The following is a 54385-nucleotide window of genomic DNA, read 5'->3' on the forward strand; positions in this document are numbered from 1 at the left end:
GACGGATGTTACGGGATGTTCACTTGATCAGCTTCCCACAAACCAAGCCAGCTCTTCCCTTTTTCAATCCAGACAAATGAAACCTTCTCGCATTCATGGGCGACTTCCAACCCGAGCTTTTGATAAAAATGGAGAGTATTCTGCATGTTCCTTACGGGTAAATGGGCTTCATATAGTCCTTTGATCATGTCATCGACCTCCTTGGATCTATCGTACATTGATCACTTGGGAGATGCCTCAGAGATTGGGTTGAAGTTTTCTAAGACTTTTGATGGAAGGAGAAGAGAGGTTTCCGCTCTTCCCTTTCACAGTAAAAAAAACCAAATCCTATTGGTTGTGGGCTCTCATATATACTCGATTACGCCATTTAGAAATTAAATAAGTGATCAAAAACAAAAATAATCCAACCTTATTAAACAGGACATAAACGCTTATCACTTCTTCAAAGGAATCAATGGAATACATCCCGCTCAAAAGCAGCGTAGGGAAAACCGTCACCAGCATGACCAGATAATGAACGATGATCTGTTTCAGGAATCGCCACTGTTGAATCTCATAGATGACACTTGTGAATCCCAGGAAAAAAGCGATAACACCTAAGCTAAAGTAATCGTTCGAGGGAGCAGTTGACTCTTGAAAGGTAAGCAAGATCGAAATGATGGTCAGGATCATAAATGGGATACTTCCTCTGATGAGCCCTTTTTTTAATAGATTCATTGTACCGTCCTTTCTTTTCCTCTTCTATTTTTTCAATGTTGCCGCCCAGAATAAATGATAAATAGGTGTCACAAAACAGATCCCCAATAATACGATGGCGATGGAAAATGGCCAACTTGATTCCATTCCAACTGCCTCATGTAATAATGCTTCATTAGAGAAAACAAAGGTAAGAGAACCAAGGTATTGAATAAGTACCAATACTCTCTCAGCTTGTTCATATTGGATATTTTCGTTTTCCTCTGTTAAATGAATGTAGTTCAACTTCTCCGGGTTTCTGACTAAAAACCCAATAAGGAACCAGATTAAGAGGCTCACAATCGGCATCAGGAACAGAATGTATTTTGAGCCCCAGTAATCGGGTTCTCCATGACTAAAATGGATTGCGATGGTAGCTGGAATCTCGGGCCAAAGAGAAAATAAATGAAAAGCATGATAGATGAGAATGGTCGTTGAGATAATGGGAAGTGTCCACTGAAGAGTCTCTTTTTTCGTTTGTACCGCCCCCTCTGGACTTTATTTCATTAAAAGGATAAAAATTGAAATATTTGTCTATATCCATATACTATTCACTCGGTATTTCGTTTCATTATTTTTAAAACTTGCTCTCATAACACCTTTCAATCCACCACTCCTGTCTCGAACTAGGAATATAGCCAGGGATGCATGCCGAAATAGAACATAATCATGTAGATTTCGGAAAAATCATGCCACTCTCAGAATAATCGTGCGAGATCCAGAGGAATCATGCGAGTATCCCCATAATCATGCCGCCGTGTCGAATTCTCTTTAGTTCCAAGAACAAAAAAAGGTGCCTGATCCTCGATATCGCTACCGAAAGCCAGGCACCAAACTATTCAATTCATTCTTTGCTTCTTGGAAGCAGGAGAACCGTCCCCGTGCTTCCTTATCCAGCCACTTCACCAAACTGACTATTATACAGATCCGCATAAAAACCGTTCTCCCGAAGAAGTTCTGCATGCGTACCCTGTTCAATGACAGATCCTTGATCCATGACGAGGATCAGGTCGGCATCCTTAATAGTTGAAAGCCTGTGCGCGATGACGAAACTTGTTCTGCCTTCCATCAACCGGTTCATGGCTTGCTGGATTAGTAGCTCGGTACGGGTATCGACGCTTGACGTAGCCTCATCCAGAATCATGATTGGCGGATCAGCCAGTATCGCCCGTGCGATGGTGATCAGCTGCTTCTGCCCTTGTGAGATATTCGATGCTTCCTCATTCAGGACCGTATCATAGCCTTCCGGAAGCGTACGGATGAAGTGATCGGCATGAGCCATCTCGGACGCCCGCATAATCTCCTCTTCCGTTGCCCCCGTCTTACCATAAGCAATATTCTCCTTGATCGTCCCCTTAAAGAGCCACGTATCCTGCAGCACCATCCCGAAGCTTTTTCTCAGTTCACTTCGAGGGACGGACCTCGTATCAATGCCATCGATCTTGATTTTTCCATCATTCAGTTCGTAGAATCGCATCAATAGATTAATGAGAGTCGTTTTACCCGCTCCGGTCGGTCCGACGATGGCAACCGTCTGGCCAGGCTTCACATGGATATTCATATCGTTGATCAACAGATTTTCGCCATACCCGAAGTCGACCTGTTCAAACACAACCTCGCCTTTCGGACGGGAAAGGTGTGCGACGGTTTCTTCTTTCACTTCTTCTTCCTCATCGAGCAGTTCAAATACCCGTTCAGCCGCTGCCACCGTTGATTGGATGATGTTCGCGATGTTCGCCGTCTGGGTGATCGGCTGGGTGAACTGGCGCGTGTACGTGATGAACGCCTGGATATCCCCGATGGAAATCGCCCGATTCGTGACGAGGATCCCCCCGACGACACTGATGAGCACATAGCTGATGTTTCCGATGAACATCATGATTGGCATGATGATACCGGAAATGAACTGTGCTTTGCTTCCTGCTTCATATAATTCATCGTTCACCGAATCGAACTCGGCACCGGCTTTCTTTTCATGTCCGAACGCTTTCACAACTTGATGACCTGTGAACATTTCTTCAATATGCCCATTCAGTTGACCAAGCGTTCGCTGTTGATCGGCAAAGTGTTTTTGTGACCGTTTCAAAATCGGACGAATCGCGAACACGGAAACCGGTAAGCTTACCACAGAAATGAGCGTCAACAAAGGACTGATGGAGAGCATCATGATAATGATCCCGACAATCGTCACGATCGACGTGATGAACTGGGTCAGACTTTGCTGAAGCGTACTTGAGATCGTATCGATGTCATTCGTCATCCGGCTCAAGGTCTCTCCGTTCGGACGGCCGTCATAATACTTCAGGGGTAGCTTTTCAATCTTCTGATTCACATCTTCCCTTAAGTCATACGCCGTAAGCTGGGCAACGCTTGACATGATATATTGTTGGATAAAATTGAAGATGCTGCTGAACACATAAAGTCCTGCAAGCAGCAGCAGGATTTCACCGATTCTGCCAAAGTCGATCCCGGCACCGGGCACTCCTTTGAATTTTGCATAAGCCCCTTCGAATAACTCCGTGATGGCGTTACCCATGATCTTCGGACCGATGATAGCAAAGACGGTACTTAAGATGGCGGCAAAAAGAACAGCGATCAGCTGCCCGCGGCGAGGCTTTAAGTAACCGATGAGACGCCTGAGCGTGGCCTTGAAATTCTTGGGCTTCTGTCCCATCATCATCATGTTGCCACCGCCCGGACCGAATCCGCCGTGACCTCCGCCTCTTTGAGGTTTTCGTTCCTTACTCATGCAGATTCCTCCTCTGAAAGCTGTGATGAGACGATTTCCTGATACACTTCATTGGTGGCAAGGAGCTCCTGGTGGGTACCGATCCCCGCTACTCTTCCTTTTTCCAGAACAATGATCCGATCGGCATCAACCACCGTGCTGACCCGTTGGGCGACGATGAGCACCGTTGCGTCCCCGGTTTCTTTTTTCAAGGTGGCACGGAGCCTGGCATCGGTTTTGTAATCCAGGGCCGAGAAGCTGTCGTCAAAGAGATAGATATCCGGCTTCCGGACCAGTGCCCGTGCAATCGAAAGCCGTTGTTTCTGACCTCCGGAGAGATTGGATCCGCCCTGCTCGATTTCGGCACCGTAGCCTCCATCCATTCGGCTGACGAATTCTTCCGCCTGGGCGATCCGAACAGCTTCTTCTATCTCTTCATCACTCGCATCTTCTTTTCCAAAACGGATGTTTTCCGCAATCGTCCCGGTGAAGAGTGTCGCTTTCTGTGGGACGAGCCCGAGCTTCGATCTAACCTCCTCCTGGGAAGCATCTCTGATATCCACGCCGTTCACCCGGATGGTTCCACTCGCCACTTCATAAAAGCGCGGAATCAGGTTGATGAGCGTCGTTTTCCCAGAACCGGTACCGCCTATGATGGCTGTCGTTTCACCCGGATTCGCAGTAAAGCTGATATCAGAGAGAGCTGGCTCTTCGGCACCAGGATAATGGAACGTCACCGAATCAAATTCCAACGTTCCCTGTTTCACATTTGCTTGTTTTGTTCCTTTATCTTCAAAAGAAGGCTTCATTTCAAGTACTTTATTGATCCGTTTCGCCGATACATCGGCACGTGGCACCATGACGAACATCATCGACGCCATCACCAGGGCAAACATGATTTGCATGACGTATTGAATAAAGGCCATCAAATCCCCGATCTGCATCCCGCCGTTATCGATGCGGATCCCCCCGAACCAGATGACGGCGACGACGGTCATGTTCATGACAAGCATCATGACCGGCATCATGAAGGCCATGATTTTGTTCACCTTGATTGACACATCGGTCAGTTCCTTGTTCGTGTGCTTCAGGCGCTCCTTTTCTTCCGGCTCACGGTTGAAGGCGCGGATGACGCGAATACCCGTCAAGTTTTCACGAAGCACGAGGTTCAATTGATCGAGCTTTTTCTGGACGGTCTGGAACAAAGGAATCCCTTTATACAAAATCAGCAGGATCGATCCGACCAACACCGGCATCGTCAGGATAATGACCAGTGATAGCTTCGCATCCATCAACACCGCCATGATGATCCCGCCGACGAGCATGATTGGCGCACTGATGATCATCCTGAGCATCATGATCACAACCTGCTGCACCTGTGTGATATCGTTCGTCGTTCTCGTAATCAGGGAAGCCGTCCCGACTTCATCAAATTCCTGCAGGGAAAATTTTTCAATATGATAAAAGAGCTTTCGACGGACGTCACGTCCCAACCCGATGGCCGCTTTAGACGAGTAGTAACTCGCCACAACGGAAGCCACTGCACCGAGAGCGGACACGACGAGCATGAATCCGCCAATCTTCCATATATAAGGGATGTCCCCGACAACGACACCCTTGTCGATGATGTCAGACATAAGCGTCGGTAAATAAAGGGTCGACATGGATTGAATGAAGATCAGCGCGAAAATCCCCGCAACCATCCATTTATACGCCGATAAGTGTTTCAAGAGCTTGATCATGTGGCATCCTCCTCTTTCGCTTTCTCATCAAAGAAGTCGGCAATCTGCTCATGTGCACGCAACAAACCGGTAAACTCTTCTTCCGAAAGCGTTCCGACAGCCCCTGCCGTCAGCTGATGGATGCTTCCTTCCTGTTTGTGAATGCCTTTTAACATCGTCTCCCCTTGCTGGCTCAGGGAAAGAAGCATTTCCCGGCGATTATCCTCCACCGGCTGCCGCTCCAGATACCCTGCCTGAACGAGGCCTTCGACGGCTTGACTCAAGGTACTTTTCGGGAGGAACGTCTTCTCTCCCACTTCCTTTTGAGTCATCTCTTTCACCGGGGCAATCGTCACTAAAATCGTATATTGTGGAACGGATAAATCATTGTCTGCTGCCGTTTTCTGGACGAACCGCATCATGGTCTTATTCACCCTTGAAAAGGAACGCAATAATTGCAGCGCTGGAGTGATCCTTTCATTTTCCATCTATATGCCCTCACTTCTAATTGTTAATATAGTTAATTGTTCACAATGGAACTATCTTAGTTTATTCCTTTCTGATGAGTTAGTCAAAGGAATGATTTCGACATAAAAAAAAGGTGAAGGTCCGTCCCTCATGTTTCAATAGGGTGGAGTCATATACTTTTCTTTAGAGGGGGGAGAAACGAATGAATGCTGGGAACGAGCTTGAAAGGAAGGGCTTGAATGGAAAAGCGGTGGCGTCATTCATATTGGGTATCGTATCCATTGTGATCGTGATCATTCCTTTGATAGGTGCGGTTCTGGGGTTGGTAGGTGTCATATTGGGGTTGATTGCCCGACATGAAGTGAAGGGGACAAACCAGGAGGGAAGGAATATCGCCATTGCAGGAGTTGTATTCAGTTTCATCGGCATCCTATTTTCCATCTGTTGGGTGATGATGGCGTATATGACGTTTTCTTGACGGGATTCAGAGGGAAGGTTCTCTTACATCCCAGGACGTCCATATAAAAGAGCCTGTCCTTCCTTTGATAACACACAAAGAGGGACAGGATCCGCTTTCTTATTGAGCTTAAAACGAATTCACCCCTGCCCCGCGGAAGCCGAACCGTCGACTTGCTTCACTTTCGCCACGCCCATGGCAAAGTGGCGGAACAGGATGTTTTCAACTAACTCGCCTTCATCCTCTTTGCATTCGACAATCATGATCAGTTCGGAGTGAAAGCCTTTGAGTACCCTTCTTCTCTTTTTCAACACCAATTCTGTAAAGAGGCGGATGGCGAACCCTACAAGAAATCCGACTGCTGCCCCGATCAGCCCCCAGTAAATGGGACCCCATGTCAGCTCAAATCCGATGCTGGCTCCGATGACAGCAAAGGCCGTCGACAATGCGGCTCCAATGTCAATTAATGACGTTCCATCTGATCGCTGCACCGTGTCGAATACTTTCCGTTCTTCCATCATGTTATCAAGGGGCACAACAAAGATGTTTTCCTGCGGGATGCCTTTTTTCTCCAGCGTGGCAACCACCAACTCGATATGTATCGTGTGCTCGAATGTTGAGAAGAGCTGCATCGTTCACTTCACCTTCTGTCCTTTTAATACGTTAAACGATGGGGATTGGTAATTCTCCAAAAAATACTTACGCTGATCTTTTTCATACAATTTATTGTTTTCAACCGTGTTAACGTATGAATCATAAATGGAAAAACCGTACAACGATGGGAAAAACAACAGCCATTCAGGGTGGATCACTGCTGTAGCTCCACTGATATCCCCCAAGAACAATAAGGATATCGCCTCCAGGCCGTGAGAATAGTAAAAAAACACAACCGCCCACACAATGACAAAGAAAGCCGTCACAATCCTATGAATATACAGCTGTCCCAAACCCGGAATAAACAGTGACCAAATCACTGCCATCACCGGATTCCGTTTATCCAGATAATTAATCTCTAAAGCCCCGATACTAAAGGTGTTAAACCGATGTTCTTCACGATCGGCAAGGATAAACACATTATTCAGATCAACAGTCGTCCGGTAGCTATCCCAGATGCCAAAAATATACACCGGGATATAAATCAATAGCCATTGCGTATCCAGTATATCCTTTGCCTTATCGATTTCTCCTTGGAATGAATAGATCATGGCCAGATTCACATTTGATTGGATGTTGACGATAACCTCCCACACGACCAAAACAAATCCCCTGAGATATTTTGATAGCAGAAGATGACCGAAACCTGGAAAAGCCGCACTCCACCAGGCAACGATATAAGGACTTCTGAGATGAATCTGAGTGGTACCCAGAAGACTTACATGGGCCCGGTACCATCGGGCAGTATTATCGTTCGAGTAATTTTGCATAGATCACCTGCAGAATAAGACGTCCCTAACCTTTATTACCATAGGGAGCTTCTTTTATACGGAAGCATGGGGGAAGCATGGGGACGGTTCTGTTGCTTCTGCTCTAAAAAAGGACCCTCTTTACATAAGAGGGTCCTTCCGATTCTCAACTCAATTTCACTGGAGAATGTAACTTTCCGGCATCCCGGTAGGACCGATACGAAACAAATCGCTTCCCATCTTTCGATCCATCCAGATGGAGTATACGACCGGCCCTCGTTTCCAGGTAGAAATCATACTGGTTAAGGTTCAGTCTGAAAAAGGAAAACGGGTTTCCCAGGAGATCCTTTTTCGTTGCTTGGGACTCCGGGTGCAGTTGAATAAAAAACGCCAACTCCTGTACAGATGATGAGGGGATATCTGCCATCGAATAGTACGTCCCTTTCACATTATCCTTCAACTTACTCATAGCGGCCCTGGCTTTGTCTTTTAACTTACTTCCGTCTAATTCCATACGTCCACTCCTATTTGAATTCCTATTAAGAAGAATTCCCCATCTATCTGAGAATCATCCATTAAGCAAAATCACTTCATAAGAACCTTGAATGAATAAAATAAGATCTCCGAATGAACCGATACAAAAGAAGACGAAATAATAGCTCGCATTCGTGATGTCCAGTTTAAAGAGTTCTTTGAAGGCTTGGATGAATAAATGCTGGAACTTAAACCAAGTGAGGATCCATGCGATGAGTAGAAAGGTGATGATGGCCATTTTGCATTCGCTCCTTTAGATGCAGTTTTTCCAACTGAACCTTTCATTCTATCATACCAATGGATCAGCCGTTGAACCACATGAAGAATACACCGAATAAGCACAGTGGCGCTTCACTTTATTAGGAAAAGGATGTAACACCCTTCCAAAGCAAAATTCCAAATCCAGCGACGACAAAGATGATATTCCCAACCATCGACTTCGTATTCCCATCTCGTTTATCCTCAAACAGATCGAACAAACCCTTATACATCCAAAACAGGATCATCATAAACCAGCCAACATTGTCATTGAAAGGATCTTCATCAAATAAATACCTCAAAGAAATAAGGAGAATGATCACAAGAGGGACGATCCGCAAGAGATTCCTTTTCGTTTCTTTCGTTTCACTCTTCATACGATCCTCCTATCCGGAACCATGGGGACAGGTCCCTCGGCTCTATTACTGAAATGGGGCCAGGGGACCTGTCCCCGCGGCTTCATTTTCATCAATTAAATCTGATTCCTACCTCCGATTCTCATAATCAGAACGTACACCATGTACCCCAAAATGCTACCCAACACATTAAAAATGACATCATCAATGTCTGTGACCCGTCCCCATCCACCACTGAAGGATTCGAGTAGCTGTAAGCATTCAATCGTGACCGACACAACAAGCCCAATCTTGATAACAACCTTTAGGGATTTTGCTTTTTCCCATAATAAAGGAACCAAAAACCCTAACGGCATAAACATTAAAATATTCCCTCCCACGTTTCGAACAATGAGGGTAATCATGAAGTATACGTCTCCACTATAAGCGGTTCCAATTTGACTAATATCATGGATGACTGATAGCAGGGGAACTACATTAATCGAAAATAATAGGTGATGGGATTGTGTTGGAAATCCGATTGGGAAAGGAAATAACGTCACCGATACGACAAATCCGATATATACAATAAATAGCAAGTGGATCATTTCCTTTAGCCATTGGATTGGAACATGGTTCTTATATTTCCTCCCAACTACAATGCCCCGTATCGTCATATACAGGATAACCGCCGGGATTATGACGACATTTCCATTCACTAGAATCATTCTTTTGACCTCGTTATATATATATTCTTTTGTATGTTAGGAACCGTCCCTATCGCCTTCTTGTAGAAAATAACCAAAACAAATCATGACTACTCCCACAAAACTCATGACTAATTCAACCGGGTAAACGTCACCATCACGGAGAAAACGAATGAGAAAGCTTGTCCCAAACCCGGTAAGTATCAACAAACCTAAAAAAATGAATCCCTTCTTCAAGTTCATTCTCACCTCTACCCACTAATCTTCCCAATCAACTCCACAACCTCTTCATCTTCCCCAGCATCCACCGAAACATTCTCCGTCCCATCCACAATCTTCTTCGTATACTCCTCCATCGACTCCTCGATCTGCTCACTACTCGGCCAGTGCGACGGAACATCGTACACATTGATCGTTCCGTCCCCATTGCCGCTGTAGGTGACGGTGCCATCAGCCATGGCTTTGCCGCTTAGCACGATGACGTCTTCCGGATACGCGACGCTTTCCTCATCATAAGGATTCATCTTCTCCCCGGCTGAAATATGCTCCACGTTCAGCTCTCCTACGTCCTGATTCCCGGTCACCTGCAGCCAGACGCGTGCATATTCAATTTTATCTGAAGGATAGGAAGAAAGAGGGTCTTCCTCTGTGTCCGATTGTTCTTCGGAGGTTGCTTCTTGTAAATCTACTGAATCCACTTCTTCATCCGTTCCTCCTGATGGTTCTTCCCCATTACCATTACTTTCACTTACCTCTTCGGGCTGGGCCTGTTCCACCACTTCCTGTTTTCCACCGCTGCACGCCAAGAGCAGCAAACCGATGGTGAGTATCATCATATATAACAATCGTTTATTCATTTCCCATCCCCCAATACTCTCCTAATAAATGATTCCTTCCCTTTCGAATACGCTTCCCGATCGTCAGAGAACTGGTCCGCCAGACGCATCTTCAGCTCGGCATATTCTTCTTTTAAAGAAGGGCTTCCGTTCAACCGGTCCCTGAATAATCGCTGCTCGTCCCAACGGGTTTCCCCTTCCAGCATAAGGTGCAGATGGGCGACACGCCTATCATCCTCAACCTTGATGAAGAACCTCCGCCACGACCGGTCATCCAGCTCAACCGGTACAAAATGCCATCCATCCTCTTCAAGTTTCAGGGCTATTTCGTCCACGGCATCAAAGGATGGAATTTTCGCCATGACGTCAATGATCGGTTTTGCAGGAAGGTCGTGGATTGCCGTACTTCCCACATGCTCCACTTCAAGCACGCCAAAGGGGCGTAAAGAGTCTAAGAGTCTCGTTACTTCCACACTCCCCGCTTCATGCCATCCCGGATTTGGAGCATCAATCTCAATGGATTCCACTGCCCACTTCGGCCAATCTCTACTTTCCATCACTTGTCACCACCTTCTCCAGTTCGATCTCGTCCCTGATTGGAATCCCATCATTTCCGATCAACGGGATCTCCGGCTTGATCTGCCTCGCTTTCTCCACGGCATTCCGGTGAATCGCCGTCATCACGAAGCCCCTCTTTTGATAAAATTTCAGAGCCGCCAGATTGTCATTGGTCGTGATCAGCGTAATTCGCCTGCAATCCGACCTAGCAGCCATTTTCTCTACTTCTTTGATGAGGGCCGTGCCAATTCCCTTTTTTTCTTCTAAACTATCAAGAGAAATGATCTCGCATTCTCGGTCTTTACGTACATATGTAATCAAACCTGTGATCACGGTATTCTCATTCAAAACGGCAAAGCCGTCTAGAGTTGCACAGTCATAGATTCCGCTTGAAATGACCATCTCAGGACTTCCCCAATGCTCATGGAAAAATGCAATCAAATTCTCTTTCCGTATTTCTTTCAGTGACACGACGTTCATCCGTGTTCTCCCCTTTTTCTGGTACTCTACTGGAAGATACCACAGATCAAATTGTAAAAAAAGGAAAAATAAAGAAATTCATATGATAAACTAGAAAAAAGTCTATAACACCTATAAAAGGAGAAGCTAGCATGCAACTGACCATTAGAAGAAGAACCGAAGAGGATATCAATGAATTTCTTACCTGGACGTATGACGGAATCTATTCGTTTTACGATAATAATAGTCAAATAGAAAAGATCGAAGGACTAAAACAGAGCGTTCATCTGGAAAGAGCCTTTTCCGTCGTGGACGAAAACGGGAGTCTGATCGGAAACTGTGAGTTTTATGATGTGGAAGAAGACGGGAAAGATATCCTGGTTCTCGGAGTTCAAATGAAGCCTTCCCTGACAGGCAAAGGACAAGGATCGGCCTTTGTGAAAGCCATCATCGATCAAGGTCGGGAACGGCTGAAGTTCAGTCATTTGGAGCTCGCCGTCGCGGATTTCAATGAGCGGGCAATCCGGACGTATGAGAAAGAGGGATTCCTGGTGAGGGACGAATTTATGAATGAGATCAGGGGGCAGGAGTATCGTTTTGTGATTATGGCGAAGGATTGGGAATAGTTCATGTCTGAAAATAGTAGAAAATGAAAGGAGGTCCCTACGAATGAAAAACGTACAATTTATTTTATCCATCCTTTTGTGTCTCTTGGTTGGCTGCTCCAATAGCGAACAAACGCTGAAAATCGAACCAAAAGAAAAAGCCGGTACATTATTTATTCAAAAAGTAGAAAACCATACAAGTTCTGAAGAGTTGACCAAGGAGATCCACGATCAAGAACAAATCGAGGAAGTATTGACCAAAATAGAGGGGCTTAAAGTCAAAAGCATCAGTTCGGACGAGATGATGGATAAGATGAAGTCAACAGACACGTATATGTTCGTCTTTTCTGAAGGTAAAGAAATGAAACTGGGTAAAGCAGCACCATTCGCTTTTAACGTTTTGGAAAATGGGACCTTTCTTTTTTCTTATAGTGGATTTGATTCACCGCGAGAACCTCTAATAACCGTTGACGTGCATGAGGAATTATTAGAAGAATTGAAGGATTTAGTCGGGATTGAATTCTAAATTACAAGCTGGAGGGACGGACCTCAAAATTCATTATTCTGGTTTAATGAATTCGGAATTTGAAGGTCCGTCCCTCTCACTAATCATTCACACTCTCCACTCTCGTGACATAAGTTGATGATGAGTGTTCACGTTTTTGGTGCATTTACCTAGTTTTGTATTGCTTTTGTGTTGAGAGCCATTGGGTATTTTGCGTGGGAGGTAATGGAGAGAATGAATAATTTTCATAATGAACTTCAGAATCTGAATATAGGTGATTTCCAGGCGACGCAGCCGGTTTCCTGGGATCAGAATATGTATGACCCGAATGATGAGCGGCTATTCCTTGGATTTGGGGGCTGTTTCGGATTTGGGTTTGCTTGCTTCTTCAGCTGCTTCGGATGCGGCGGCTGTGGTGGATGCTTCCGTTGCGGAGGGTGCGGCAGATGCGGTGGCTGTGGCCGATGTGGCGGATGCGGCAGATGTGGACGCTGCGGTCGTTAGTCAGCGGTTAATACTTCAAAGAGATCCCTGCATGAGTCCATGCAGGGGTCTTTCTTTATACATAAGGGACAAATTGGCTGTCATACGATGATAATGATAGTCACATTTGTGGAGGTAAGGAGGAGCACTATGACGAAATTGGACCCTTCTATGATGTTAAAAGTGAAAAGGGATACGTTTTACCTCCCTGAACCAAACAGCGGTGTTTACTTCAGGAATAACCAATGCTCTTTCCGAATGCAGGGAAGCGGGATTGATCAGTGGGTGGAGAAGCTGCTGCCGATGTTCAACGGGGAATATTCTCTTGAGTATTTAACCAACGGACTGCCCGAGCCTTATCAAAATAGAGTCATGGAAATCGCGGAGGTGCTGCTTGAGAACGGATTTGTCCGGGACGTAAGCCGGGATCAGCCTCATGAGCTGCATCCCCATATTGTGCAGAAGTTTGCTTCACAAATCGAGTTTGTCGACAGTCTGGCGGGCTCGGGTGCTTCACGATTTGAAACGTTCCGCGGGGCCAATGTCCTGGCGGTCGGATCCGGCCCATTCCTGACTTCTCTCGTTTCCTCCCTGTTGGAATCGGGGATCCCGAAGGTGCAGGTGCTGATAACCGATGAATGTCCGACGAATAGACGCCGGCTGACGGAGCTTGTGAAACATGCCCGTAAATCGGATCCAGACATCGACCTTCTCGAAGTCCCCTTCAGCCACGGTGGATGGCGGGAGACTTTAAGACCATTCGATTCGATTTTATATATCAGTCAAAAGGAAGACCAGGAGGAACTCGACCTCATCCATGCCCTGTGCAGAACCGATAAGAAGCTGCTTATTCCGGCGCTTTGCCATCGGGAGAAAGGCATTGCAGGACCCATCATCCATGCTGACTCTGAGGCCGGATGGGAATCCGCATGGAGACGGCTCCATTCCTCTGCGTTGCGGAACGAGCACCATACGCATGTTGAATCGGCGGTTCCAGGAGCGATGCTTGCGAACATGATTGTCTTTGAGTTGTTCAAGGAGCTAACAGGCGTTTCAACATCCACACAGAGAAATCGAATCTATCTGCTAAATACCGAAACCCTTGAAGGCAGCTGGCATTCCTTCCTCCCCCATCCCCTTGAAACGGGATTGATGGAAGCGGAAACGATTTACAGTCCGGAAGCGCGTCTGGAACAGAACTCTGAAAAAACCGATCCAGAAAAAGTGCTGTATCTCTTTACACGCCTCTCATCAAAAGAAACGGGGATTCTTCATGTTTGGGAAGAAGGGGACACGAAGCAGCTTCCTCTCGCTCAATGCCGTGTCCAGCCGGTGGACGTCATGTCCCCTGGACCAGCAAAGCTGCTGGAGGAAGTGATTTGTAGCGGCTTAACCCATGAAGAGGCACGGCGGGAAGCAGGATTATGTGGAATTGAAATGTATGCATCAGGACTCGGCCGATTGCTCGTCCCCCATGAGGAAGGGGAATTTATAGCCATCGCAGCAGGAGCGACGTTTTCAGAATGTGTCGGACGCGGTGTTCAGACGTGCCTGACGGATCGATTGAGAAAGAGAGAATCTGCTCGGAGCAGTAGGGTGTGCCGTCTTGAGCTTGATCATGTCGAGGATGAGAAATGCCAATTTTATCTGAAGGCCTTGACCACACTTGGTGGAAAGCCCCCGGAAATCGGATTGGGGGAAGAGGTTTCTGGTTTCCCTGTCCTTTATGTTCGTGGAAAAAATGGCTGGTATGGCCATACGGGGTTAAACGTCACCCTCGCTCTGAGGAACGCTCTTCAACATGCACTCTTTCAACTTCAAAATGATACCCGTGCCACACAGCCTGTTGCCGTTACACTGGCAGAAGGGAAAGCGGAGAAAATCAGCATACCGCCGAGCAACGAGTTTGCGAGCGAAGCACTCCAAACCTTGAAACGGAATGACTTAAAACTCGTCATGTATGAACTGAATATCGAACCCATTTTAAAACAGGAGCTTACAGGGGTGTTCGGTGTACTGCTGCGAGAGGAGGGAACGACATGAGCTCTTTCGTCGTAATCGTCGGGGACGGGATGCTGGCGGACTCGGTATGCTCCGAATTATCAGTCCGCTACCCCGTTTTCCGGCAAAAAAGTGTGGAGGCGACATTCCCGGCCAATACGGAGTTGGCCCTCGTCCTGGATGACGCGTGGAATCCGGCTGTTCACCAACGGACCGAAGAAGTGATGAGGCAGCTTTCAATCCCATGGCTGAGAGGCTTCGTGGCGTTTGGAGAAGGAATCATCGGACCACTGGTTCTGCCGGACAAACCAGGCTGCTCCCAATGTGCCGATCTCAGGCGTCTCCTTGGCGGCAAGGAACGGCATGAGATGCGGCAGGTTCAGGAAAAGCTCGCGGAAGAAGGCGGTATGACGAGAGATCCATGGGCATCCGGGATCGGTTTCCTTCACTTGACTCATATCGTGTCAGCAGAAGCCTCCCGGATCCTCCAAGGGAAAAAGGCATCCGCCGAGGGACGGGTATGCTTCACCGATTTAAAAACATTGAACACCTCGTGGCACTCATTCGTTCCCGATTCCCTCTGTCCGGTGTGCAGTGGGATCCCGGACGATGCACCGGAACGTGCACGAATCACCCTTCAGCCCAGTCGGAAGATCCGGTCAGACAGTTTCCGGTGCACTCCCCTCGATGAGTTGAAGCAGGTCCTTGTCAGCGACTACCTGGATAACCGGACCGGCCTTTTTAACAGCAAAATGTATGACCTTGTCACCCCCTTTGCCGATGCGAGCGTGAACATGCCGATGCTCTCCGGCGATGAAGGGACGGCTGGCCGGACACAGGTATACTCGGATAGTGAACTGACGGCCATCCTTGAAGGGTTGGAGCGTCACTGCGGACTGCAGCCCCGCGGCAAACGGACCGTCGTCCGTGAGAGCTACCGGAACGTGGAGGAACATGCCCTGAATCCCCTCACGGTCGGAGTTCACACAGATGAGCAGTACAGGATGAAAGGTTTTCCTTTTGAAAAGTTCGATTCTGACCGGGCCATCGACTGGGTATGGGGCTATTCCCTCATCGATGAGCGGCCGATTCTCGTCCCTGAGCTTCTTTCCTATTACAGCCTCGGCTGCAGCTCATCCGGTTTTGTGTACGAAACGTCCAATGGCTGTGCCCTCGGCGGAAGCCGGGAGGAAGCGATTTTCTATGGCATCATGGAGGTCGTCGAACGGGATTCCTTCCTCATGACCTGGTATGCCGAGCTCAACCTGCCCCGCCTTGATCCCTTTACGGCGGAGGATGAAGAGCTTCAGCTCATGATCGAGCGGATGAGGGCGGTTGCCGGGTATGATCTGTATTTGTATAACTCCACGATGGAGCACGGCATCCCAAGTATTTTTGCCATGGCGAAAAACAGGAAGGATACGGGATTGAACCTGATCCTCGCGGCCGGTGCCCACCTGGATCCCGTCAGAGCGGCGAAAAGTGCGATCCAGGAGCTCGCCGGGATGATGCTGAATCTCGATGAAAAACTGGAGAAAAACAAAGCCGATTATGAAAAAATGCTCGATGATGACTCCCTTGTCAGGCAGATGGATGACCACGGCATGCTGTACGGTCTGCCTCAGGCTGAGGAGCGATTCGGCTTTTTACAGGATGAGGAGCGTCCCTTGCAGAGTTTCCAAAATGCCTTCAAAGAACCGTCTGCCCATATCGACCTAACGGAGGATCTGGAGGAGATTCTCGATACATTCCGGAATCGTGACCTTGATGTGATCGTCGTCGACCAGACCGCACCGGAACTTACCAAGAACGGACTGCACTGTGTGAAAGTCTTAATTCCCGGCATGCTCCCCATGACGTTCGGGCACCATCTCACCCGCCTGACCGGTCTGGATCGGGTCCTGAACGTACCGGCGGAACTTGGATATGCCGACCGGCCGCTGACGTTTGATGAGCTTAATCAGAAACCCCATCCGTTTCCTTAACGGAGGAAGAGGTGAAAAGGATGAGTCTCGAATCCTTTCTGCACAACCTGCAATTTGATATCAACCGGGCGAATCTTCCTGGTTTTGAAGTGGACTGGGAGGATGCCCCCCTCCCCTACAAGCTGTATAGGGGATTGCCGGCTGTCCCCCTTTCCCTGGAAGTACCCTTGTCGCTTTCCGGGAGACCGGGACCTGTTAGCCTGGAACGAATCGGTCACTTCCTCTGGTATGTGTATGGCATCAGCGGGGTGAGCGAGTCGCTGTATCCCGATGATACGGGGAGCGAAGAAGTCTCCCCCATCCACTCCAGCCGGCGTTTCGCTCCATCGGGAGGGGCCTTGTATCCGAATGAGCTGTACATCTACTTAAAGCTCGATGATCTGCCCCATGGAATCTATCATTATAATCCTCTCCATCATCAGCTTGTCCTCCTCCGGGAAGGCAATGTCGATTCCTATGTGGAACGGGCACTCGGCAACCGCTGTGACATATCATCCTGCTTTGCCACCGCCTTAATTTCAACGAGATTTTGGAAAAATTATTTCAAATACAATAACTTCTCCTACCGGCTGCAGGGACTCGATGCCGGCGTCCTCATGGGACAGCTGCTGGAAACGTCCAAACAGTTCGGATTCGAGTCGGGGGTGTATGCTCAATTTCTGGATGCTAGCATCAACCGGTTGGTCGGAGTGTCTGATGAAGAAGAAAGTGTCTATGCCGTCATTCCCCTTTCGGTTGAGGCAACAAATTGGGCTGTGGGGAGAAGCGTGATGGATCGGGGTGTCAGATCTGAGGAGTTGTGTCGGGAGTTGCCTCCTGCCGATCTCAAAGTCTATGAAAAATCTGAAAGAGTAAAAGAGTTTCCCATGCTGTTGGCGGTGAATGAGGCTTCTAAAATCCGGTCAACAGGGGAATTTCATAAACGTGGAAAACCGTGCGTTGATGATAAGAGCAGAGGAATCGAAATCCTCTTACCTGAAGTTGAGTCCTCTCCGTATGATTTCGCGGAAGCGTGCAGGAATCGCCATTCCCCGGAAATGGATTTTGTGATGGGAAAGGTCAGCGTGGAGAAGCTTTCGGCTTTATTGAAAACAGCCCTTCAATCCTATGCTTATCGGAGTGATCTTGACGAGGTTCCTTATGATAATGGGGTTGGTTTGTCGATTGTTGGCTGTTTCTATAACGTAGAAGGTGTACCTGACGGAGCATACGCCTATGACAGCAGCCGTCATGCCCTGCGGAAAATCCAGACAGGGGATTTCCGACTGGAGCTGCAGAAGGGGCTCTCACTCGACAACGTCAACCTGCTTCAGGTGCCACTATGCCTTCATATCACCGGGAACCGAAAATCCTATCAGGACACCTTAGGATACAGAGGCTACCGGATCATGCAAATGGAAGCAGGCATGCTCGTCCAGCGCCTCCTCCTCGCATCATCCGCCCTCGGCTTCGGCGGCCATCCACTCCTTGGATTCGACACCAAACGGACCGACCACATCTACAAACTAAACTCAGAAAACCAAACCACCCTCATCCAACTACCCATCGGCCCCTCCCGTCAGCGCGCCTGGCTCAAAGGTAGTTTAATGAATTAGAGGGACGGACCTTTATTTTCCCGTTTTGATTTTGAGGCTGGGGGAATTTGGAGGTCCGTCCCTCACTTCACTTCCAGCACTTTCGTCTTGACCCAGCTACGGCCGAATAAACCGGTATAGACGAGGACTGTTCCGATCATGACGATGAAACCGATGTAGACGCTCATCATTGTTGGCATCAAAAAGGCACCGATGATGATGGTGGACCGTGCGACGAGGTCCGCTCCGCTGAAGGACAGGTTGGAAAAAGCAGAATATGAGCCACGCTTGTCGCTCGGAATCATATTCGCCTGTTCTGCATTCCGGATCGGCGAGTAAATCAGTTCCCCCATCGTCGCAATCAGGTTGAAAGCGATCAGGAGATACCACGTATTGGCGGATGTGACCGTCGCATAGCCGATGCCATACAGGATCAACCCGATCAACAAAGCATGCTTTTTATTCAACGTATCGGTATAGCGATTGATGATAAAAGTAAGACAAACAACTAAGAGCATATTCTCGATGTTCAAGATACTGAGCATCCTCACCCCGACGATCTCGAAACTCCCTATACTCACAGCCTCAAACGTTTCCGCCAGGCGGATCCCGATATAGCTGTTCAAGGAAAATTCCGCCGCGAAGATGAAAGTCGATCCTGCCACCACTTTCACGAAGGCCGAATCCTTAAAGGCGACCCTGTAGTTGTTCACAAGATCGACGAACACATTCGCATGCTTTTTCTGAAGCTGGTCCTTAAAGTTGTCCTGAAGCCAAATCCCATACGCAACGGGAATCGTTGTCGATGTGAAGGTCAGCATCATGAATAGCTCTGTCTGATGGTTCAGGTACAGCAGTCCCCCAAGGGCGGCACCGATCGCCATGGACAAGTTAATCAACCAGTAATCCAAAGCATAGACGGCTTTCCGGTTCTCCGGCGTCGTCGAGTCGATAATGATCGCATGCATCGCAGGACGGCCGAGGCTGCTCGTGATGATGAACCCGATATAAGCACCTGCAAACAGCAGGATCAGATTATCTTCTGGAAATAAACTTGCCGTCATCACCAAGAAAAACAAGGCATTCAGCCACGACGTCGTCAGCAAAACTTTTTTCCGGGGAAAACGGTCTGATATGTATCCCCCGACTAGGTTGACGCAAAATCCGATCACGACAGTCCCGATCAGGAAGATCCCTGCCCAGATTTTATTCAGTTCCTGTGCAAAGAACAGCGCCATGAATGGCATGACGGCGGATGAGACGGCACGATTGAAGAATGACGTGATCATCCGTACTTTAATATTTTGAGGTAATTCCTTCCACTTCATGTTGTTCCCCCTCCTCTATTTACTGTATAGTAAACTAGACGGAAAAATTTAAAAATAGACACTTTTCAAATTGATGTCCCCTTTTAGGAGGAAAACCCGCATGGAGAACAAATTACTCACCCTTTGGAGGTACTATCCCTCCGGCAGCATCCGCGTCGAGGAAATCTCTGAAACCCTGCAATTAAGCCATAAGCAGACCTCCCGCTACTTGAAAAAATGGAATGAAGAAGGATGGATCGCTTTCACCCCAGGCCGCGGACGTGGGAATGTATCGACCCTGAAATGGAAGAAAGATGTGGAGGAAGAGTTCGAAGAAGAAGTCGTGAGGCGGATGGATGAAGATCCGATCGACGAGAGCAGCAAGTATCTCATGTACAACTGGTCCACAGACAGCAAGATGAGGCTCATGACGCATTTCCACAGTAAGCTCGGGTTCGTGAAGGAATCCAAAGATAAGCTAATCGTGCCGAAGCGCTATCCCTTTTTCTCCATCCACCCACTGGAGGCGGCCGACGTCATGAGCGCTCATCTGGTGGCAAACGTCTTCAACCGCCTCGTTTCCATTACAGTAGACGGGGACATCTTACCGGAACTTGCTCACAGCTGGGATTCTTCTACAAGTAAACTTCGACTCTATTTAAAAAAGGATGTCCGGTTCCACGACGGCTCCATCCTGACCGCAAGAGATGTTGTCCACTGTCTCGAACAGCTAAAGAACTGCCATCACTATCAGGAACTATGGGAACCGATCGAAGAAATCGAGGTCAAAGCCCCTCTCATCATCGACATCCACCACCCCGGGGGCTGCAGTTACATCCTTCCCATGCTCACGATGATGTGTGCGAGCATCTATAAAGAAACCAAGGGACGGACCTTCGGAACAGGCTGTTTCTCTCTTGAGGAAAATACCGATTCAAAGACGACCCTCACCGCCTTCAAGGAACATTTTCAGGAGAGACCACTCCTTGATGCCGTGGAATTTGTCCAAGTCCCAAAGGATTTCAAAGGAATCTATCATTCTCATATAGATGATAATCAATCTACTTCCGTTGAGGTTGAGAGTGACTCAGGGTTCGGGATTATCGTCATGAATGCACTTCCGGGACGAGACTCCCAGATTCAACGAAAAGAAGTCCGGGATTATCTGCACTGGGTCATTGCGAAATACCGCCATACCCTCCGTGACCTCGATCCCCGCCTGACACCGAATGGGAAAAGTATTATCGTCGGTCAGGATCAAGGCATGACGATCAACGAAGTGGACCGTCCCCTGCTCACCGAACCACTCGTGATCCGCTGCGCCAACCATACAGCGAAGACCACCGAGTGGCTCGTGGAGATCTTTAAAAAAGAGGAAATCCCCGTCGACGTCCAGTGGTTTTCGTTTGCCGACACGCTGACAAGGCAGCCGGAGACCTTTCATGTGGATCTATTCGTACACGGGGAAATCTTTGAATCCAACCAGGATTTTTCGTTTTATCACTTTCTGAAAAATGGATATTCGCCTCTTCAAGGACTCTTTGAGAAAGGCAGCCCGTGGAAAGCATACCTGGACAAGTACTGCCATACTCCTTTTGAAAAATGGAACGAACTAAACATGACACTGGAGAAGAAGCTCATGGAAGAGTCAATCATGATTCCTCTATATTATGAGAAACGCTACATCCCGTTTTCAACGGATATAATGAATATCGAATTCAAGCATTTTGGGTATGTGGACTTTTCGAGGCTGTGGGTGCGGCCGGAGGTATAGAGTGAACTGAATCGGACATATGTCCTTTAATTCCTAACGTAAGAACGGGTATCGTAAGAAAGAAGAAACCATTGCTGAATGAAAGAGGAGATCATGATGACACCACCATCTATCTGTATGATAGGAGCAGGATTTCACGCCACCACCAATATTTATCCATCTTTGATAGAAGCAGGCGCGACCATCAAGGCTGTAGCCACCAGGAACATGGAGAATTCCAAGAAGGCTTTGCTTCGATTTGGCAGTACAGGGAATGCCTATGATCATCACATCACGATGCTTGAAGAAGAAGAGTGCGATGGAGTGATCGTTGTCGCTCAGCCCCGAGATCAAGCCCGACTCGTCATGGATTGCATCAAATCCGGAAAGCACGTGTTTGTAGAGAAACCACTGGGCATGACAAAGGACGAAGCTCAGGTCATCGCAGATGCGGCAGAAGAAGCTGGGGTTCAGGTCATGGTCGGCTTTATGAAACGATATGCACCGGTCTACGAAACCCTTCATACCCTTATCCAGGAAGAAGAGCTGGGGTCGGTTCGGTCATTCGACGCCCGCTTCGCCGTCGACAGCACGCCGTTTTGTAAAAACGATGAGGAGTATCTGAAATTTGCGGCGATCCACCTAGTCGACCTTACCCGTTATTTGTTCGGTGAAGTAAGGAATGTGAAAGGGTTCAAGAATAGTGAGGGACCACATATCTCACAATGTCTCACCCTCGAGTTTCAAAACGGAGTGGTCGGAACGGTCTTTTTAAGCGGAATGTCGGCCTGGTCCCGAGAAAGTGAAAGGCTGCAGGTCACCTTCGATCACGGCTTTGCAGAAGCTGTGGAAATCGAAACCCTGCGCATTCACGCCTCCCAAACCTTCGAAGACCTTCCCTGGAAAGGATTAAAGGAAAGAGATACAGTCTTCACACCATCCGCCTCCCCCATGTCAGGAACCATGAGGGACCTGTATCTTAGAGGATTTACAGGAGAAATGGCACACTTCCTCGCATGCTGCGTAGGAAAGAAGACATCACATTCCAACGCGAGAGACAACGTTGGGACGATGGCATTATGCGAAGACATCCTTCAAGCATTAAAATAATAGTCAGGTGACGGGGACCAAGGGACCTGTCCCCTTGGCTCTTCTCAACCTCTCACGCCATCTGTTATGCTATCAACATCTCAAATCTATCAAAGGAGTCACCATGATCTCATTCTTCCTCACCCTAAAACGACTGCTCAAAGCCCTCTGGCAGGCTTTTAAGCTAAAAAACTTCCAGGTTCTTTTCACCATGGTCCTGGTCATGTTATTCTCAGGCACATTTTTCTATGTGAAGCAGGAAGGCCTGGCCGTGATCGACGCCCTTTATTTTTGCGTGGTCACGTTAAGCACGATCGGGCATCCCACCTTTGAACCTCAAACGCCTTTCGGCAAGATCTTCACGATGATCTATATATTCGGCGGTAACGGTGTGTTCATCGGGATGATCGGGTACGTGGCGTATGCCATGATCCAGAAACCGGAGAAACTAAAAAGGAATGCTGAGAAAGAATAGCATTCCTTTTTTGTTCATGACTTATAGGTGAAATAAGGACCGAATTCCTCATTATCATGTGTCTGGACATACGTCCAGGTGAAGTTTTTATCGACGATGTACACATCTTCTTCATCCCGCAAGTCCTCCACTCCGAGCCTAGAGGCATTCTGTACGAGGAGAACATCTTCTTTTAGTTGATAAAACACAAAGCATTCTTTTTTGCGCTGTTTTTGAAAAAGCTCTTTCGCCTTCTCGCCAACAAAACGATCGGTCCTCTCCCAACTAAACACATGCCAAAGAAATCCGCAGGAGTACCGGTCACTGTGAAGAAAGATCGATTCCTTTTCTTCCTCGCTTAAGTGGGACACAAACGTCTCTTCCCACTTGTTCAACAGGTAGTTGCTCCATTCGGGTATTTCCACAACCCTCATATGACGGGCGGCCAGTCTATCGTACAGGTCTATCATCTTCGTTCCTCCGTTACCTAAGCGCTCGCTCAAACTCCAACGTCACGCCGTCCCCATTCTTCTCATCAGCTTTCATGATGTTGACGGTTTGAATATATCCCTTCACTGCTTCATCCCCATGAGTCATCGAATTCGACGAATCAGCCTCCTTCAACACCTGTAGTCCGGCCAATTCATCCAGATTTCCAGCTTGTTTGATTAATTGTTGCTTGATTTCTTCTTCCTGCCCTTCCGGCTCGAAGGTCAATTCAAATCGATAGCGGGTCGACAAATCCGGTCTGAAGTAAGTCTTCTCCCGGATGGATCCATCTTCTTCCACCGAAGTGCCGATCCCTACCGTGTTGGCAGGCACTTCATTAAGGGTCCCGGCAGTTTCTTCTTCAATTTCTTCGGGTGTAGCATTTCCTTTATATGGTTTTAACTTAATTTCCAGAATTGTGTCAGGCGGAAGATCCGTATCCCCTGATATCACCATATTCTCCCCATCCAATGTAAGAGTCGCATCAATTTTAAACGCAGGTTCCTCAAGCTCCTCCTCCTCGGCTTCCTCCTGCTCCTGCACATCCGCTGTTTGCCGATACTCTTTTTGGACTTCCTTCTGCTCTGCGTTCTGCGCGAATGGATTAAATACCACGCGACAGGCTGAGAGGAACAGACAGGATGAAAGGAGTACAACAAGTAGAACTATCTTTCGACACATTTACATATCACCTTCGACATTATTTTCTGAATTGTGTTTACTAATGCATGTCGTTATTGTAGCATGAATATTGTAAAATTTGTAATTTTTCCTAAAGTTAGGCAGGGGAGTTTTTTTATGAATAAAGCAGTACGCACACCCTTTCATTTTGTCATTGTGTTCATCGGTTTGTTTCTACTCAGCGGCATCAGCGCTTTATTGGATTATGATACAGAGCTTGTCATCAATGTAGGAGCATATGGCCTCAGGCTGTGGCAGACGATGCTTGAACTCGCCTCACCTTCTTCCATCATCGTCCTGTGGGGCGCAGAAGATAAACAATACGGGATGTTCGACATATTTCTCACTACCTACCCATATTCGTTCACCATTTTGTTCATCTCCTTTTTGGTCGCCATTCTGATTTCAGTTGTCGTAAGTTACCTGATGATGCTTATGCCGAGAAAGCTATTCCGGGCTTCAGAAAAAGTCGTCAACATTCTCGACGGAATTCCCGATGTCTTCCTCGTCGTGTTATTCCAGCTGTTCATCATCTGGCTGTTCAAAAAAACGGACTTCCTCTTATTTGATATCTATACGACGGGGGAAGAACAGATTTATATGCTGCCCGTCATTTGCCTCTCGTTTCTGCCCGTGGTGTTTTTAGTCAAACAATTTTTATACCAATTAAAAGAAGAGGAAAGTAAGCCATACGTAGAGTTTTCCTTTTCAAAAGGGTTCAAGAAGAGTTATACGATCTGGTTCCATGTGTTCCGGAATGTATGGATCCATTTCTTCCTGCATTTGAAGCCGATCTTTCTGCTCATGCTCTCGAATCTGCTTGTCATCGAAATTTTATTCAATATCAAAGGCTTTATGACAGTCCTGCTCAGAACGGCAACGTCGTCATCACCAGCCTTTTTTATTGGGATGCTTCTGATATTCGTCCCATTCTACATCGTGTTTACGATCGGTTCCCTACTATTGAAGAAATGGCTGAAAGGAGGAGAATACCATGTCTAGATCGCTCATCAAACGAATGACTTTTCCTGTCTTGATCATCGTCGGCCTCCTTGCGGCAAGCTTCCTGATCCCAGTGTTGAATCCTGACTATGATAAAATTACCCAATATTTAATGGATCACAACAATAAGGTGACGGCTGCACCGCCTTTTACGCCTGAAGAAATGCCGCTCTTGGGGAGTGACCGGCTCGGCCGGAACTTTCTCTTACTCCTAATAGCCGGAGCAAAATTCACGATCTTTGCTGCCCTTTTCATCGCTGCACTCAGGATGATCTTCGGCTTCGGATTCGCCCTTCTGTACACCTTTCTGCCGGGATCATTCACCCGTATATTAAAGGGACTGGGAGAAGCGTTCCAATACCTCCCCCTTGCCATTGTCGTGTTTGGACTCTTGGCCCCGCTCGAGGGAGCTTTTCAGGGAGATGCCCTCCCATCCGGCCGCTACTTCTTTATCCAGCTGGTGGGGATCGCAGCGATCACCATCCCTTCTCTCGGCATTTACCTGGGAGAAGAGATGAAGCTCTTTATGAAGCAGGAATTCGTCGATGTGTCGAAGAGCATGGGGGCAAGCCGCTTTCATTTAGTGAAGAAACATCTGGTGCCACAATTTCTGCGTCACTCGATTGTCTTATTTTCCGAGCAGGTGTCACAGGCCCTTTCCCTGCTCATTCAGCTCGGCATCATCCTCATGGCCCTCGGCGGCATGAAGGTGGCCGAATTCGCCATTGGTCCCTTTGAGCCCAGCAACCCGGTTTATTTCTCTAAAACGAACGAATTGGCCGCGACCATTAGTATGAATATCCAGCAGGTGTTCTCGACTCCGTTGCTTGTGGTTGTACCGCTGATCCTGTTCTCGATCCTGATCCTTTCCATCAACTCCATCAGCTCCACGCTAAAGAGAGCTTTGATCGACAGTGATCTACCGGTGAAACAAAAGGTGAATGCAGAGGAGAAATCCAAAGAACGGGTTGTGCGGTCGGAAGAATTGTTTACATTTAAGGGATGAAGCACGGAAGCATAGGGACGGTTTCCGTGCTTCCTTTTTTGATGAAAAGGCATCCTGCTTTTTTAGGCCAAAAATGTCGGGCAGGGCGTCTCTGATTTTGATTAAAATGGATGATGAAAGGGGGGATTCGATGGACTGGCTTACGAGAATGAATCAGGTGTTGGATTACATTGAAGAACATCTTGATCAAGAGATAGACTATAAAGAATTAGCGAAAATCGCATACTGCTCGGATTTTCACTTTTCCCGGATGTTTGCCTCTCTATCGGGGATTTCATTATCAGAATATATCAGGCGCAGAAGACTGACCCGGGCGGCCTTCGATTTACAGAGAACCGATATCCGGATTTTAGAAGTGGCGAACACGTATGGGTACGAGTCTGCTGATTCGTTTTCCCGTGCTTTTATAAAAACGCATGGAATCAAACCATCTGAATGCCGTCATGAAGGGGTGCCGTTGAAAGCTTTTCCGAAAATATCCTTTCAATTGACGATAAAGGGAGACACGGAAATGGAATATCGAATCGAGCATGTGGAGTTTGAAATCACATTGGCAGGAAAAGGAGAAACAGTCAGCACCAACCGGGCCTTTAAAATCATTCCCACTCTTTGGAGCAAAGGGAAGAAAAACGGCTTCATGCAGGAATTAATTGATATGTCGTGGAAAAATCCGAAATGCACATTGGAAGGCGTATTAGGGGTTTGTGGAAAAGAAGCGGCCATCATGGAGGAAGAATTCACCTATTTCATGGGAGTCCGCTATGACGGAGAGCCGCGCGAGGGAATGGAAACTGTGGTGATTCCGCCGAGTACGTGGGCCGTCTTCCCGAATGTCAGGGAAGCCTGGAAACGGTTATATACTGAATGGGTCCCTACCTCAGGATATGAACTGGCCAATTTACCGTGTATTGAATGTTATTATGGACCGGGACATAAGCCACGCCATGAATTATGGGTGCCCATCGTCACACCATAACTTCATGAACAACGGAGCTTACCCTTTAAAAGGGGCAATGGGCCAACATCCAGCCATTGCCTTTTCATGTTCAAATAATCTTCCCGCTCACCGGTGAAGAAAGATTCATCATCGTATACGGTTCTCCATACTCCATAGACGCATCAATAAATGCTTCCAACAATTGATTGTTTCCGGTCACAACCTTCACTAGATAACTGTATTCCCCAGTAAGCCGGTGACATTCTACAACGTGGGGATGTTCCTTGCAAAAGGCTCTGAATGCTTTACACCGATAGGTTTTCATCAATACAAAAGCTTTAACCGGTTTGTTCACCTTTTCCGGATCAATGATGGCTTTGTACCCCTCTATGACTCCCTGCTCCTCAAGCTTTCTAACCCTCTCTGTGACGGCAGGAACGGAAAGGGAGATTTCCTTTCCCAATTCAGTCATCGAAATCCTGCCGTTCACTTGCAATACGTCCAATATATGCCGGTTTATAGTATCCACGATTCTCCACCTTCAAATGTAATGTAAACACCAATCATTTCCTTAATAATTTAAGAATAACAGTAAAAACCCCTAAGAAATAGCATGTAAACAAATTCTTTTTTTCAATAAGATAATGGTATATCAATGAGAAAAGGGGTTTGGTTATGGGATTAGAAATGAAGTCAATATGCGAAAAATGTGGAGACGATGTTCATGGGGAGGCTTACATTTGTGTTCATGAATGTACGTTTTGTTCCTCTTGTACAAATGAAATGGCCAACATTTGCCCAAATTGTCATGGAGAACTGGTGAGACGACCGAAACATGCTGCGTCTTGTCCAATAGGAGGCCGGTCATGAAACGTGCACTTGTCATCATAGATGTACAAGAGACGTTCACCCATCCTCAATGGGGAAAGAGGAATAACCCGTTTGCAGAGGACAATATCAAGGAATTATTAGATGAATTTCGGAAAAAGGAGGAAGAAATCATCTTTATCAAACATGTTTCAACGAATCCTCTCTCCGGCTTTCATCCAAACCATGAAGGTTCAGCGATTAAAGAAATCGTGAAACCTCTCGAAACAGAAACGGTTATCACAAAGGACGTAAATAGCGCTTTTATCGGCACCTCACTTGAAAGCCACTTACACGAAAGAGGCATCAAAGAAGTGGTGATCACAGGGTTAACGACTCCCCACTGTGTCTCCACCACTACCAGGATGAGCGGAAATCTGGGATTCACCACGTATCTAATCGAGGATGCAACGGCTGCATTCGGAATCCACTATAAAGGGTCATTCATAGATGCCGAGACCGTCCATACCGTTTCTCTTGCCACCGTGCACGATGAATTTGCCACTGTGATAACGACCAGGGAATACCTTCGACGATTGTAAAGGGTAGAAGCACGGGGACGGTTCCCGTGCTTTTTCTTTCATCCAAGAAGCTGCAACAGAACCGCCCCCATGCTTCCCCTTATATAGTTCGTGAATACCTCAACGACCGATACTCCCCCTCCTCATTCCCATAAACAGGCTGCTCACTTTCATACAGGAACCCTCTCGCTTCATAAAAAGGAATCCCCTTCTGATTCCCTTTTTGCACAGACACCCATTGCTTCTCCGCATGGAATTCTTCTTTCTGCTGTTGGGTGATGGCCTCTAACAAGAGTGTCCCGATCCCTTCATTGCGCCTCGAAGGATCCAGGTACAAGACAAACAACTCTCCCTCCGTCTCACAAATCATCCCGCCTCCACCCGCGCCAAGGACTTCACCATTTTCAACCGCAACATAATAACCTCCCCAATACCGCTCCGATGTGGTCACTTCTTTCAGGATCCGCTCTTCGTTATAAAACTCTTCTATCACTCTTTCAATATATTCTTTTGCATAAATCTCTTTATACGTTGCCCAATACCCCTCTGAACAGACTTTCTTAATGCCTTTTACATGACTCTCGTTTGCTTTCAAAATACGTATCATGATCCAACCTCCAACTATATCTACTGAATAAAAGCTGAACTTTCCGTACCACTATCGAATTATTTCAGACTCCCTCTAGTCATTACGTCACACAAATCTCCCTCTCCTGATAACCATATGATTCTGAAGGTACAGGCATAAAGATTCATCTTTCTAAGTAACCCCTGATTTACAAAATATTAACTTGTTAGAAGCTTATTCCATCCCCTATCATTTCAAGTAGAAGCGAACACAACTGATGCCAATTCCTCAAGAAAATTTCATTTCTCACTGCCTGACTACGTTGTTTTACTATTAACATGCCATTCTCTCAGGGAATGACATGTTGATATAAAAAAATACATACAGGAGGCATTCCCATGCTAAAGAAATCATTGTTGTTTGTCGTTGCCCTGCTTCTCTCGTTCGCTTTATTCCTGCCGTCCGCATTCGCTTTCCCGCCCGGCACACCGTCCAAGTCAACTGCCCAATCTCAGCTGAACGCCCTGACTGTGAAATCTGAAAGCACCATGACCGGCTATTCCCGGGATAAGTTCCCCCACTGGATCGGCCAGGGAAATGGCTGTGACACCCGCCAGCTCGTACTCCAGCGTGATGCCGACAGCTACAGCGGCAGCTGCCCCGTAACGTCCGGTTCATGGTACAGTTATTACGACGGAATCACGTTCACCGATCCGTCCGACCTTGACATTGATCATGTCGTCCCCCTCGCAGAAGCATGGCGCTCCGGTGCCAGCAGCTGGACGACACAGAAGCGTGAAGACTTCGCCAATGACTTGAGCGGTCCCCAGCTGATCGCCGTCAGCGCAAGCTCTAACCGTTCCAAAGGCGACCAGGACCCATCCACATGGCAGCCACCGCGTTCGGGTGCCGCCTGCGGTTACTCCAAATGGTGGATCAGCACAAAATATAAATGGGGCTTGAGCCTGCAATCTTCAGAAAAAACCGCCCTTCAAGGCATGCTGAACAGCTGCGTCTATTGATTCCAGGGAAGCACGGGGACGGTTCTCGTGCTTCCTTTTTGAAATTCAAACATAGAATTGGAGGCATACATATGGAGAAGAAATCGACTATTTTCACTGCGACCCACGGGGTCATGACGGCTGAAGTCGGGGTGATCAGCGGGGAGCTCGAACTCGTGACAACTTGTGAAGAGGATGGTACCCTAACGCTATCGATCACATACGTCGGGGCAGAAGAGTGGTATTCCCTTCCCGGGGATGCCTATCGCTTACACGACGTGCGGGATCATGAGGTAGTGCATAACATGCTGGCAGCTGTGTTGGAACGGCCATAAAAAAAGAGCCAAAGGACCTGTCCCCTTGGCTCACTATCCTACTTCATCTCCATCACGGCAAAATAATTCTCTTCACCATCCGCAAAGTTGAACACTCTGCCGCCAGGCATCTCGACGATTTCCCCTACGGTGACGTTCTTATTGGATAAATCCGTATAAAATTCATCCAATCGATCGGTGAAAAACATCAAGGATGGCGTACCCAGGTTGAGTCCAGGTGACATCTTTGCTACGAATTCTTTGTTATGAAGAATGATACTTGTCTCGACGTCCTTCGTCGGCGCCACTTCAATCCATCTCATTCCTTGACCATTATCTTCCTCAGCCTTCACGGTGAACCCTACTTTTTCCGTCCAAAACTGAACTGCTGCATCCTGATTATCCACATATACCATAATTTGACCGACTTTATTGATCATCGTCTACGCCACTCCTCTAGCATGTTATTTCAGTGATTGAAGTGCCTCTTCCAAGCGATCCCACGTTTCCGAAATTCCCTGTTCCATTCCCATATCCAACACGGTCTTGAGGGCCTCCGCCGATGAGTAGACAGAACGGTTGATGACCTTCGTCTTACTTCCCATGTCAACGAATTCCAACGTCACATCCGTTGCCGGCATGTCTTCATTCGTATGGCCTTCCGCATCCGAGAAGACATCGACGTAAACGATTTTCTCCGGTTCGCAGATTTCTCTATACGTCCCTTTTCCCCATGATTCCATTCCGTAGAATGGCCCCTGGCCTTGATCCACGCATTTCATACAGTAATGCCAGACACCTCCCGGCTGGAAATCCATTTGGCATACAGGCAGCTCCCAACCTCTTGGCCCCCACCAGCGTTTGAGATACTCGGGCTCTTTAAACATCTTGAACACAATATCACGCGGGGCATCAAAGGTCCTTTCCAAGATAAGTACCCGGTTGTCTTCCACTCTCGAAAGCATATGGCTGTTGGACATTTCAGTTCCTCCTCAATAGGTTGAATGTACATATTGTGAAGATGTGATGGCCTGAATCTGTTGCGTTCTAAAAAAAGTAACCGATAGTAGTATTCTCCAGAGAATCCTATACTCCTTCATTCTCTCTAACTTTTTCTTCAAAAGAGCCAAGGGGACAGGTCCCTTGGCTCTTCCTGTGGAAGCAGAGGGACGGTTCTCATGCTTCCTTTTTTTATGAAGTCGACGCCCAAGCATGTTCACTACAATCATGAAAATAGAGCACACTATCCATAGGAGGTGGTAGTGTGACGGACAAAAAGAAACCATCCAAAGACGGAGACTCAGCCAATAAATATCAGCAGGATCGCCACAATCAAAATGCCAAAGCAGCGGCAGCACTTGAACCTGTGGCCCCAAGGATTGACTTAGATCATATTTAGTTCCTCAAAGAGAACGGTAAAAGCCCAGATTCTTCCTGGCTCTGGGTTTTCCGGTTTCCAACACTTTAGACCAAATAAGGTAAAAACGCCTTATGACGATAGACCCCAGCCGCTTCTCGTTTCACTTCTTCCATGATGACGTCTATTTCAGAAATCAATGCTTGTAACGACTCCTTCACTGCCCCTCCTTCAAAAAGCTCAAGAGAAATGGGCAATTCATCTTCATCTAAAACGGTATATCTTCCATCAGGAAATACAAGTACGTCCACAATTAAATCTTCAAACGAAACCATACCTGGGACAATTTTTGTATTTTTCACTATGTTAAAATACGCACCCAAATAGTCACCATTCCGACTTCTCCAAAAATACAGATTATACGGTCTGTCCTCCCAATAATATGCGACGGTATAACTTCCTCGTGGAATCGTTATTTCATCATCTGAAGTCGTCATGGTAAAAGGGGTTTCGATGACATGAAATAACGTTATTCTTCGATTCCCCAGTTCCAATACCCTGCATGAATAATCCACAGTATCTAAATTATACTTAATTTTCCGTTCGAGAATTTCTTCCATTTCGAACACAACCCTTTATTAGTTTCGAGAAGTAAAGGGAAAGCAGTCACCTGCTCCCCTCCTTCACCCGCTATTATAGTGGACCTTTCTTCCATTATAAAGGTTTCTAAGATCGCCACCTTCTTTGCAAAATAAGTAAATCTTATACCATATCATAAAATCATTATCATTTACTTATTAAAATAATCGGGATACTATTAAACTAAGGTTAGAATTTATTCCCAATAGAGGAGGAATGAGTTTAGATGATACTCGGTTTACATCACGTCCAGATCACCATTCCGAAAGGCACTGAAAAAGAGGGAAAAGAATTTTACTGTGCTCTTCTGGGGTTACCTGAAATCGAGAAACCCGACTCACTGAAAGGACGCGGAGGATTCTGGTTAAAGGTTGGGGACAGAGATGTTCACATAGGCACGGAAGATGGGTTCGACCGTTCCAAAACGAAAGCCCATCTGGCTTACCAGGTCGATAATATTTCAACTTGGAGAAACAGATTGAAGAAGCATAATATTCAAATCCTGGAAGGGGTGCCGATACCCGGGTTTGATCGGTTTGAGTTCAGAGACCCCTTCGGAAATCGGGTCGAAATGATTCAAGCGGTTTGAGAAGCGTGGGAGAACCCATCTCTTTGTGAAATTTGCCCTCCCTGAATTAAAATTCCCATTATTTCCCGACCAGCATTTGGTTTGTTTTCCTTCCAATCGGATATTAAATAATATGAAATCAAACCATAGAAATGAGGTAGTGAGAACATGCGGGAAAATCATGATCAAGTAAAAGGAAAGACAAATCAGGCGAAGGGAGAAGTGAAGAAAGGGCTAGGCAAACTGACAAACGACCATTCGATGATTGCAGAAGGTGAACGCGACAAGGATAAAGGAAAGATGCAAGAAAAGGTTGGAAATGCGAAGGAATCGTTTAAAAAGAATTGGTAACAGTAAGGAAGCGCGGGTCAATTCCCTGCGCTTCCTTTTCCATTCCTTGGCTCCTCTACAAATACCCTTTCAACCCTTCCTTCACCTCATCACTCGCAAAAGCCGCGTCCACACTGTTCAGATAAATCTCCCGATAATCCTCTTCACTCATGGCAAATTCACCCCATACCAACTCACATTCCTTCGTCATCGTCGTATCCGAGACCGTTCGGTTGTCTGTATTGATGGTGATCTTGATGCCGTCTCTGTGAAATTCGTAAAGCGGGTGATCTCGGAATTCCCGAACGGCTTTTGTCTGAACATTGCTCGTCGGACAGATTTCAAGCACGATCCCCTTATCCTTTACCACCTGATACGCTTCCGGACAATCTGTAATATAAACACCGTGCCCGATTCTCTCTGCCCCCAGCCATTCAACGGCCTCGAGAACATTTCTCCCGACGCCTGTTTCACCGGCATGGATCGTGACTCTGTAGCCATACTCTCTCGCAAGAGCAATCGGTTCAACGAATTCCGCGCAGAACCCAGCCTCTTCGGACGCACATAAATCAATGGCGACGACTCCTTTGCCAAGGAACCCCTTCCCCTTTTCCACCACTTCAAAGGCGCTTTCCGGAGACATCGTTCTCATACAGCACAAAATGATATTCCCTTTGATATCAAATCGCTCTTCCGCTTCTTTCATCCCATCAATGACACTTTCGATGATTTCTTCCACCGACAGTCCCTTTCGTGTATGTAAGAGCGGGGCGAATCGGACCTCCATATATTTCACGTTTTCCCCCGCCGCATCTTCATACAGCTCGAAGGTGATTCTCTTCAGATTTTCCTTTGACTGCATCACGTCATTCGGAATCGAGAACTTCTCCAGGTATTCATCCAATGATTTGCAGTCTAACGGGGCAATCAGTTCTTCTTTTATCTTATCTTGATCAAAAGAAGGAAGCTGAATTCCGTCCTTCTTCGCTAAATCAATAATTGTTTCGGGTCTGACACTCCCATCCAGATGGCAGTGAAGTTCAATTTTAGGCATTGTGGAATCATTCATGTTGGACCTCCTCAATTTTTCTATAAAAAAAAATCCTGATTACGAAGAAAATACATAGTACAGTACCTTCTTCGTAATCAGGATTTTTTGGTTCCTGGTAGAGACCTCCAAACCATATTATTGGAGTTATACGAATGTGAAATCGTATTTGGTTTGTTATAACGATAATAAAATTCGCGTTGAATGTCAAGGTGAAGCGCGGGGACGGTTCTGTTGCTTTCTTGAAATCAAAAAGAAGCAGCAGAACCGTTCCTATGCTTCCCGGCTAGATGAAACAGTTTTCTTTCGTTCCCCATCCAGTTCCGATAAAGCTTCAAAAAATTCGTCCCGCAACACGCCCATGATAATGTTGTCATGGAATTCCCCATCGTAGAATAGCTCACTGCGGATCACACCCTCTTGCTTAAACCCAAGCTTACCGTATGCTTTGATTCCCCTCGCATTATATGAATATACACATAAGGCGATGCGATTTAAATGGAGGTGCTGGAATCCATACTCCATGATCAGACGCAATGCTTCCGTACCGAAACCCTTCCCGAAATACTTCGGATCATGGATGGCAATTCGCACATTCGCATGGCGATTCAAATAATCAATCTCGTTTAAGGCAAGATCTCCAATCGGTTCTTCCGTTTCGTTCTTCGTGATGATCAGGTCAATTCGATGATCATCCAGCGCAAAGGCATCATAAGCCTTTTCGATTTTCGCTGGTGTTAACATTTTTTGTGCACCCGTCATCTTTCTGATTTCCGGATTGCTCAAAGCTTTCAAAATCAAGGCATAATCCTCTTTTTGAAAAGTACGCAAAGACACAGATTTTCCAACCAAGAATGTGTCCATCCCCATCCCCCTGCTTCCAATTATTAGAACATCATTATTTTATCAAGGGCCATCATAACTGTCTATAGGAAGCCCTTGGACGTTTCATCTAGCGACATCCACTCTCATATAAAAAAGAAATCCTGAGCATGTGATCTTTCAACAGAGCATCAAGGAGTTTGACGACAAAAGAAACGGGGCAATCGAATCAAAACCTCACAAACAGAGAATGTCATGGCTTTGTTGAAAACCGAGCTGAGGGATAATGGTCAGGACCAAGCCTGGACGTGTCAATCATTCCCTTCTCTTCTTTTCACCTTGGCCCACCTTATTTACGATGTTCATACTCAAAACCGAAAAACGGCGCCTGCCCTATCCAAGGTCTGGCGCCGTGCTTTTAGGAAGAGCGGACAATGTTCTCACACTTCATTTCCATGAAAAGGAAAAAGCGTCCACTGCTACTACCTTAAATAAAATCACTCAACAACAACCAATAACAAGGATTTAATGGGAGATTAGGCGGGACTGGTATGACGGTTGTATTGTATCCAACGATAAAGCTTGCCGGATTCGTAGCCGTAGCCCAACCCGTTATTTAACACATCATCACCCCTAAAAATCATCATTACTGTAATAGTATGTAGATTTTCAGGAGTGCTTGGACAAAAGGACAAGTTAGTTATTCATACCTTCTCTGATGGCATGGGGACAGTTCCTTTGCTTCCTCTATACATCACTTGGCATCTGCACATCCTCTGAGACATTGACCTCCCAGGTAATGATGGTGGTGCTATCCCGCACATGATGTTCCCGGATGGTGTCAAGGAGAGCCCTGATGCCATCGTTTCCTTGATGACGCTGCAGTGTGTTGTAGATTTCTTTAGGACCAGAGTAAGGTTCACCAGGACATTCCACTAATCCATCCGTCGTCACCAGAATCCGATTCAGTCCTTTTCGTAGCTCCCGTATGCCTCTGCTATAGCAGGGAACATCTTGATCAAAGGTGTTGACATGCCCGACCCATTCGTAAAATTGTCTTTGGTTGATCTGAAATTGACCCAGCTGGGCGAGTTCCGTGTGAAACAGGTACGAAAGGCAATCCCCTATCGAGAACCACCACAGGTACTTATTTTTCCTTAAAAGAATGATACAAGCTGTCTCCCCTTTGACCCGCCGACATTCAGACAAAAACTCCTTTTCCTGAAACATTTCCAGTATGGTTTCTTCTATTCCTTTAAAAGCTTGAGCAAACGGCTTGGTTAAAAGGACATAAATCTCTTCCTTAAAGTTTGCAAACTGGCGGAGCACCAATTCAGCACTTTCCGCGGAATAGTGGGCATCGAGCATCACAACAAATTCCCAGCTCCCTGTCTCATCCGCCCATATTAAGCATCCATCCTCATTTTTATATTGTCCTGCCGTTGAATTCCCGCCAAATCGTCCCAGAGTTAGGTGGCTAATGTGATCAATGATGATCTGATCGACATAACCGTCTTGACTTCCGACCCAGCTGAACTCACAAACGGAACGTGTCATAGGGCGTTTTTCTCCATATAGGCCTTCAAACGGGTGCACAGCTGTACCACTTCCTCGCTGCCCCCCATCGGAGCACTTTCCCAGTCGTACACCTCCATGGGACCCCAGAATTCCTCCGGTGTTCCCGGATATCGAGCGACCAAATGCATATGAAGATGTGGAACGGAATTGCCCGACACAAGCGAATAGATATGCTCAGCCTGCTCCGACTCCTTGAGAGCCTTACTGACTTTCGCCATCGTGATCCCAAACCTCTTCGCTTCCTCTTCCGTCATATCCGCAAGGGACGGAGCATGCCTCTTTAGATCAATCATGATATGACCTAAATAATTGGGTTTACCGTTTCGGTCGATGTGCCCCACGTACACATAGTCATCTTCGTAAATACATACCCCGGATGTCTCAATATCCCCGGCGTGCTTATCACATATAAAGCAATCCTTCCCCATTGCCCTTCCCCCTTTACCATTGTAAAAACAAAAAATCCCACCGTCTCATAAAGAGACGATAGGATCTCTATCGCGGTACCACTCTTCTTGTTTCCATTCCAATCGAAATAAAACATCTCAAGGACCCGATGACGGAGGTTACCCGTATAGACCTACCTGTCAGTCTATCCACTCCTAGGCGAGTTGGGGAGGTCATTGACTGTCTTTCACCTAACGACAGCTCTCTACACAATAACGTATCCTTACTAATCCTAATCCATGTGTTTACCTATATCTTTTAGAACATTCTATATATTACCAATTTACTTGTCAATATGTATTTTAACAACCATAGGTACTGCCACGGGACCTTTTCCCTTGGCTCAGTCAAGCTTTTCTTCTCCACCTCTCACTCTTCAGTGTGTTAAAATATATTTGGAAACTACGGTAAAGGAGAGTTAGTGCGCACATGATCGATCAAGGTAAACAAACATACACGAAAGCCATTTGTGAAAAAATAATGAGTCAAAAACAAGAGCTTATCGTTCAAAAAGACAATCTGAGATTAAGCCAATATCGAAACATAGAATCACAGCTGCAGAGCTGGCGTGAGAATATCATCGACATTTATGCGAAATCAATTGAAAGTGGCTTAGAACCGGCCTTCCAGCAATTACAGGAGTGGGGTTCAGAAGCCGTCGATACACTGGTGAATTTCAATTTGCCGTTGGAGATTGCTTTGGACGAAGTAAGAGATTACCGAAATTTAATCGGACACATCATCAAAGAGGAAGCGTCCGCTTTCAATTTGTCATTTGATCAATTTTACGAGCTGCTCTCAGACTTCGATGCAGTGGTGGATAGGGCCGTGCATTGGCTGAGCATGTCGTATACAAGAAGATTCTATACACGGATCAATGCGGCAGAAGCAACAGCGCTGGAGTTATCCATCCCGGTGATCAAAATCACCAATCAAGTCGGCATACTCCCTTTGATTGGTGACATTGACACCGAAAGAGCGCAAGAACTGATGGATAAAGCCCTCTCCAAAGGGAATGAATTATCCCTGGAATACTTAGTGATTGATCTATCCGGCGTTCCAATTATCGATACGATGGTGGCTGACCGCATTTTCAAAGTAGTCGATGCCCTATCCCTGATCGGAATCAAAACCATCCTATCCGGAATCAGACCAGAAATTGCCCAGACCATGACTCACCTTGGGATCGATAGTTCCAGAATCCCTGTGACCTCGAGTCTTCATATAGCGTTGGAGAAATTTTTGTAAGAAGCACAGGGATTGTTCCTGTGCTCTTTTTATTATGATGACATTATGAAACGGGACGGTTCATCCTGCATTTCGTTTCTCAAGCCAAGGGACCTGTCCCTCTGACTGCCTCTGGCTGTGGCTGCATAGGGACGGTTCTCATGCTTCCTTTTTCTGATTCCTTTACTATTCCCCCTCATAAACATCTAATGCCTTCCAGAAGAAGCAACGGTGCTTCTTTTCCACTATAGGAAACTGACAGCAATTTCAAGACTCCCTTGCGTCACACACCAAGGGTATATTCCCGAAGCAATAGGTTAATACCTAATAAAAAAAGGATTTACGGAGGTCGTGAAGCATTTGTATGCGTTTATGAGTGATATTGAAGTGACACTCTTATGGATTTACGTGGGAGTTATGTTTACAGGAGCAGCCGTCTTTGCCATATGGAGCATGAGAAGAAAAGGAGTTCCCAGGGTAGAGTATTTCATTGCTTTCCTTATTCCGGTTTGGTCGGGTCTAGCTTATATGTCCATGGCCATGGGACAGGGAGCTGTTCTCGTAGAAGGACAACTTGTTTATTTCGCCCGTTATCTAGACTGGGTCGTGACGACACCTTTATTGCTTACTGCTCTCGCGTTGACCGGTATGCATCAAGTAAAGAAGAAGGATCCAATCATCATTGCAAGCTTGATCGTAGCAGATGTCATCATGATTAGCAGCGGATTTATCGCTGACCTTTCATCGGGTGTCATGGTGTATACCTGGTATCTCGCAGGTGTGACAGCATTCCTGGTCATCCTTTGGATCATTTGGGTACCATTGAGAAAAATGTCTAAGAAACAGGACCAAAGCGTTTATAAAGTGTACCTCATTATGTGTGGGTATCTGACCTTCTTCTGGATTAGCTATCCTATTGCATGGCTCCTTGGACCTTCAGGGCTCGAAATCACCGGACAGTCAGGGGATACATTGTTATTCGTCATCTTGCCCATCTTTTCAAAAGTTGGGTTCAGCTTATTGGATTTGTATCAATTACGTCATTTGAAGTATGGATGAAATGGGGGACGTGGAACGGGAACAGACCCCCTTCTTTGTAGCCCTATTAAGTAACAGGCCAAGAGCACGGGGACGGTTCTCGTGCTTCTATAATAAAAAGACAAAGGCAGTGCATGCCTTTGTCTCAAACTCTTTCTATTCAATACCTAATTCATTCTTGATATCTTCCAAGGACGAACCTTTATATTTTTCTTTTGGTTTCGGTGCAGAATCCACGCCAGGATCTGCTTCAAGGAAGTTGTATTCGACTAATTCGAAGTCCTTTGCATCAACCGTTCCGTCGAAATTCAGGTCCGCATGTTGATCATCCGTTCCCCAGCTGTTTTTCAACTCGACCGCATCCATGATATCAATCACGCTGTCCTGGTTGATGTCCCCGGCATCCTGCGTACGCAGGGGTAAGCCATGCCACGTGCCGACAATCTTATCTTCACGTTGATCAAAGATCGTGAACATGGATTTGACCGGGAAGTGTCCTGGAATCGTCACTTCCATCTCGAAAGGCTTATCGGTCACTGGGAGCTTCGCTATGAAGTCATTGTTGCGGACCATTTCCCCTTCATGTACGTTGCCTTCCCAATCGGTGACCTTGATGGAAACGGGAGCTTTTGAATAGTCTATATTATTGTCATATACTCCGTCGGTACCAAAGAATCCTTGGGCCTTAATGTCCCCTCTTATCTCTGAATAGCTGCGCAGCAGTTCCGGATATTGTCCTTCAAAGTAGCCGTAAAGATTAGTACTTTGACCGTTTACGTCTTTATACTTGCTTGAGAAGGTTGGTGCCGTGACATAGTTCATTCTGTAATATTTAGCATCCTTCGCTTCAAACGTCACTTCTGCCATTGGAATGTCCCCATTTACTTCCGCTTCCGGATTCTCTACATTCAGCTGAACATCAAGATGTCTCTTCGAACTGGTTTTTTCCTTGTCCTCATGCGTAATTTCAGCATCTCCATACTTGGCGAAATCCGGGTGGACCTTCACGTCCGTCAACTCCAGCTGATTGCTGTCGTAATCTACTGAGAAAGATCCTTCTTTCAGTTGCTTCACATTATGGGCTGAGAGTGTCATGGTGAGCGTCTCGCCTGCCATGAGTTCTTTTTTATCCATGGAAGCCGTGGCATATTGTGTACCTTCTTTTACAAAGCTGTTGATAATCGGTCCACCCTGTGCGAAGTTTCCGACGGAATCGTGTGCAAAGAATCCAACAGGATACCGGCTGAGGATCGGGTTCATCAAGATTTCATCCGAAAGGTTCCCTTCACCATCTGTATTTAATGCCCCTGTTGGGAATGGTGATCCATAATGATAGACAATGTAATTATTGGATTGGGATGCTTCGAGTCCCGCTTTCTTCATATCTTCAATGGTCTTATCAAAAAGGGACATGGAGAATGGAACCGTTTCTTCTCCTTCTTTATACTCATACACACCCGTCGGCAATGTACTTGAAAACTCTGGAGCTGTATTATCAATGAATGTATCCGTTTCTTTCGTAAACGTTTTACCTTCACTGTTAGTCCCCACTAATCTTAGCTTGTAATGGCCTTCCGGTGCCAAAGCAGGGTTGACTGATATACGGTTACCTTCATACGGGTAATAGTAACCTGCAAAGGCAGAGTTAATAATGATCATCTGTCCCTCATTGATTCCTGAAGTATTCATGACCCCGACCAGTCCCATTTCTTTATTCGTCTTCCCATCCACCAACACGACGCTGATCTGTTCCATAGGTGACTTCAACGTGAAATCCATTGGGGTATAATTGAACAAAGTTCCGAATTGATTATTCTCTTTCGTCGAGAAGTTGAACGCTCTGACTGATTCAATTCCTTCTTCGGAAATTCGGATACCAAATGGGATTTGATATTCTTCAGATGGATTTTCCTCATTCACATAACGGATATACCCTTCATAGTAACCCTCTTCAGCTGTCTTAGGGATCGTTAAGGATACGTTCGTTTTCTTTTTCTTCCCGGCATTCACCTTAACCTTTTCATCAAAAGTTAGATGGATTCCGTTTTTGGAAGCGTCAAGCGAATGATTGCTAAACTCCACACTAGCATGAAACGTTTTCGTTTCTTCACCGGAGTTCTCGATCATAATCGTACGCTGATCTCTTAGTGACTTTTCAATATACTGATATCCGAAGCTCATCCCCCCGGTCTGCTCATCAATGTTCATTTCTTCTCCATTCATGAGAGTGGTTGTTTCATCAATGACCTGAAAATTCATATCTGAATGAATGGCTTCATAAGGGTCCACCCTGCCTGCGCCGACTTCATAGACACTATAATCGCCGTTCATAGAATCCGCGGTGTTCATGAAAATGGATTTCACATCTGCCGGTTCCAAGTCATTATTGGATTGTAATAATAGTGCCGCCATACCAGCTACATGTGGGGATGCCATGGAAGTTCCCGATAATCTCGCATAGGCGTAGTCATACGTTCCGTTTTCTTTATCGTTGATATAGGATGGAACCGTTGATAACACTCCCACACCAGGGGCAACAATTTCAGGTTTGATATCATAATTCATTTTCGATGGTCCCCTTGAGCTGAAATCGGCAAGGCGGTCACCCTCTGTTGTGATGGCTTGCATATCGCTAAAGGTAAAGGTTTCTCCTTCCTGGATGCCGGCCTTCAACGCCTCTCCTTCTGCCTTTGTCAGGGAGAAAGTAGGAACGAAATCGACTCCCTCTCCAAGGTAATGAGGGATATGCCCTTCTTCATCGTTATTGTTGTAAATCATGACGGCTTTCGCTCCATGCGAGGCTGCCGCTTTAATCTTATCCACAAACGAAATCTCACCACGGCTGATCAATGCGATATTCCCGGCTACCGGCTTACCGATAAAATCATTGTTACTGGCAGCAAGACCCACATCTACTAGTTGCATACTACTATCCTCTAAATCTGTGAGATGATCACTATAATTTCTGGCCATCAGCTGAAGGTTGACGCTTTCTGCTCCATATTGACCTTTGAATGTTGCAATATCGATCGGGACATCACTTGCACCAACCGTTAAGGCAAGGGCAGCGGTTCCAGGTGAGCCTAATGTAAAGGATTCACTTCCGCTATTACCAGCCGAAACGACAGCCGTCACACCGCTGAGGACAGCATTATTCACCGCTACAGAAGTCGGATACAGGGGATCATTGACACCTGCCCCAAGAGAAAGGTTGATGACATCCATTCCGTCCGCAACGGCACGATCAATCCCTGCAATGACCCCTTCGCTCGACCCTCTTCCATAAGGTCCGAGGACACGGTAGCTATAGAGATCGGCTTCAGGCGCTACCCCTTTTATACTGTACTCGCTCTCATTATCCCCTTCACCGGCAACCGTACCGGCCACATGAGTCCCATGTTCGGTGTAATAGGAATTGCCATTCGAAAATTCCGGCAAACCGGACTCTTTCCATTCTTGATACGTTGCTTCCATAGGATCATTGTCATTGTCCACGAAGTCATAACCGCCTTTATAGACTTCATCCAAGTCAGGATGGTGATAATCGATCCCTGTATCAAGAACCCCCACTTTGATTCCTTTGCCGGTAAACCCTTCATTATGTAGCTTATCGACTCCTAAGTAAGGAAGGCTTTCCATCATATACTCTTCCGCTGATGTGCTAGACGACTCCTCTGATGGAACCGGCGGATCAATTTGAACATCGACGTTGCTGTAGACCGCTCTTACCACATCCAGATTGATTAATTCTTCTAATCTATTAGCTGGAAGTTCCAAGGAAACACCGTTCATAGCGTTTTTAAATACCTTGCCTATCTTGTAACCGTTATTGCTTTTATTCTTGAACATAGTGGCCAACTCGTTCTTGAAGTCTTTTTGATCCTTATCAACATGTGCCTTCGCTTCATTAGCGTCCAGGTTCTTTCCTTCCAGTTTCGCTTTCAACTGAGCGACTTTTTCAGGATGGTGGTCGAGCTGTACGATTACTTTCACCGGGCTGTCGCTCTTCAGGTTAACCTTTCGATCTAAATAAAGACCTTGTTTTTCCACCGACTGAAGCTGCTTATAATTTTCCAGCTGCTGTGGCGACATGTTGGCAAGTACGGATTCAATGGAAGTTGGTTTTTCTGCCAGGACATTCAATGCCGGGATATTCCCTGAACCGAGCAAAAGACTTGTACCCAATGCATACACTAGCATTTTTTTATTTCTTTTCATTAACTGATCCCATCCTCTTTATCTTAATTTTCTAACAACTAAAATATAGCATTGGTCACGCCTGTCACCTATTGGGAAATCCATGTAGGTATATAGATTCAGGTTCAAGATTTAAAAACGGCAGAAGGATGTAACGGCAGGAACGGAACCCGGGCTGATTCGCAAGATATACCATTTGGCCCACGTTTCGACCCTCTCCGACATTTCCATTTAAAGTGAATACGCAGTATAAATAGACCAGGTCTATACAATCATTTCGATTTCCCAAGAAGGAGCCGGGGGGACAGGTACCTTGGCCTGTTTTCCAAATAAAAAACAGAAAGCCATGGGACCTGTCCCCATGGCTTTCCTTGCAACGGTATTAAACTAAAGCCTACTCCAAAATCATATCAATATGCGGAATCCCATCATCCAGATAGGTTTCCGTGATCGCCCTGAATCCAAATGATCCATAGAACTCCCGCAGATATTCCTGAGCCTGAATCTTCACCTGTTGCTGCCCCCACTCTTCATGAATGAATGCCAACCCTCTTTTCACTAACTCGTTTGCCAACCCTTTCCCGCGATAACCTTCCTTTACGAGGACTCTCCCAATGGACGGTTGCTCATACGATACCCCTGCAGGCAAGAGCCTAGCATAGGCAACAACCTCACCATTTTCTTCCCTATAAAGATGATAGGAATGCAGATCCTTACCATCAACTTCAAGGTAGGCGCATTCCTGCTCCACGACGAAAACCTCAGTCCTTACTTGTAATAGTTCGTATAGCTCGTGGGTTGATAGATCTGTAAAGCTCTTTACTTTCCAGCTCATGAAATTGGCCACCTCTTTTATGGTTTAAAGAGCCACCGGGACAGGTACCTTGGCTCATTTTTCACTATTGTACCACGGGAAGCAGGGGGACGGTTCTCTTGCTTCCGTTGAACAATTCACCAACACTATTCCCTCTCCAATCCCTGAAGCTCATTCACCGTTACAAATTCATATCCTTCTTCTGCCAATGATTGTATGACCCCTTCAAGAGTCTTCAATTCCTCACCAGTCTTGTCATACATCGCATGCAGTAAAATAATCGAGCCCGGTGTGACATTGTCATTCACGTATTCTATTTTATCGGCAGCAACCGTATAAAACGTATCCGGTTCAATATTCCACATGATCGTGTCTCGATCATGCTTCGATAAATAATAAGGCAATCCCACAATCTTTTTCCCGTTTGGCGGTCGAAAGTCAATTTCCCCCGAATAGCCGGCTTTTCGAATCAGATCGTCTGTTTTTTCAATCTCTTCCTTAATGAACGAAGGTGATTTCAAAATCATCCGGTGATGGGAATACGTATGATTTCCGATCTGATGACCTTCTTCTACCAGTTTCTTCGCTTCTTCAGGTTGTTCTTCTATCTCATTCCCGATCAGAAAGAATGTGGCTTTGATATCATACTCCTCTAACAATGTGATAATCTCATCTACATTCTCAGTTGGACCGTCATCAAACGTTAATGCCACCACTTTTTGATTGGTTTCCACCTTATCTGTCAGCCCTCCAAAGAATTGAAACGTTCTGGCGTTCATCAATTTAAACGTACCGAATAATAAGAAGAAAATGATCAAAATGACTGTCCCGATAAATATAAGTTTCTTTTTCATCCGTTGTGATTTCCCCTTTTACGTTTGAATGAAGCCTGGGGCCGATTCTTTAGCTTCCTTTAATTAGTAGAATCCCCCCTCTATCATACTTCAAAATAATAGATACAATAAAGCCCCACTCCAAAACAGGGAGTGAGGCGCAAACGCAGGGACGGTTCTCCTGCTTCCAAAATAACAATCAGGAAATCCGTCCCTTATTTAACCTATCCTTCATCAGAACAAACTCTATTCACCCTTACAGTTCCTCATACCACTCATCCGAAACCGGCTCCAGCCACTCAGGCTTCCCGGCCGTGATGGCTACATGCGAGAACCAGCTGTCCTTCGTCGCACCGTGCCAGTGCTTGATGCCGTCATGGGTAACAACGACATCGCCGGCTTTCAAGAACTGAGCTTCTTTTCCTTCTTCCTGATACCATCCTTCTCCCCCGGTGACCAACAGCACCTGATAGCCATCGCGATGGACGTGCCAGTTATTCCGGCACCCGGGTTCGAACGTGACGTTCCCGACCCCGACACTCACCTTGGGATCAAACACCAGACCCTTCAGATAACTCTCCCCAACAAAATACTGGGCAAATGCTTCATTCTTATCTCCAACAGGGAACAAGCCCCCGTCTTTCAATTCTTCATGCTTTGCCATAAGGCAATCCCCCTTCTATTATTTTTTGCTGAAGACTGGGAAGAAGTCGTGCTCCCCGTAGCTTTCAAGACTTTTCACCTGCTTCAATGCTTCCATGTCTGAATCGCTGATGATGAAATCAAGCTCGGCGTTATTCTTCATATGATCAGGATTCGCTGTTTTTGGAATGACCACAAGTCCAAGCTGGATGTCATAGCGCAGGCAAAGCTGAGCCACGCTCACCCCGTATTGTTCTGCCATGGCCTTTACTTCTTCATGTTCTAGAACGGCACCGTGGCCAATCGGAGAGTAAGCTTCTACGAGAATGCCGCTCTCCTGACAGAATTCGATGAGCTCCGTCGGGGTATGGCTTACGTGAGCGAGGATCTGGTTGACCATCGGCTTGACTTTCGAGTGCTCGAGGATGTTTTCGACATCATCTTGAAGGAAGTTGGACAGGCCGATCGCCTTCACCTTCCCGGCTTCATACGCATCCTCCAGCGCCTTCCACACATTTCTGTTCTCTTCAAAATAACGGTTCTCTTCACGGAACTCCGCCCACGGCTGCGGGCTATGGACGATCATCAGATCGATATAGTCCATTCCAAGCTTCTCTAAGGACGCATCGATCGATTCCGCCACCGCTTCATACGTCTTCGCCTCTCCCGCTACCTTCGATGTGATGAAGATCTCTTCCCTCGCCACGCCGCTCAAGCGAATCCCTTCGCCGACTCCTGCTTCGTTTTCATACGCCTGGGCCGTATCAATGTGACGATACCCGATGGAGATCGCCTCCTGAACCGCCTTCGATGTTTGCTCGTCATCTAAGAGCCAAGTCCCGAGACCAAGCATCGGGATTTCAACCCCGTTTGATAATTTGCTTTTTTCATTGAACATATCATCGTCTCCCTTCTTTTATAAAAACGAAATCGTATATTGATACGATACCGCACATCTGTGTATAATATAAAACGACATAGAGACATCTTCAATGATCAAAACACCTTGATCTGTGCGTTATCGCACAACGAAGACCATATTGTACGAAAACAATAAAGGAGTTGCCCATGACCAAGATCGACCGCAGGGTACAGAAAACACAAGAAGCCATCAAAGGGGCATTCATTCAATTGATGTCGGAGAAAGGCTTTGACCATATCACCATCCAGGACATCTCCGACCGGGCCAACGTCGGCCGCCGAACCATCTACGACCACTATCTCGACAAATTCGATATACTGGACCGCCTCATCGAAGAGCATATCCATGAGCTACGGAAACTGTGTCAAGATGCAGCCGATCTGAGCTACGAGGAAGGCAATATGATCTGGTTCGACTATTTCCAGCAGAATGAAGCCTTCTTCACCACCATCCTGTCCAGTAAAGGCGCACCAACATTCCGCACCAGCTTCCTCGCCTTTGTCATCGAAGAATTAGAGGCGGATGTCGATGTTACCGAAGGAATCAATCAGGGAATGAGCAAAGAACTCGTGCTGAAGTTCTTTGGAGCCGCCATCGTTGAAATCGTAGAAGCGTGGATTACCGGGGGACTCTCTGAACCCGCAGAAGTTGTGGCGGGTCAGATGGGGAGTTTGTTGGACCGGAATTTGTGAAGGGCCATGGGGACAGGTCCCTTGGCTTGTTCTTCTTCTAACTAGGCTCTGTTAAAGTTAAATGTTGATAAGTAGAAAAAAGGAACTTCCATTTTAAGGAAGTTCCTTTAGATTATTTATTTAACTCTTCGGTAAGGATGTTGATGGCTTCCATTACTTCTTTAACATTTCTTTTGTCATTCAATTCATCTCTAGCGTGTAGTAATACTGGTCGGACCGACTCAACTGAACGTCCAAATTCATACATCCAATCATATCTAGGAACCATCCAAATATGAAAATGATGAGTAGTGTCCTCATTGTAGAAATAGTAGACATATTCAATACCTAAAGCTTCTCTTTGCGCTTTTCTAATCTTTGATAGAATGTTTATGTAATCTAACCTCTCTGGTTCGGTTAATTCATCCAAACATTTAATGTGTCTTTTAGAAGCTAAAATTATTAATCCTCTAATAGGATATGCGACATCTTGATGAGCATGAAAGTGCTCTGTTTCAATGACCACACCGCCGTCTGGTTCAATCATTCCACTTGTTAATGCACAACTAAGACATTCCACTTCTACTGTTTCTCCATTTGATAAGGTGATTTTTCTCAAGCGATTCCTCCGAACACATAATAGTATAGTTCCTGCTAATTCAAGATAACAACTCAAAGCTAGTTTATCCTAAGTGTATCATAGGTTTGACACTTGGAATTATATTCAATTCGCTGATGATAAATACTTTCTAAAACTTGAGATTAACATTTCGTTTTAACAGAGCCTCTAACTAAAAAAGAAAGCCACGGTTCACTGCCCCCGTGGCTTTTCAAAAAAATGCGTGGACGGATCCTGTTAAAAAGAAGCAACAGAACCGTCCCCATGCTTCCTAAACCTCACCACAAACCGGCATCCCTTTTCATATTCTCCATCCAACTCAATCGTTCCACCATTTTGCTCGATGATTTTCTTCGCAATGGCGAGTCCGAGTCCCGTTCCGCCGGTTTCCCCATTCCTCGAGGCGTCCATCCGTACAAATGGTTCGAATATCTTTTCATGGTAGTCGTGAGGGATTCCTGTTCCAAGGTCCTCGATGATCATGACAGCCTCGTTCTGCTTCTCACAGAGGGAAACCGACAAATATCCATCACTGTACATCATTCCGTTTTGAAGAATATTCGTCATGGCCCTCTCTAGTTTGGAAGAGTCGAATGTCACCACGAGAGGTGCCTCGGTGATATCAAATTCATACTCTATCCCCTTTTCCTCTAACTCTTCCACATAAGAAGACAACAGAGTCCGGAGCCATTCAGCCATATCCTGTTCCCTCCGGCAGAGTGAGTCGCAGTCCACATCCATGTGAGACAGGTCGAACAGATCATGAATCAACCGGTTCGCCCGTTGGCTGTTGGATATGATGATGTCGGTATATTTCTGCTGATCTTCTCGATTCAGATGGGTAAAGCTGTTCAACGTTTCAGCATAGCCCTGGATATTGGTCAAGGGAGTCTTCAGATCATGGGAAATGTCCAGGATGAGCTGCTTCCTCAGCTGTTCGGACCTTTCCTTCAAACTGATTTCCGTCCCGATTGTCTCGGCCATTTGGTTGATCTTCTGCTTTAACTCGTTCAATTCCTGATTGGCCTCGAACTCGATTTTCTCCCCGTAGTTTCCTGCAGAAATGGAATCAATTCCCTTTAGAAGCTTTTGAATCGGCTGAATGAGCTGGACCGATGTCCTCTTCACATACCAATACAGAATCGAGATCAAACACACCATAAAGAAGATGATGGTGAAGAAGAACACGTCATCCAATTGGAAGTAGTCATCTGCGGGGAAGTAGAGTAACAGATACTCGTCCCCTTTTTCCGGTATGAATAAATCTGTTTCGTACGTGTCGGTATGCTTCAGAAAGGCATCCAGTCCGTACGCAAATCCGACCTTATGAGGACTATTGAATTGGTCGGTCACCTCATACCCGGTGCTGACCAATTCCAGGTACGCATGATCCGGCAGTTCATTCTTCGTGAAAGCCTCTTTCATCCCGTCTTTCTTCGCATCTTCATACACTCCCTGGAGGAAATCCTGATCAAGGTCCTCATAGACGGTCTCCACATACACGTAGTTCGCCAAGAGGGTGAACGTCCCTACTACAAGGAGGATGATGAACAGTAGCGAATAATTGATAAAGAATTGTTTCGTGATAGAAATAGATTTTTTAAGGAGGATCGGATTAGTCTTCATGGTTCTCCATCCGGTAGCCGAGGCCCTTCACGGTCGTGATGTAGGCCGGATAGCGCGGATCCCTTTCAATCTGCTCCCTGATCCGGCTGATATGGACCATGATCGTATTACTGTCACCGATGTAATCCGTGTTCCATACAAGCTCATACAGCTGGGCCTTCGTATACAACCGGTTCACATTCTTCATGAAAATCGACAGCATCTTTGTCTCCTTCGGGGTCAACAGTAGACGCTCCCCGTCCTTCGTCACTGTTTGTTTTACGGGGTCATATTCGAGGGATCCGTTTCGAATCAAACGGTTTCCTTCCCCCACACTGTAATCCGTATACCGCCGGATCTGGGCATTCACCCTCGACACGAGCTCCACCATACTGAAGGGCTTCACGACATAATCATCAGCTCCGAGCCCGAATCCCAATACTTTATCAGCATCATCCGCCCGCGCCGTCAAGAGCATGATCGGAACCTTACAGCATTTCCGGACTTCCTGGATCACCTGAAACCCGTCCACTTTCGGCATCATCAGATCCAGGATCAGAAGGGTCGGGCGCTTCTCCCTGCACTTCAGGATCACCTCTTCCCCATCATAGGCCTGCTCCACACGATACCCCTCATTCCGCAAATGAAGGGTGACCAATTCATTAATTTCCACATCATCTTCTGCAATATAAATTAACTCTGCCATAGCGTTACTCCCAGTCTTATAAAATATCATCCTATTTTACCATGAAAGCCCCGATGTTTTTTGAGAATCAAACGACATTTAAGGTTGCGTTAAGATTGGGATGAAGAAAATTGTGTACAATGAATACATTGTGGTCAGATAGGCCAATTCAACGAAACGAGTCGAGCAGGTGAGAAAAACATGACCAAACAACTGGATGAATTCATATTAAAAGGACAATTTGAAGAAGCCAAACAAAGAACGAAAGAACTCTCCCAGAGAGAACTGAACGAAGAACTAATGAATATCGCCTTCAGCGATTCAAGCATAGCGAACTACTCATTCATCATGAGTTTACTCGTCGAGAAAGAGACCGTTGAGCTGCATGATATGGCGTTTCGCTTAATGGTGAATCCACTAAGCTACCTGGACGGTGCGTACTATGCCGCCCTCTATCATGCCAGGCGGTGCGTGGAATTGACGGACCGGAAAGAGGTCGGCTATCTTTCGAATCTATTGTTTTTACATAAAATACCGAATCCTGTAGTCGGTGAAGAGGAAGCATTTGAGACGGCGAAACGGATGCTCGTGCTGGTGCCTGATCATCGAGCGGCGAGAGAGGTTTTGAATAGGCGGTACATACGAAAATGATGAGTAAAAGAAGTAAAGTCATTTGTTCCATTCTAATGGTGATCGGTCTTATCTTTGTTTATGCTGCAATGAAAAGCAATGATGTGGAGAGCGCGCTGGGTTATTCACTTGTCGCCATCATTGGGTTTGTGGATGCGTATTTATTTTATAGAATAAGAGAGTGACGCATGGGGGCGGTTTCCGTGCTTCATGGATGCAATGAACATGGAGAAAGGACCTCATATCCAATACTTTTTGATACAGTTTATTATCTATTAATAAGATTTCTTGCCCTTTATAGAGGAACCCGCAGAAGTAAAATAACCGGAGATTTTCCGGTTATATTCAGAAGGGAGCTTGTTTCTCGGGTAAATAAGCGGAGGTTTTCCGCTTATGAAAAGAAAAAGCAGCCGTTATTGTATTTTGTGAGGCAATAGGCGGAATTCTTCCGCCTATTTCAGCTCTTTTTTAGTTGCCATGACGAATTAAGCGGAATTTCTCCGTCTATTTATCGGCTCTGGTGCTTTCCCTGATCCCTATATAGAAAAAGCACGTGGACTGCCCCGCGCTTCACGATTATATTAACTAATAGCTTGAACACTCTTTCAAAAGGAGAATCTGGATGAAGAAAAGTCAGGTTTTTATCAGTGCCATGTTCATGATAGCAACAGCATTAGGCATATTCGGCCAGGATATAGCCTATTTCTTACATAACCATTTTCCTAGTACTCTCCCAGTACACTACCTAACCTTCCTTACAATTTTCAGCATTATCCTATATTTATTTTCACTATTATTCATCATTACATTGATCATAAAGAACAAGATTGATAAAGAGAAAGCCTATCTGTACTTGTTCATGATGGTGGTTTCCATGCTACTAACGTCTACTTGGTCCCTATTTGTTTTATCTATGTGGTGGGGCTGAGTGAGGATTCCCTCCTATGATTTAAATATAAGTAAAGGAGAAGTTCCATGAAATCACTACATGAAATATTGATTAACTGGCAGGAGAATCTGGATCAGGATGAATGGTATTTCAGTCGATCTTTTGAAGAGATCACCGAGAACATGACTTCTGAGGAGGCTTTTCACTATATACCAGTCGTCGTTAAAGAGTTTACAAAATTGAAAAATGCCTTCTTAATTGGAGAAATGATAGACTTCCTTCATGCCGTCTATACAAAAGCCAATACAACAGAAGTGCATCCAATCCTAGCACAAGAACAAGAAATCATATACAACATCATCCTCACCTATGGAGATGATTACTCCAAGCACGCATTGAATGAATTCAAGAAATCAATAAGGTGGAAGAATTAGAGGGACGGACCTTGTTAACAGAAGCATGCATTGACATCCGGGAATGAGCCAGGGACGGTTCTACTTCTAGGTACCGTCTCTATTTAATCATTTCTTTCAATTCAAGGTTCATTTAATATAAGGGGGTTAGCATGATGTTTTTTAAAAAGGATGAACGTATTAACAAGAAAAGTGTAGATGCAGCCATTCTGAGTACATTCATCTTTTGGGGAATGACTCTTCTTATCAATGCACTCTTTGAAGTGACAACAAACAAACCCCTCATCAGCAGCTCTTTTGTTATGTTATCTGCAGGGTTACTGATCTTTTATTCTACTGAACAAATAGCGAATTACCTTCATAAAAGAAAAGAGTAGCATCTATACATTTATCAGGAGTTGATCTTCAAATTGATTTTCGATGATCGTTATCATTTACATGTAGGGTATTATAAAAATCAAAATGACATAGAAGCCATTTTTTATAAAGTAAAAGATCAAAACATTTGGTGTATGTTCTTTGACAATGATTATTATAAACTCAATATCCAAGAAGGATATCCTGCTATCAAAAATTTCGGCTTATTGATTGGCATTTATCCCACTGAAAGCGAAGATTTATCTGTGGAACAAGGTACTGATCTATTTGAGGCATTTTTAAATGAACAACAGTTAGTTTGAAGCACAAGGACGGTTCTCGTGCTTCTTTTTTATCTATCAGAAACATTCATTAGCCTACCCTATCTTTCTACCAACATTCACCTTCATGATTATCCATTTCTGGCCCGCTTCCTCATCATAAAACCAAACATCATACTGGTGAGGATGTAAGAGATTCCTATAATAGACAACGCGTCTGTTAATAAGGACCATAGTCGATTGCCTTGAATCACAGCTCCCCATACGATAAAGCTCGCGATAAACAGGAGTGGGAACATGAGAAAGCACCCCAGAAAGGTCAGGGTTTCTTTTTGCTTCTCCATCATGATCATCCTTCTCTCGTTAGTGGGTTTGTTGTGTTTCCACATATCCGTTTCACAAGCCCTTCTCCTCTCTTTGTAAGATCCCTCAATAACAATGAAAAGATATCCGCTATTGGGTCCATAAAAGAAAGATACATGACCAACCTAATAAGAAACTTAAAGGAAGCTTAAGGGAACCTTAAATTATTTATGTAGTAACAAGGGACCTGACCCTTTGGCATACCAGTTCGCACACTAACAGGCTAGAATCATCACTGCATTTCCACTATAATAGGAGAAAGGAGGTGAAAAAAATGGACAAGCAAATTCTGAACATGTTATCCGATATTCAACAGAACATGAAAGAGTTCGATCGTAATCTGAAGGAATTCGGTAATGATTTGAAAGAAGTAAAGGAAACAGTCAATCGAATTGAAACGTCGCAGACAGAAGATGTCATTGCTATGTTAAAAGTAGGAAACCAACGTTCTGAAACAGACTTCCATTATCTGAACACAAGAATCACCAATATTGATAAACGGGTTTTCAACCTTGAGAATCGAGCTGAAAGGTAATCGTCATTTATCTAAAAAAGTTTACTCTTCGTTCCCTCTCACCATGACCCACACTCCATTTCTTCGATGTACCTTTTCGTTGACCTTCCATCCTAAACAAAAAAAAGATGTCTGACCTACTGGGGTCAGGCAACTTTCTTTTCACGACTCATTCAACTATCTGGAAGGCCACGGGGAAAGGTCCCCCGGTCTATCGCTCTCGAAAAGAGGTCTTCTCACACCTTGATCTTCCGCCCCTTCCACTGCACCGAATGAAACACATTCACCCGTACAAAAGAATAAAGGAAAATCACCACAAAGAATAAAAAGAACAAAGGATAAAAAGGGAAATACCCCCATCTGAAATTCCCGACCCTGCGGGCAAACCATGCTGTTTGAACGCCATAGAGGATATACAATACTCCATAGACGATCATAGCGGCAATACTTCCCTCTATCATCGAAGAGATCAATGAAGACGCGCTCGTTAAACTCCCCGTAATCCATAAGATGACCATCAGCATGACAACAGGATGAGTGGACTTGGAACCGACG

The 54385-nt window shown here is 45.9% G+C and carries 68 protein-coding genes, 1 pseudogene, 1 riboswitch and 1 other annotated feature (1 of these 71 only partly in view); of the genes and pseudogenes, 30 read left to right on the forward strand and 39 right to left on the reverse strand.

Annotation, left to right across the window (positions count from 1 at the left end; genetic code table 11):
• Window positions 1-8 precede the first annotated feature (8 nt).
• From KYJ26_RS24220 to KYJ26_RS11330, 7 genes and pseudogenes are all read right to left on the reverse strand, one after another.
• Window positions 9-188 (reverse strand): VOC family protein, encoded by a 180-nt coding sequence (locus KYJ26_RS24220; RefSeq protein ID WP_307513836.1) that lies wholly within the window; start codon window positions 186-188, stop codon window positions 9-11.
• Between the two features lie 139 nt (window positions 189-327).
• Window positions 328-717, reverse strand: a complete 390-nt coding sequence (locus KYJ26_RS11310; RefSeq protein ID WP_219167372.1) for a DUF3021 family protein — start codon at window positions 715-717, stop codon at window positions 328-330.
• A 24-nt stretch (window positions 718-741) separates the two neighbouring features.
• Window positions 742-981: a hypothetical protein gene (locus KYJ26_RS23960; protein WP_257474976.1), complete on the reverse strand. Its 240-nt coding sequence runs from the start codon at window positions 979-981 to the stop codon at window positions 742-744.
• Between the two features lie 60 nt (window positions 982-1041).
• Window positions 1042-1179: pseudogene (locus tag KYJ26_RS24370) on the reverse strand (DUF1648 domain-containing protein); the annotation flags it as partial.
• Between the two features lie 445 nt (window positions 1180-1624).
• A complete protein-coding gene (locus tag KYJ26_RS11320; RefSeq protein WP_219167373.1) occupies window positions 1625-3484 on the reverse strand; it encodes an ABC transporter ATP-binding protein in 1860 nt (619 codons plus the stop codon).
• Window positions 3481-5205, reverse strand: a complete 1725-nt coding sequence (locus tag KYJ26_RS11325; protein WP_219167374.1) for an ABC transporter ATP-binding protein — start codon at window positions 5203-5205, stop codon at window positions 3481-3483. Before KYJ26_RS11325 ends, KYJ26_RS11320 begins: the two co-directional genes overlap by 4 nt.
• Window positions 5202-5672, reverse strand: coding sequence for a MarR family winged helix-turn-helix transcriptional regulator (locus tag KYJ26_RS11330; protein ID WP_257474977.1), 471 nt, complete (start codon window positions 5670-5672; stop codon window positions 5202-5204). The genes KYJ26_RS11325 and KYJ26_RS11330 overlap by 4 nt, the downstream gene beginning before the upstream one ends.
• 182 nt (window positions 5673-5854) lie before the next feature.
• Here KYJ26_RS11330 and KYJ26_RS11335 point away from each other — a divergent pair, with 182 nt between their 5' ends.
• Entirely contained in the window at window positions 5855-6130 is a 276-nt protein-coding gene (locus KYJ26_RS11335) for a DUF4190 domain-containing protein (protein WP_219167375.1), read from the forward strand.
• A gap of 119 nt (window positions 6131-6249) precedes the next feature.
• Here KYJ26_RS11335 and KYJ26_RS11340 read toward each other — a convergent pair whose 3' ends face one another.
• The 10 genes from KYJ26_RS11340 to KYJ26_RS11385 form a co-directional block, all read right to left on the reverse strand.
• Window positions 6250-6741 (reverse strand): hypothetical protein, encoded by a 492-nt coding sequence (locus KYJ26_RS11340; RefSeq protein WP_219167376.1) that lies wholly within the window; start codon window positions 6739-6741, stop codon window positions 6250-6252.
• A gap of 3 nt (window positions 6742-6744) precedes the next feature.
• Window positions 6745-7533 carry a hypothetical protein gene (locus KYJ26_RS11345; RefSeq protein WP_219167377.1) on the reverse strand — a complete coding sequence of 263 codons (789 nt, stop codon included), beginning with the start codon at window positions 7531-7533 and terminating at the stop codon, window positions 6745-6747.
• A 145-nt stretch (window positions 7534-7678) separates the two neighbouring features.
• Window positions 7679-8026 carry a hypothetical protein gene (locus KYJ26_RS11350; protein ID WP_219167378.1) on the reverse strand — a complete coding sequence of 116 codons (348 nt, stop codon included), beginning with the start codon at window positions 8024-8026 and terminating at the stop codon, window positions 7679-7681.
• Between the two features lie 54 nt (window positions 8027-8080).
• Window positions 8081-8284, reverse strand: a complete 204-nt coding sequence (locus tag KYJ26_RS11355) for a hypothetical protein (RefSeq protein WP_219167379.1) — start codon at window positions 8282-8284, stop codon at window positions 8081-8083.
• 121 nt (window positions 8285-8405) lie between these two features.
• A complete protein-coding gene (locus KYJ26_RS11360; RefSeq protein WP_219167380.1) occupies window positions 8406-8681 on the reverse strand; it encodes a hypothetical protein in 276 nt (91 codons plus the stop codon).
• A 95-nt stretch (window positions 8682-8776) separates the two neighbouring features.
• Window positions 8777-9367 (reverse strand): VanZ family protein, encoded by a 591-nt coding sequence (locus KYJ26_RS11365; RefSeq protein ID WP_219167381.1) that lies wholly within the window; start codon window positions 9365-9367, stop codon window positions 8777-8779.
• A 36-nt stretch (window positions 9368-9403) separates the two neighbouring features.
• Window positions 9404-9589 (reverse strand): hypothetical protein, encoded by a 186-nt coding sequence (locus KYJ26_RS11370; protein WP_219167382.1) that lies wholly within the window; start codon window positions 9587-9589, stop codon window positions 9404-9406.
• An 8-nt stretch (window positions 9590-9597) separates the two neighbouring features.
• A complete protein-coding gene (locus KYJ26_RS11375) occupies window positions 9598-10203 on the reverse strand; it encodes a hypothetical protein (protein ID WP_219167383.1) in 606 nt (201 codons plus the stop codon).
• Window positions 10200-10739, reverse strand: coding sequence for a GrpB family protein (locus KYJ26_RS11380; RefSeq protein WP_219167384.1), 540 nt, complete (start codon window positions 10737-10739; stop codon window positions 10200-10202). The genes KYJ26_RS11375 and KYJ26_RS11380 overlap by 4 nt, the downstream gene beginning before the upstream one ends.
• The gene (locus KYJ26_RS11385) at window positions 10729-11220 is read right to left on the reverse strand and encodes a GNAT family N-acetyltransferase (protein WP_219167385.1); all 492 of its coding nucleotides are present in this window, start codon (window positions 11218-11220) and stop codon (window positions 10729-10731) included. The genes KYJ26_RS11380 and KYJ26_RS11385 overlap by 11 nt, the downstream gene beginning before the upstream one ends.
• Before the next feature lie 131 nt (window positions 11221-11351).
• Here KYJ26_RS11385 and KYJ26_RS11390 point away from each other — a divergent pair, with 131 nt between their 5' ends.
• From KYJ26_RS11390 to KYJ26_RS11415, 6 genes are all read left to right on the forward strand, one after another.
• A complete protein-coding gene (locus KYJ26_RS11390) occupies window positions 11352-11825 on the forward strand; it encodes a GNAT family N-acetyltransferase (RefSeq protein WP_219167386.1) in 474 nt (157 codons plus the stop codon).
• 43 nt (window positions 11826-11868) lie between these two features.
• Complete coding sequence (locus KYJ26_RS11395; RefSeq protein ID WP_219167387.1) at window positions 11869-12330, forward strand: hypothetical protein; 462 nt, start codon at window positions 11869-11871, stop codon at window positions 12328-12330.
• Window positions 12331-12543: 213 nt separating this feature from the next.
• A complete protein-coding gene (locus KYJ26_RS11400; RefSeq protein ID WP_219167388.1) occupies window positions 12544-12813 on the forward strand; it encodes a heterocycloanthracin/sonorensin family bacteriocin in 270 nt (89 codons plus the stop codon).
• Window positions 12814-12942: 129 nt separating this feature from the next.
• On the forward strand, window positions 12943-14835 hold the full coding sequence (locus KYJ26_RS11405) for a putative thiazole-containing bacteriocin maturation protein (protein ID WP_219167389.1): 1893 nt from the start codon (window positions 12943-12945) through the stop codon (window positions 14833-14835).
• Window positions 14832-16778 (forward strand): TOMM precursor leader peptide-binding protein, encoded by a 1947-nt coding sequence (locus tag KYJ26_RS11410; RefSeq protein ID WP_219167390.1) that lies wholly within the window; start codon window positions 14832-14834, stop codon window positions 16776-16778. The genes KYJ26_RS11405 and KYJ26_RS11410 overlap by 4 nt, the downstream gene beginning before the upstream one ends.
• A 20-nt stretch (window positions 16779-16798) precedes the next feature.
• Window positions 16799-18373, forward strand: coding sequence for a SagB family peptide dehydrogenase (locus KYJ26_RS11415; protein WP_219167391.1), 1575 nt, complete (start codon window positions 16799-16801; stop codon window positions 18371-18373).
• Window positions 18374-18435: 62 nt separating this feature from the next.
• Here the strand turns inward: KYJ26_RS11415 and KYJ26_RS11420 are convergent, their stop codons facing one another.
• Window positions 18436-19680, reverse strand: a complete 1245-nt coding sequence (locus KYJ26_RS11420; protein ID WP_219167392.1) for an MDR family MFS transporter — start codon at window positions 19678-19680, stop codon at window positions 18436-18438.
• Between the two features lie 100 nt (window positions 19681-19780).
• Here KYJ26_RS11420 and KYJ26_RS11425 point away from each other — a divergent pair, with 100 nt between their 5' ends.
• The 3 genes from KYJ26_RS11425 (at window position 19781) to KYJ26_RS11435 (ending at window position 22976) form a co-directional block, all read left to right on the forward strand.
• On the forward strand, window positions 19781-21433 hold the full coding sequence (locus tag KYJ26_RS11425) for an ABC transporter substrate-binding protein (protein WP_219167393.1): 1653 nt from the start codon (window positions 19781-19783) through the stop codon (window positions 21431-21433).
• A 96-nt stretch (window positions 21434-21529) separates the two neighbouring features.
• Window positions 21530-22522, forward strand: coding sequence for a Gfo/Idh/MocA family protein (locus KYJ26_RS11430; RefSeq protein ID WP_219167849.1), 993 nt, complete (start codon window positions 21530-21532; stop codon window positions 22520-22522).
• Between the two features lie 103 nt (window positions 22523-22625).
• On the forward strand, window positions 22626-22976 hold the full coding sequence (locus tag KYJ26_RS11435) for a potassium channel family protein (protein WP_219167394.1): 351 nt from the start codon (window positions 22626-22628) through the stop codon (window positions 22974-22976).
• A 14-nt stretch (window positions 22977-22990) separates the two neighbouring features.
• On the opposite strand, the gene KYJ26_RS11440 is transcribed toward KYJ26_RS11435, so the two are convergent.
• Both KYJ26_RS11440 and KYJ26_RS11445 read right to left on the reverse strand, forming a co-directional pair.
• On the reverse strand, window positions 22991-23425 hold the full coding sequence (locus tag KYJ26_RS11440) for a DUF4275 family protein (protein ID WP_219167395.1): 435 nt from the start codon (window positions 23423-23425) through the stop codon (window positions 22991-22993).
• A gap of 13 nt (window positions 23426-23438) precedes the next feature.
• Complete coding sequence (locus KYJ26_RS11445; RefSeq protein ID WP_219167396.1) at window positions 23439-24125, reverse strand: hypothetical protein; 687 nt, start codon at window positions 24123-24125, stop codon at window positions 23439-23441.
• 117 nt (window positions 24126-24242) lie between these two features.
• Between KYJ26_RS11445 and KYJ26_RS11450 the strand changes: the two genes are divergently transcribed.
• The 3 genes from KYJ26_RS11450 (at window position 24243) to KYJ26_RS11460 (ending at window position 27109) form a co-directional block, all read left to right on the forward strand.
• Entirely contained in the window at window positions 24243-25127 is an 885-nt protein-coding gene (locus tag KYJ26_RS11450; protein WP_219167397.1) for an ABC transporter permease subunit, read from the forward strand.
• A complete protein-coding gene (locus KYJ26_RS11455) occupies window positions 25120-26133 on the forward strand; it encodes a hypothetical protein (RefSeq protein ID WP_219167398.1) in 1014 nt (337 codons plus the stop codon). Before KYJ26_RS11450 ends, KYJ26_RS11455 begins: the two co-directional genes overlap by 8 nt.
• Before the next feature lie 130 nt (window positions 26134-26263).
• Window positions 26264-27109 (forward strand): AraC family transcriptional regulator, encoded by an 846-nt coding sequence (locus KYJ26_RS11460; protein WP_219167399.1) that lies wholly within the window; start codon window positions 26264-26266, stop codon window positions 27107-27109.
• A 70-nt stretch (window positions 27110-27179) separates the two neighbouring features.
• On the opposite strand, the gene KYJ26_RS11465 is transcribed toward KYJ26_RS11460, so the two are convergent.
• Window positions 27180-27599 carry an Lrp/AsnC family transcriptional regulator gene (locus tag KYJ26_RS11465; protein ID WP_219167400.1) on the reverse strand — a complete coding sequence of 140 codons (420 nt, stop codon included), beginning with the start codon at window positions 27597-27599 and terminating at the stop codon, window positions 27180-27182.
• A gap of 146 nt (window positions 27600-27745) precedes the next feature.
• Here KYJ26_RS11465 and KYJ26_RS11470 point away from each other — a divergent pair, with 146 nt between their 5' ends.
• On the forward strand, window positions 27746-27940 hold the full coding sequence (locus KYJ26_RS11470) for a DUF1272 domain-containing protein (RefSeq protein ID WP_219167401.1): 195 nt from the start codon (window positions 27746-27748) through the stop codon (window positions 27938-27940).
• A complete protein-coding gene (locus tag KYJ26_RS11475; protein ID WP_219167402.1) occupies window positions 27937-28479 on the forward strand; it encodes a cysteine hydrolase family protein in 543 nt (180 codons plus the stop codon). Before KYJ26_RS11470 ends, KYJ26_RS11475 begins: the two co-directional genes overlap by 4 nt.
• A 79-nt stretch (window positions 28480-28558) precedes the next feature.
• Here KYJ26_RS11475 and KYJ26_RS11480 read toward each other — a convergent pair whose 3' ends face one another.
• Entirely contained in the window at window positions 28559-29065 is a 507-nt protein-coding gene (locus KYJ26_RS11480) for a GNAT family N-acetyltransferase (protein WP_219167403.1), read from the reverse strand.
• Window positions 29066-29424: 359 nt separating this feature from the next.
• Between KYJ26_RS11480 and KYJ26_RS11485 the strand changes: the two genes are divergently transcribed.
• Together KYJ26_RS11485 and KYJ26_RS11490 are read left to right on the forward strand one after the other, a co-directional pair.
• Entirely contained in the window at window positions 29425-30048 is a 624-nt protein-coding gene (locus tag KYJ26_RS11485) for an HNH endonuclease family protein (RefSeq protein WP_219167404.1), read from the forward strand.
• 71 nt (window positions 30049-30119) lie between these two features.
• The gene (locus KYJ26_RS11490; protein ID WP_219167405.1) at window positions 30120-30362 is read left to right on the forward strand and encodes a hypothetical protein; all 243 of its coding nucleotides are present in this window, start codon (window positions 30120-30122) and stop codon (window positions 30360-30362) included.
• Window positions 30363-30400: 38 nt separating this feature from the next.
• Here the strand turns inward: KYJ26_RS11490 and KYJ26_RS11495 are convergent, their stop codons facing one another.
• Together KYJ26_RS11495 and KYJ26_RS11500 are read right to left on the reverse strand one after the other, a co-directional pair.
• Window positions 30401-30781, reverse strand: a complete 381-nt coding sequence (locus tag KYJ26_RS11495) for a VOC family protein (protein WP_219167406.1) — start codon at window positions 30779-30781, stop codon at window positions 30401-30403.
• A gap of 24 nt (window positions 30782-30805) precedes the next feature.
• Window positions 30806-31321 (reverse strand): SRPBCC domain-containing protein, encoded by a 516-nt coding sequence (locus KYJ26_RS11500; RefSeq protein ID WP_219167407.1) that lies wholly within the window; start codon window positions 31319-31321, stop codon window positions 30806-30808.
• Between the two features lie 284 nt (window positions 31322-31605).
• On the opposite strand from KYJ26_RS11500, the gene KYJ26_RS23965 reads away from it, so the two are divergent.
• Window positions 31606-31740, forward strand: coding sequence for a hypothetical protein (locus KYJ26_RS23965; protein ID WP_257474978.1), 135 nt, complete (start codon window positions 31606-31608; stop codon window positions 31738-31740).
• A 65-nt stretch (window positions 31741-31805) separates the two neighbouring features.
• Here KYJ26_RS23965 and KYJ26_RS11505 read toward each other — a convergent pair whose 3' ends face one another.
• Complete coding sequence (locus KYJ26_RS11505) at window positions 31806-32318, reverse strand: DUF402 domain-containing protein (protein WP_219167408.1); 513 nt, start codon at window positions 32316-32318, stop codon at window positions 31806-31808.
• Window positions 32319-32563: 245 nt separating this feature from the next.
• On the opposite strand from KYJ26_RS11505, the gene KYJ26_RS11510 reads away from it, so the two are divergent.
• Complete coding sequence (locus tag KYJ26_RS11510; RefSeq protein WP_219167409.1) at window positions 32564-32926, forward strand: VOC family protein; 363 nt, start codon at window positions 32564-32566, stop codon at window positions 32924-32926.
• Window positions 32927-33073: 147 nt separating this feature from the next.
• Window positions 33074-33256 (forward strand): CsbD family protein, encoded by a 183-nt coding sequence (locus tag KYJ26_RS11515; protein ID WP_219167410.1) that lies wholly within the window; start codon window positions 33074-33076, stop codon window positions 33254-33256.
• 55 nt (window positions 33257-33311) lie between these two features.
• Here the strand turns inward: KYJ26_RS11515 and add are convergent, their stop codons facing one another.
• The 4 genes from add to KYJ26_RS11535 form a co-directional block, all read right to left on the reverse strand.
• Window positions 33312-34304 carry an adenosine deaminase gene (gene add / locus KYJ26_RS11520; protein WP_219167411.1) on the reverse strand — a complete coding sequence of 331 codons (993 nt, stop codon included), beginning with the start codon at window positions 34302-34304 and terminating at the stop codon, window positions 33312-33314.
• A gap of 54 nt (window positions 34305-34358) precedes the next feature.
• Window positions 34359-34458, reverse strand: a riboswitch (purine riboswitch).
• Between the two features lie 98 nt (window positions 34459-34556).
• Entirely contained in the window at window positions 34557-35147 is a 591-nt protein-coding gene (locus tag KYJ26_RS11525) for a GNAT family N-acetyltransferase (RefSeq protein ID WP_219167412.1), read from the reverse strand.
• Window positions 35148-35852: 705 nt separating this feature from the next.
• Window positions 35853-36662, reverse strand: coding sequence for a PP2C family serine/threonine-protein phosphatase (locus KYJ26_RS11530; RefSeq protein ID WP_219167413.1), 810 nt, complete (start codon window positions 36660-36662; stop codon window positions 35853-35855).
• Complete coding sequence (locus tag KYJ26_RS11535; RefSeq protein WP_219167414.1) at window positions 36659-37111, reverse strand: HIT family protein; 453 nt, start codon at window positions 37109-37111, stop codon at window positions 36659-36661. The genes KYJ26_RS11530 and KYJ26_RS11535 overlap by 4 nt, the downstream gene beginning before the upstream one ends.
• Window positions 37112-37159: 48 nt before the next feature.
• Window positions 37160-37379: a binding site (T-box leader), on the reverse strand.
• A gap of 180 nt (window positions 37380-37559) precedes the next feature.
• On the opposite strand from KYJ26_RS11535, the gene KYJ26_RS11540 reads away from it, so the two are divergent.
• Window positions 37560-38378 (forward strand): STAS domain-containing protein, encoded by an 819-nt coding sequence (locus KYJ26_RS11540; protein WP_219167415.1) that lies wholly within the window; start codon window positions 37560-37562, stop codon window positions 38376-38378.
• 330 nt (window positions 38379-38708) lie between these two features.
• Entirely contained in the window at window positions 38709-39416 is a 708-nt protein-coding gene (locus tag KYJ26_RS11545; RefSeq protein WP_219167416.1) for a bacteriorhodopsin, read from the forward strand.
• Between the two features lie 135 nt (window positions 39417-39551).
• Here KYJ26_RS11545 and KYJ26_RS11550 read toward each other — a convergent pair whose 3' ends face one another.
• The 5 genes from KYJ26_RS11550 to KYJ26_RS11570 all read right to left on the reverse strand — a co-directional run bounded on the left by KYJ26_RS11550 (window position 39552) and on the right by KYJ26_RS11570 (window position 46779).
• Window positions 39552-43613 (reverse strand): S8 family serine peptidase, encoded by a 4062-nt coding sequence (locus KYJ26_RS11550; protein ID WP_219167417.1) that lies wholly within the window; start codon window positions 43611-43613, stop codon window positions 39552-39554.
• 373 nt (window positions 43614-43986) lie between these two features.
• Window positions 43987-44427 (reverse strand): GNAT family N-acetyltransferase, encoded by a 441-nt coding sequence (locus KYJ26_RS11555; protein WP_219167418.1) that lies wholly within the window; start codon window positions 44425-44427, stop codon window positions 43987-43989.
• 125 nt (window positions 44428-44552) lie between these two features.
• The gene (locus tag KYJ26_RS11560; RefSeq protein ID WP_219167419.1) at window positions 44553-45260 is read right to left on the reverse strand and encodes a polysaccharide deacetylase family protein; all 708 of its coding nucleotides are present in this window, start codon (window positions 45258-45260) and stop codon (window positions 44553-44555) included.
• Between the two features lie 235 nt (window positions 45261-45495).
• Complete coding sequence (locus tag KYJ26_RS11565) at window positions 45496-45903, reverse strand: cupin domain-containing protein (RefSeq protein ID WP_219167420.1); 408 nt, start codon at window positions 45901-45903, stop codon at window positions 45496-45498.
• A gap of 18 nt (window positions 45904-45921) precedes the next feature.
• A complete protein-coding gene (locus KYJ26_RS11570; RefSeq protein ID WP_219167421.1) occupies window positions 45922-46779 on the reverse strand; it encodes an aldo/keto reductase in 858 nt (285 codons plus the stop codon).
• Between the two features lie 170 nt (window positions 46780-46949).
• On the opposite strand from KYJ26_RS11570, the gene KYJ26_RS11575 reads away from it, so the two are divergent.
• Entirely contained in the window at window positions 46950-47495 is a 546-nt protein-coding gene (locus KYJ26_RS11575) for a TetR/AcrR family transcriptional regulator (protein WP_219167422.1), read from the forward strand.
• 112 nt (window positions 47496-47607) lie between these two features.
• Here KYJ26_RS11575 and KYJ26_RS11580 read toward each other — a convergent pair whose 3' ends face one another.
• The 3 genes from KYJ26_RS11580 to KYJ26_RS11590 form a co-directional block, all read right to left on the reverse strand.
• The gene (locus KYJ26_RS11580; RefSeq protein ID WP_219167423.1) at window positions 47608-48093 is read right to left on the reverse strand and encodes an HIT family protein; all 486 of its coding nucleotides are present in this window, start codon (window positions 48091-48093) and stop codon (window positions 47608-47610) included.
• A gap of 237 nt (window positions 48094-48330) precedes the next feature.
• Window positions 48331-49719 carry a sensor histidine kinase gene (locus KYJ26_RS11585; protein WP_219167424.1) on the reverse strand — a complete coding sequence of 463 codons (1389 nt, stop codon included), beginning with the start codon at window positions 49717-49719 and terminating at the stop codon, window positions 48331-48333.
• Window positions 49709-50404 carry a response regulator transcription factor gene (locus KYJ26_RS11590; protein WP_219167425.1) on the reverse strand — a complete coding sequence of 232 codons (696 nt, stop codon included), beginning with the start codon at window positions 50402-50404 and terminating at the stop codon, window positions 49709-49711. Before KYJ26_RS11590 ends, KYJ26_RS11585 begins: the two co-directional genes overlap by 11 nt.
• Before the next feature lie 180 nt (window positions 50405-50584).
• Between KYJ26_RS11590 and KYJ26_RS11595 the strand changes: the two genes are divergently transcribed.
• The 6 genes from KYJ26_RS11595 to KYJ26_RS11620 all read left to right on the forward strand — a co-directional run bounded on the left by KYJ26_RS11595 (window position 50585) and on the right by KYJ26_RS11620 (window position 52995).
• Entirely contained in the window at window positions 50585-51034 is a 450-nt protein-coding gene (locus tag KYJ26_RS11595; protein ID WP_219167426.1) for a hypothetical protein, read from the forward strand.
• On the forward strand, window positions 51031-51198 hold the full coding sequence (locus tag KYJ26_RS11600) for a hypothetical protein (protein WP_219167427.1): 168 nt from the start codon (window positions 51031-51033) through the stop codon (window positions 51196-51198). Before KYJ26_RS11595 ends, KYJ26_RS11600 begins: the two co-directional genes overlap by 4 nt.
• A 437-nt stretch (window positions 51199-51635) precedes the next feature.
• Window positions 51636-51941, forward strand: coding sequence for a hypothetical protein (locus KYJ26_RS11605; RefSeq protein ID WP_219167428.1), 306 nt, complete (start codon window positions 51636-51638; stop codon window positions 51939-51941).
• 47 nt (window positions 51942-51988) lie between these two features.
• Complete coding sequence (locus KYJ26_RS11610) at window positions 51989-52336, forward strand: ABC transporter (RefSeq protein ID WP_219167429.1); 348 nt, start codon at window positions 51989-51991, stop codon at window positions 52334-52336.
• 131 nt (window positions 52337-52467) lie between these two features.
• Entirely contained in the window at window positions 52468-52692 is a 225-nt protein-coding gene (locus KYJ26_RS11615) for a hypothetical protein (protein ID WP_219167430.1), read from the forward strand.
• A 33-nt stretch (window positions 52693-52725) separates the two neighbouring features.
• The gene (locus KYJ26_RS11620; RefSeq protein ID WP_219167431.1) at window positions 52726-52995 is read left to right on the forward strand and encodes a DUF3986 family protein; all 270 of its coding nucleotides are present in this window, start codon (window positions 52726-52728) and stop codon (window positions 52993-52995) included.
• Between the two features lie 89 nt (window positions 52996-53084).
• Here the strand turns inward: KYJ26_RS11620 and KYJ26_RS11625 are convergent, their stop codons facing one another.
• Window positions 53085-53300 carry a hypothetical protein gene (locus KYJ26_RS11625; RefSeq protein WP_219167432.1) on the reverse strand — a complete coding sequence of 72 codons (216 nt, stop codon included), beginning with the start codon at window positions 53298-53300 and terminating at the stop codon, window positions 53085-53087.
• 290 nt (window positions 53301-53590) lie between these two features.
• Between KYJ26_RS11625 and KYJ26_RS11630 the strand changes: the two genes are divergently transcribed.
• Window positions 53591-53851 carry a hypothetical protein gene (locus KYJ26_RS11630; protein ID WP_219167433.1) on the forward strand — a complete coding sequence of 87 codons (261 nt, stop codon included), beginning with the start codon at window positions 53591-53593 and terminating at the stop codon, window positions 53849-53851.
• 215 nt (window positions 53852-54066) lie between these two features.
• Here the strand turns inward: KYJ26_RS11630 and KYJ26_RS11635 are convergent, their stop codons facing one another.
• A protein-coding gene (locus KYJ26_RS11635; RefSeq protein WP_219167434.1) for a glycosyltransferase family 2 protein crosses the window boundary here: on the reverse strand, window positions 54067-54385 show its 3' portion. Its footprint extends 788 nt past the window's final position; 319 of the gene's 1107 nt are visible here — the last part of the coding sequence; the start codon falls outside the window, past its right edge — the gene reads right to left on this strand; the stop codon is at window positions 54067-54069.

This window comes from Rossellomorea orangium (assembly GCF_019334305.1).
Classification (GTDB): Bacteria; Bacillota; Bacilli; order Bacillales; family Bacillaceae_B; genus Rossellomorea.

What these genes read in the sequence shown, in the direction of transcription:
- KYJ26_RS24220 (WP_307513836.1), bottom strand. Translation starts at nt 188, where the DNA reads ATGATCAAAGGACTATATGAAGCCCATTTACCCGTAAGGAACATGCAG.
- KYJ26_RS11310 (WP_219167372.1), bottom strand. Translation starts at nt 717, where the DNA reads ATGAATCTATTAAAAAAAGGGCTCATCAGAGGAAGTATCCCATTTATG.
- KYJ26_RS11320 (WP_219167373.1), bottom strand. Translation starts at nt 3,484, where the DNA reads ATGAGTAAGGAACGAAAACCTCAAAGAGGCGGAGGTCACGGCGGATTC.
- KYJ26_RS11325 (WP_219167374.1), bottom strand. Translation starts at nt 5,205, where the DNA reads ATGATCAAGCTCTTGAAACACTTATCGGCGTATAAATGGATGGTTGCG.
- KYJ26_RS11330 (WP_257474977.1), bottom strand. Translation starts at nt 5,672, where the DNA reads ATGGAAAATGAAAGGATCACTCCAGCGCTGCAATTATTGCGTTCCTTT.
- KYJ26_RS11335 (WP_219167375.1), top strand. Translation starts at nt 5,855, where the DNA reads ATGAATGCTGGGAACGAGCTTGAAAGGAAGGGCTTGAATGGAAAAGCG.
- KYJ26_RS11340 (WP_219167376.1), bottom strand. Translation starts at nt 6,741, where the DNA reads ATGCAGCTCTTCTCAACATTCGAGCACACGATACATATCGAGTTGGTG.
- KYJ26_RS11345 (WP_219167377.1), bottom strand. Translation starts at nt 7,533, where the DNA reads ATGCAAAATTACTCGAACGATAATACTGCCCGATGGTACCGGGCCCAT.
- KYJ26_RS11350 (WP_219167378.1), bottom strand. Translation starts at nt 8,026, where the DNA reads ATGGAATTAGACGGAAGTAAGTTAAAAGACAAAGCCAGGGCCGCTATG.
- KYJ26_RS11355 (WP_219167379.1), bottom strand. Translation starts at nt 8,284, where the DNA reads ATGGCCATCATCACCTTTCTACTCATCGCATGGATCCTCACTTGGTTT.
- KYJ26_RS11360 (WP_219167380.1), bottom strand. Translation starts at nt 8,681, where the DNA reads ATGAAGAGTGAAACGAAAGAAACGAAAAGGAATCTCTTGCGGATCGTC.
- KYJ26_RS11365 (WP_219167381.1), bottom strand. Translation starts at nt 9,367, where the DNA reads ATGATTCTAGTGAATGGAAATGTCGTCATAATCCCGGCGGTTATCCTG.
- KYJ26_RS11370 (WP_219167382.1), bottom strand. Translation starts at nt 9,589, where the DNA reads ATGAACTTGAAGAAGGGATTCATTTTTTTAGGTTTGTTGATACTTACC.
- KYJ26_RS11375 (WP_219167383.1), bottom strand. Translation starts at nt 10,203, where the DNA reads ATGAATAAACGATTGTTATATATGATGATACTCACCATCGGTTTGCTG.
- KYJ26_RS11380 (WP_219167384.1), bottom strand. Translation starts at nt 10,739, where the DNA reads ATGGAAAGTAGAGATTGGCCGAAGTGGGCAGTGGAATCCATTGAGATT.
- KYJ26_RS11385 (WP_219167385.1), bottom strand. Translation starts at nt 11,220, where the DNA reads ATGAACGTCGTGTCACTGAAAGAAATACGGAAAGAGAATTTGATTGCA.
- KYJ26_RS11390 (WP_219167386.1), top strand. Translation starts at nt 11,352, where the DNA reads ATGCAACTGACCATTAGAAGAAGAACCGAAGAGGATATCAATGAATTT.
- KYJ26_RS11395 (WP_219167387.1), top strand. Translation starts at nt 11,869, where the DNA reads ATGAAAAACGTACAATTTATTTTATCCATCCTTTTGTGTCTCTTGGTT.
- KYJ26_RS11400 (WP_219167388.1), top strand. Translation starts at nt 12,544, where the DNA reads ATGAATAATTTTCATAATGAACTTCAGAATCTGAATATAGGTGATTTC.
- KYJ26_RS11405 (WP_219167389.1), top strand. Translation starts at nt 12,943, where the DNA reads ATGACGAAATTGGACCCTTCTATGATGTTAAAAGTGAAAAGGGATACG.
- KYJ26_RS11410 (WP_219167390.1), top strand. Translation starts at nt 14,832, where the DNA reads ATGAGCTCTTTCGTCGTAATCGTCGGGGACGGGATGCTGGCGGACTCG.
- KYJ26_RS11415 (WP_219167391.1), top strand. Translation starts at nt 16,799, where the DNA reads ATGAGTCTCGAATCCTTTCTGCACAACCTGCAATTTGATATCAACCGG.
- KYJ26_RS11420 (WP_219167392.1), bottom strand. Translation starts at nt 19,680, where the DNA reads ATGAAGTGGAAGGAATTACCTCAAAATATTAAAGTACGGATGATCACG.
- KYJ26_RS11425 (WP_219167393.1), top strand. Translation starts at nt 19,781, where the DNA reads ATGGAGAACAAATTACTCACCCTTTGGAGGTACTATCCCTCCGGCAGC.
- KYJ26_RS11430 (WP_219167849.1), top strand. Translation starts at nt 21,530, where the DNA reads ATGACACCACCATCTATCTGTATGATAGGAGCAGGATTTCACGCCACC.
- KYJ26_RS11435 (WP_219167394.1), top strand. Translation starts at nt 22,626, where the DNA reads ATGATCTCATTCTTCCTCACCCTAAAACGACTGCTCAAAGCCCTCTGG.
- KYJ26_RS11440 (WP_219167395.1), bottom strand. Translation starts at nt 23,425, where the DNA reads ATGATAGACCTGTACGATAGACTGGCCGCCCGTCATATGAGGGTTGTG.
- KYJ26_RS11445 (WP_219167396.1), bottom strand. Translation starts at nt 24,125, where the DNA reads ATGTGTCGAAAGATAGTTCTACTTGTTGTACTCCTTTCATCCTGTCTG.
- KYJ26_RS11450 (WP_219167397.1), top strand. Translation starts at nt 24,243, where the DNA reads ATGAATAAAGCAGTACGCACACCCTTTCATTTTGTCATTGTGTTCATC.
- KYJ26_RS11455 (WP_219167398.1), top strand. Translation starts at nt 25,120, where the DNA reads ATGTCTAGATCGCTCATCAAACGAATGACTTTTCCTGTCTTGATCATC.
- KYJ26_RS11460 (WP_219167399.1), top strand. Translation starts at nt 26,264, where the DNA reads ATGGACTGGCTTACGAGAATGAATCAGGTGTTGGATTACATTGAAGAA.
- KYJ26_RS11470 (WP_219167401.1), top strand. Translation starts at nt 27,746, where the DNA reads ATGGGATTAGAAATGAAGTCAATATGCGAAAAATGTGGAGACGATGTT.
- KYJ26_RS11475 (WP_219167402.1), top strand. Translation starts at nt 27,937, where the DNA reads ATGAAACGTGCACTTGTCATCATAGATGTACAAGAGACGTTCACCCAT.
- KYJ26_RS11480 (WP_219167403.1), bottom strand. Translation starts at nt 29,065, where the DNA reads ATGATACGTATTTTGAAAGCAAACGAGAGTCATGTAAAAGGCATTAAG.
- KYJ26_RS11485 (WP_219167404.1), top strand. Translation starts at nt 29,425, where the DNA reads ATGCTAAAGAAATCATTGTTGTTTGTCGTTGCCCTGCTTCTCTCGTTC.
- KYJ26_RS11490 (WP_219167405.1), top strand. Translation starts at nt 30,120, where the DNA reads ATGGAGAAGAAATCGACTATTTTCACTGCGACCCACGGGGTCATGACG.
- KYJ26_RS11495 (WP_219167406.1), bottom strand. Translation starts at nt 30,781, where the DNA reads ATGATCAATAAAGTCGGTCAAATTATGGTATATGTGGATAATCAGGAT.
- KYJ26_RS11500 (WP_219167407.1), bottom strand. Translation starts at nt 31,321, where the DNA reads ATGTCCAACAGCCATATGCTTTCGAGAGTGGAAGACAACCGGGTACTT.
- KYJ26_RS11505 (WP_219167408.1), bottom strand. Translation starts at nt 32,318, where the DNA reads ATGGAAGAAATTCTCGAACGGAAAATTAAGTATAATTTAGATACTGTG.
- KYJ26_RS11510 (WP_219167409.1), top strand. Translation starts at nt 32,564, where the DNA reads ATGATACTCGGTTTACATCACGTCCAGATCACCATTCCGAAAGGCACT.
- KYJ26_RS11515 (WP_219167410.1), top strand. Translation starts at nt 33,074, where the DNA reads ATGCGGGAAAATCATGATCAAGTAAAAGGAAAGACAAATCAGGCGAAG.
- add (WP_219167411.1), bottom strand. Translation starts at nt 34,304, where the DNA reads ATGAATGATTCCACAATGCCTAAAATTGAACTTCACTGCCATCTGGAT.
- KYJ26_RS11525 (WP_219167412.1), bottom strand. Translation starts at nt 35,147, where the DNA reads ATGGACACATTCTTGGTTGGAAAATCTGTGTCTTTGCGTACTTTTCAA.
- KYJ26_RS11530 (WP_219167413.1), bottom strand. Translation starts at nt 36,662, where the DNA reads ATGACACGTTCCGTTTGTGAGTTCAGCTGGGTCGGAAGTCAAGACGGT.
- KYJ26_RS11535 (WP_219167414.1), bottom strand. Translation starts at nt 37,111, where the DNA reads ATGGGGAAGGATTGCTTTATATGTGATAAGCACGCCGGGGATATTGAG.
- KYJ26_RS11540 (WP_219167415.1), top strand. Translation starts at nt 37,560, where the DNA reads ATGATCGATCAAGGTAAACAAACATACACGAAAGCCATTTGTGAAAAA.
- KYJ26_RS11550 (WP_219167417.1), bottom strand. Translation starts at nt 43,613, where the DNA reads ATGAAAAGAAATAAAAAAATGCTAGTGTATGCATTGGGTACAAGTCTT.
- KYJ26_RS11555 (WP_219167418.1), bottom strand. Translation starts at nt 44,427, where the DNA reads ATGAGCTGGAAAGTAAAGAGCTTTACAGATCTATCAACCCACGAGCTA.
- KYJ26_RS11560 (WP_219167419.1), bottom strand. Translation starts at nt 45,260, where the DNA reads ATGAAAAAGAAACTTATATTTATCGGGACAGTCATTTTGATCATTTTC.
- KYJ26_RS11565 (WP_219167420.1), bottom strand. Translation starts at nt 45,903, where the DNA reads ATGGCAAAGCATGAAGAATTGAAAGACGGGGGCTTGTTCCCTGTTGGA.
- KYJ26_RS11570 (WP_219167421.1), bottom strand. Translation starts at nt 46,779, where the DNA reads ATGTTCAATGAAAAAAGCAAATTATCAAACGGGGTTGAAATCCCGATG.
- KYJ26_RS11575 (WP_219167422.1), top strand. Translation starts at nt 46,950, where the DNA reads ATGACCAAGATCGACCGCAGGGTACAGAAAACACAAGAAGCCATCAAA.
- KYJ26_RS11585 (WP_219167424.1), bottom strand. Translation starts at nt 49,719, where the DNA reads ATGAAGACTAATCCGATCCTCCTTAAAAAATCTATTTCTATCACGAAA.
- KYJ26_RS11590 (WP_219167425.1), bottom strand. Translation starts at nt 50,404, where the DNA reads ATGGCAGAGTTAATTTATATTGCAGAAGATGATGTGGAAATTAATGAA.
- KYJ26_RS11595 (WP_219167426.1), top strand. Translation starts at nt 50,585, where the DNA reads ATGACCAAACAACTGGATGAATTCATATTAAAAGGACAATTTGAAGAA.
- KYJ26_RS11600 (WP_219167427.1), top strand. Translation starts at nt 51,031, where the DNA reads ATGATGAGTAAAAGAAGTAAAGTCATTTGTTCCATTCTAATGGTGATC.
- KYJ26_RS11605 (WP_219167428.1), top strand. Translation starts at nt 51,636, where the DNA reads ATGAAGAAAAGTCAGGTTTTTATCAGTGCCATGTTCATGATAGCAACA.
- KYJ26_RS11610 (WP_219167429.1), top strand. Translation starts at nt 51,989, where the DNA reads ATGAAATCACTACATGAAATATTGATTAACTGGCAGGAGAATCTGGAT.
- KYJ26_RS11615 (WP_219167430.1), top strand. Translation starts at nt 52,468, where the DNA reads ATGATGTTTTTTAAAAAGGATGAACGTATTAACAAGAAAAGTGTAGAT.
- KYJ26_RS11625 (WP_219167432.1), bottom strand. Translation starts at nt 53,300, where the DNA reads ATGATGGAGAAGCAAAAAGAAACCCTGACCTTTCTGGGGTGCTTTCTC.
- KYJ26_RS11630 (WP_219167433.1), top strand. Translation starts at nt 53,591, where the DNA reads ATGGACAAGCAAATTCTGAACATGTTATCCGATATTCAACAGAACATG.